43 protein-coding genes are annotated in these 57,516 nt (G+C 40.7%); 10 read left to right on the forward strand and 33 right to left on the reverse strand.

The genetic code is table 11. The annotated features are described in order from the left end of the window. Window positions 1-159: 159 nt before the first annotated feature. The 16 genes from BWD42_RS24190 to BWD42_RS24265 form a co-directional block, all read right to left on the reverse strand. Window positions 160-1,158 carry a mannose-1-phosphate guanylyltransferase gene (locus tag BWD42_RS24190; protein ID WP_077439046.1) on the reverse strand — a complete coding sequence of 333 codons (999 nt, stop codon included), beginning with the start codon at window positions 1,156-1,158 and terminating at the stop codon, window positions 160-162. Between the two features lie 6 nt (window positions 1,159-1,164). After that, window positions 1,165-1,587, reverse strand: coding sequence for an adenylyltransferase/cytidyltransferase family protein (locus BWD42_RS24195; protein WP_077439048.1), 423 nt, complete (start codon window positions 1,585-1,587; stop codon window positions 1,165-1,167). Window positions 1,588-1,640: 53 nt separating this feature from the next. Continuing rightward, complete coding sequence (locus tag BWD42_RS24200) at window positions 1,641-2,105, reverse strand: adenylyltransferase/cytidyltransferase family protein (protein WP_217700128.1); 465 nt, start codon at window positions 2,103-2,105, stop codon at window positions 1,641-1,643. A 114-nt stretch (window positions 2,106-2,219) separates the two neighbouring features. Further along, window positions 2,220-2,741 (reverse strand): 3'-5' exonuclease, encoded by a 522-nt coding sequence (locus BWD42_RS24205; RefSeq protein WP_077439050.1) that lies wholly within the window; start codon window positions 2,739-2,741, stop codon window positions 2,220-2,222. Between the two features lie 71 nt (window positions 2,742-2,812). Further along, complete coding sequence (locus BWD42_RS24210) at window positions 2,813-3,778, reverse strand: UDP-GlcNAc--UDP-phosphate GlcNAc-1-phosphate transferase (protein WP_254846314.1); 966 nt, start codon at window positions 3,776-3,778, stop codon at window positions 2,813-2,815. Between the two features lie 386 nt (window positions 3,779-4,164). Next, entirely contained in the window at window positions 4,165-5,352 is a 1,188-nt protein-coding gene (locus tag BWD42_RS24215) for a glycosyltransferase (protein WP_077439054.1), read from the reverse strand. 8 nt (window positions 5,353-5,360) lie between these two features. Next, entirely contained in the window at window positions 5,361-6,401 is a 1,041-nt protein-coding gene (locus BWD42_RS24220) for a glycosyltransferase (RefSeq protein ID WP_175992143.1), read from the reverse strand. Window positions 6,402-6,430: 29 nt separating this feature from the next. After that, the gene (locus tag BWD42_RS24225) at window positions 6,431-7,594 is read right to left on the reverse strand and encodes a right-handed parallel beta-helix repeat-containing protein (RefSeq protein ID WP_077439058.1); all 1,164 of its coding nucleotides are present in this window, start codon (window positions 7,592-7,594) and stop codon (window positions 6,431-6,433) included. After that, entirely contained in the window at window positions 7,549-8,622 is a 1,074-nt protein-coding gene (locus BWD42_RS24230) for a hypothetical protein (RefSeq protein ID WP_139351275.1), read from the reverse strand. Before BWD42_RS24230 ends, BWD42_RS24225 begins: the two co-directional genes overlap by 46 nt. Window positions 8,623-8,818: 196 nt before the next feature. After that, complete coding sequence (locus tag BWD42_RS24235) at window positions 8,819-9,829, reverse strand: glycosyltransferase (RefSeq protein WP_077439062.1); 1,011 nt, start codon at window positions 9,827-9,829, stop codon at window positions 8,819-8,821. Next, window positions 9,829-10,857, reverse strand: coding sequence for a hypothetical protein (locus BWD42_RS24240; protein WP_077439064.1), 1,029 nt, complete (start codon window positions 10,855-10,857; stop codon window positions 9,829-9,831). The genes BWD42_RS24235 and BWD42_RS24240 overlap by 1 nt, the downstream gene beginning before the upstream one ends. A 13-nt stretch (window positions 10,858-10,870) precedes the next feature. Beyond that, window positions 10,871-11,725: a glycosyltransferase family 2 protein gene (locus BWD42_RS24245; RefSeq protein WP_077439066.1), complete on the reverse strand. Its 855-nt coding sequence runs from the start codon at window positions 11,723-11,725 to the stop codon at window positions 10,871-10,873. A 4-nt stretch (window positions 11,726-11,729) separates the two neighbouring features. Continuing rightward, complete coding sequence (locus tag BWD42_RS24250; RefSeq protein ID WP_077439068.1) at window positions 11,730-12,815, reverse strand: glycosyltransferase; 1,086 nt, start codon at window positions 12,813-12,815, stop codon at window positions 11,730-11,732. After that, entirely contained in the window at window positions 12,812-14,275 is a 1,464-nt protein-coding gene (locus tag BWD42_RS24255; protein ID WP_262507856.1) for a lipid II flippase MurJ, read from the reverse strand. Before BWD42_RS24255 ends, BWD42_RS24250 begins: the two co-directional genes overlap by 4 nt. Before the next feature lie 101 nt (window positions 14,276-14,376). Next, on the reverse strand, window positions 14,377-15,450 hold the full coding sequence (locus tag BWD42_RS24260) for a hypothetical protein (protein WP_077439072.1): 1,074 nt from the start codon (window positions 15,448-15,450) through the stop codon (window positions 14,377-14,379). A 4-nt stretch (window positions 15,451-15,454) separates the two neighbouring features. Next, on the reverse strand, window positions 15,455-17,989 hold the full coding sequence (locus tag BWD42_RS24265) for an SLBB domain-containing protein (protein ID WP_139351276.1): 2,535 nt from the start codon (window positions 17,987-17,989) through the stop codon (window positions 15,455-15,457). Between the two features lie 299 nt (window positions 17,990-18,288). Here BWD42_RS24265 and BWD42_RS24270 point away from each other — a divergent pair, with 299 nt between their 5' ends. From BWD42_RS24270 to BWD42_RS24290, 5 genes are all read left to right on the forward strand, one after another. After that, entirely contained in the window at window positions 18,289-19,200 is a 912-nt protein-coding gene (locus BWD42_RS24270) for a DUF5106 domain-containing protein (protein ID WP_077439076.1), read from the forward strand. 6 nt (window positions 19,201-19,206) lie between these two features. Further along, complete coding sequence (locus BWD42_RS24275; RefSeq protein ID WP_077439078.1) at window positions 19,207-19,677, forward strand: S24/S26 family peptidase; 471 nt, start codon at window positions 19,207-19,209, stop codon at window positions 19,675-19,677. A gap of 259 nt (window positions 19,678-19,936) precedes the next feature. Next, window positions 19,937-20,206, forward strand: a complete 270-nt coding sequence (locus tag BWD42_RS24280) for a PqqD family protein (protein ID WP_077439124.1) — start codon at window positions 19,937-19,939, stop codon at window positions 20,204-20,206. A 20-nt stretch (window positions 20,207-20,226) separates the two neighbouring features. Then, on the forward strand, window positions 20,227-21,855 hold the full coding sequence (locus BWD42_RS24285; RefSeq protein ID WP_077439080.1) for an ABC transporter ATP-binding protein: 1,629 nt from the start codon (window positions 20,227-20,229) through the stop codon (window positions 21,853-21,855). A 124-nt stretch (window positions 21,856-21,979) separates the two neighbouring features. After that, a complete protein-coding gene (locus BWD42_RS24290) occupies window positions 21,980-22,897 on the forward strand; it encodes a hypothetical protein (RefSeq protein WP_077439082.1) in 918 nt (305 codons plus the stop codon). A 194-nt stretch (window positions 22,898-23,091) separates the two neighbouring features. Here BWD42_RS24290 and BWD42_RS24295 read toward each other — a convergent pair whose 3' ends face one another. The 15 genes from BWD42_RS24295 to BWD42_RS24365 form a co-directional block, all read right to left on the reverse strand. After that, window positions 23,092-24,669 carry a S41 family peptidase gene (locus BWD42_RS24295; protein WP_077439084.1) on the reverse strand — a complete coding sequence of 526 codons (1,578 nt, stop codon included), beginning with the start codon at window positions 24,667-24,669 and terminating at the stop codon, window positions 23,092-23,094. 125 nt (window positions 24,670-24,794) lie between these two features. Beyond that, on the reverse strand, window positions 24,795-26,075 hold the full coding sequence (locus BWD42_RS24300; protein ID WP_077439086.1) for a replication-associated recombination protein A: 1,281 nt from the start codon (window positions 26,073-26,075) through the stop codon (window positions 24,795-24,797). 67 nt (window positions 26,076-26,142) lie between these two features. Continuing rightward, the gene (locus BWD42_RS25310; protein ID WP_077439088.1) at window positions 26,143-26,355 is read right to left on the reverse strand and encodes a PLDc N-terminal domain-containing protein; all 213 of its coding nucleotides are present in this window, start codon (window positions 26,353-26,355) and stop codon (window positions 26,143-26,145) included. A gap of 98 nt (window positions 26,356-26,453) precedes the next feature. Beyond that, window positions 26,454-28,403, reverse strand: coding sequence for a hypothetical protein (locus BWD42_RS24310; protein ID WP_077439090.1), 1,950 nt, complete (start codon window positions 28,401-28,403; stop codon window positions 26,454-26,456). 14 nt (window positions 28,404-28,417) lie between these two features. After that, window positions 28,418-30,160 carry an alkaline phosphatase family protein gene (locus BWD42_RS24315; RefSeq protein WP_175992145.1) on the reverse strand — a complete coding sequence of 581 codons (1,743 nt, stop codon included), beginning with the start codon at window positions 30,158-30,160 and terminating at the stop codon, window positions 28,418-28,420. Between the two features lie 19 nt (window positions 30,161-30,179). After that, window positions 30,180-32,171: a M60 family metallopeptidase gene (locus tag BWD42_RS24320; protein ID WP_077439094.1), complete on the reverse strand. Its 1,992-nt coding sequence runs from the start codon at window positions 32,169-32,171 to the stop codon at window positions 30,180-30,182. Window positions 32,172-32,183: 12 nt separating this feature from the next. Then, window positions 32,184-33,944 carry a LamG-like jellyroll fold domain-containing protein gene (locus BWD42_RS24325; RefSeq protein ID WP_077439096.1) on the reverse strand — a complete coding sequence of 587 codons (1,761 nt, stop codon included), beginning with the start codon at window positions 33,942-33,944 and terminating at the stop codon, window positions 32,184-32,186. 27 nt (window positions 33,945-33,971) lie between these two features. After that, window positions 33,972-35,573: a DUF5008 domain-containing protein gene (locus tag BWD42_RS24330; protein WP_077439098.1), complete on the reverse strand. Its 1,602-nt coding sequence runs from the start codon at window positions 35,571-35,573 to the stop codon at window positions 33,972-33,974. Between the two features lie 12 nt (window positions 35,574-35,585). Further along, window positions 35,586-36,311, reverse strand: a complete 726-nt coding sequence (locus BWD42_RS24335; RefSeq protein ID WP_077439126.1) for a fasciclin domain-containing protein — start codon at window positions 36,309-36,311, stop codon at window positions 35,586-35,588. A gap of 32 nt (window positions 36,312-36,343) precedes the next feature. Then, window positions 36,344-37,936, reverse strand: a complete 1,593-nt coding sequence (locus BWD42_RS24340) for a RagB/SusD family nutrient uptake outer membrane protein (protein ID WP_077439128.1) — start codon at window positions 37,934-37,936, stop codon at window positions 36,344-36,346. Between the two features lie 11 nt (window positions 37,937-37,947). Then, window positions 37,948-41,115 (reverse strand): SusC/RagA family TonB-linked outer membrane protein, encoded by a 3,168-nt coding sequence (locus tag BWD42_RS24345; RefSeq protein WP_254846315.1) that lies wholly within the window; start codon window positions 41,113-41,115, stop codon window positions 37,948-37,950. A 14-nt stretch (window positions 41,116-41,129) separates the two neighbouring features. Beyond that, complete coding sequence (locus BWD42_RS24350; protein ID WP_077439102.1) at window positions 41,130-42,116, reverse strand: DUF5007 domain-containing protein; 987 nt, start codon at window positions 42,114-42,116, stop codon at window positions 41,130-41,132. Window positions 42,117-42,119: 3 nt separating this feature from the next. After that, a complete protein-coding gene (locus tag BWD42_RS24355; RefSeq protein WP_077439104.1) occupies window positions 42,120-42,779 on the reverse strand; it encodes a fasciclin domain-containing protein in 660 nt (219 codons plus the stop codon). Between the two features lie 138 nt (window positions 42,780-42,917). After that, window positions 42,918-44,465, reverse strand: a complete 1,548-nt coding sequence (locus BWD42_RS24360; protein ID WP_077439106.1) for a RagB/SusD family nutrient uptake outer membrane protein — start codon at window positions 44,463-44,465, stop codon at window positions 42,918-42,920. 49 nt (window positions 44,466-44,514) lie between these two features. After that, window positions 44,515-47,466 carry a SusC/RagA family TonB-linked outer membrane protein gene (locus BWD42_RS24365; protein ID WP_077439107.1) on the reverse strand — a complete coding sequence of 984 codons (2,952 nt, stop codon included), beginning with the start codon at window positions 47,464-47,466 and terminating at the stop codon, window positions 44,515-44,517. A 458-nt stretch (window positions 47,467-47,924) separates the two neighbouring features. Between BWD42_RS24365 and BWD42_RS24370 the strand changes: the two genes are divergently transcribed. The 3 genes from BWD42_RS24370 to BWD42_RS24380 all read left to right on the forward strand — a co-directional run bounded on the left by BWD42_RS24370 (window position 47,925) and on the right by BWD42_RS24380 (window position 52,522). After that, window positions 47,925-49,028 (forward strand): tetratricopeptide repeat protein, encoded by a 1,104-nt coding sequence (locus BWD42_RS24370; RefSeq protein WP_077439109.1) that lies wholly within the window; start codon window positions 47,925-47,927, stop codon window positions 49,026-49,028. A 305-nt stretch (window positions 49,029-49,333) separates the two neighbouring features. Continuing rightward, window positions 49,334-51,454 (forward strand): carboxy terminal-processing peptidase, encoded by a 2,121-nt coding sequence (locus tag BWD42_RS24375; protein WP_139351278.1) that lies wholly within the window; start codon window positions 49,334-49,336, stop codon window positions 51,452-51,454. A gap of 237 nt (window positions 51,455-51,691) precedes the next feature. Beyond that, window positions 51,692-52,522, forward strand: a complete 831-nt coding sequence (locus BWD42_RS24380; protein ID WP_077439113.1) for a universal stress protein — start codon at window positions 51,692-51,694, stop codon at window positions 52,520-52,522. Window positions 52,523-52,617: 95 nt separating this feature from the next. Here the strand turns inward: BWD42_RS24380 and BWD42_RS24385 are convergent, their stop codons facing one another. Beyond that, a complete protein-coding gene (locus tag BWD42_RS24385; RefSeq protein ID WP_077439115.1) occupies window positions 52,618-53,025 on the reverse strand; it encodes a DoxX family protein in 408 nt (135 codons plus the stop codon). Window positions 53,026-53,277: 252 nt separating this feature from the next. On the opposite strand from BWD42_RS24385, the gene BWD42_RS24390 reads away from it, so the two are divergent. Then, window positions 53,278-54,108, forward strand: a complete 831-nt coding sequence (locus BWD42_RS24390; RefSeq protein WP_077439117.1) for a universal stress protein — start codon at window positions 53,278-53,280, stop codon at window positions 54,106-54,108. Between the two features lie 62 nt (window positions 54,109-54,170). Here BWD42_RS24390 and BWD42_RS24395 read toward each other — a convergent pair whose 3' ends face one another. Then, window positions 54,171-55,073 carry an LD-carboxypeptidase gene (locus tag BWD42_RS24395; RefSeq protein WP_077439118.1) on the reverse strand — a complete coding sequence of 301 codons (903 nt, stop codon included), beginning with the start codon at window positions 55,071-55,073 and terminating at the stop codon, window positions 54,171-54,173. A 223-nt stretch (window positions 55,074-55,296) separates the two neighbouring features. Here BWD42_RS24395 and metG point away from each other — a divergent pair, with 223 nt between their 5' ends. After that, a complete protein-coding gene (metG, locus tag BWD42_RS24400; RefSeq protein ID WP_077439120.1) occupies window positions 55,297-57,366 on the forward strand; it encodes a methionine--tRNA ligase in 2,070 nt (689 codons plus the stop codon). Window positions 57,367-57,516: the final 150 nt, after the last annotated feature.

Raw genomic sequence — 57,516 nt, forward strand, 5'->3', positions numbered from 1 at the left:
TCGCGCGATATGCGTAATATCGGCTTCCCGTTTTTTACTTGAGAAACTATATCTAGTTTCTCCTCAAATGTGTGTTTTGCCATAAATAGTGAACCCCAAAAGTTTTGTCCAACTTTTGGGGTTCACTACATTAATCAGGCTCCATTATCTCTTTAGCAATTAGTCAATCAGTTTGGACTGATGACGTTCTAAGGTGTTGTATATTTTTTTGACGTCCTGTGATTTTTCCTTTTGCAAAACAAGAATGGCGTCTTTCGTATGGACGAGTATACTATCTTTTAAACCAACAAAAGCCGTATACACATCTGTACCGATGACCATATTTCCATTTTCATCGACAGGATGCCCGGTTTGTTTGAGATAGTCGTACATGGATTCAAAAGAGCCCAGATCGGACCATTGAAAACTCGTCGCAACGACGCGAATTTTCTTCGATCGTTCCATGACAGCATAATCAATGGAAATCGATGGAATCTCTTTGGAAAGCTGTAAATCAAGTTCTCCTTCGTGGCGATGCTGCCAGGCATTAAAAGCAGTCGCATAAACCTTAGGCTCAAAATTCTGCAGTTCGCTCAGGAACGTATCTGCCCGAAAACAGAACATGCCTGAATTCCATAGAAAATTGCCACGCTCAATAAAATCTTCGGCAGTATCCTGATTCGGCTTCTCGCGAAAAGACAATACCTTATCATCTTTGTATTCGATATATCCGTAACCGGTCTCGGGTCTCGTAGGCTGTATCCCAAACGTAACGATATAACCTTTATTTGCTTTTTCGATGCCGGATTTAATCGCCTTTGCATAGGCCTCGTCACCCACAATAACATGGTCCGATGGCGTGACGATAAGAATATCATCCGGTTGAGCCGCAAATGCTGCAAAGGCAATGGCCGCTGCAGTATTGCGTGGTGTGGCTTCCACGATATCGATATAATCTACTTTGTTGTTTTCCATTACTTCCCGGCTCAGCGCATGATTGTCGCAATTGCCAACGACAATAACCTGACCGCAGAGCGACTGGTTGCGCTTTATGGTCATCTCGAATAATGAACCGTCTTTAAACAAAGAAAGGTATTGTTTGGGATAGCTTTTACGTGATAAGGGCCAAAGGCGACTGCCAACTCCGCCTGTCAACACCACATGGATAATATTGCTCATTGTTAATTATTTGTTTTCTGATTCTTTATCTGCAACAACCTTACGCAAACCCGAACTTGAAAAGCGGTGCGTACGTTTGTTGTAATAAATCTCTATATTTTCTTCAACACAGTATAAACGACCAGAGAAATCGGTATCACGGTATTCCTCACCTATAATACGAATCTGAATCGGTAATGCTTTGATCATGTCAATCAGATCCTGCTCGGTCTCATAAGGGATTATCTCATCCACATAACGGCAGCCTTCCAATTGGATATAGCGTTCAACTATCGTCTGCGTGGGTTTGGCTTTCTCCGGAAAGACCTCCGAGGGGTCTGTATTAAGCCCAACAATCAGGTAATCACAATGTCTTTTGGCCTCTTCCAGCATCATAATATGACCAGCGTGTAAAAGATCGAACACACCGAAGGTAATTCCTATTTTCATCTAATTATTTTTTTAATGGTTGATGAGAGCTTGCAAGCTCGGTTTCATCTTACCTAAAAAGATTTTAAAACTGTTTCTTCACTTGAGTTGGCATCCGCGACAATCTTTCGTAAGCCAGAACTGGAAAAACGATGGTCTCTGCTATTGAAATACAATTCAATGCCTTTCTCCTCACAATAAGACCGCCCAGTAAAATTCTTCTCCCGATATTCGTCACCAACGATACGTACATCGACTTTGAAAGAGCGAAGAATATCTTCGAGATCCTGTTCGGTTGCGTAGGGCACAATCTGGTCTACATATTTACAGCCCTTGAGCTGGATATAACGCTCCACAACAGTCTGCGCAGGTTTGTTTTTCTCCGGCCGATCTAAAGTCGGATCCGTCTGCAAACCGCAGATCAGAAAATCACATTGGCGCTTGGCATCTTCAAGCATCTTGATATGTCCGGCGTGCAATAGATCAAATGCACTAAAGGTAATACCAATACGCATGTTCTTGGCAGGTATATTTATCATTTTGCAATATGTATAAACTAATATAAAGAAATCATTATTTCTTTTATCAAAAATAAAATTTATAATGATAACAACAGAAAACTACTTTTGGTTCTGGAATAATTTAGTGTATAATCACACGAAAGAAGGGACATCGGCATGTCTCAGGTACAGATTAGCGCAAGCCCGTGCATCAGAAAGCGCCTCATGGTGATTCAGTTCAATCCCTAAGACTTCACAACAAGCATTCAATCGGGCTGGCTTAAAACCTTTTTCCTGGTAAATTTTGAAGGTGCATTCCCATTTATCCATTAATCCCAAACTATCATAAGGCAGGTTATAATAATTCATGGTCTTACGCAAAACACCGCGGTCAAATAATTCATTATGGGCAACCATAATCCGGTTATTGATCAGTGGAAAAATACGGGGGAATAATTCTTTAAACGTGGGGGCCTCTGCTGTATCCCTTGGCTTAATACCATGAACACGTGTTGTCTGCCACATATATTGGTTTTGAGGAGGCTGGATCAGCGAATAAAATTCTTCGACGATAACACCCTGATCAACCACCACAAGGCCAATGGCACAGGCGGAATTTTGGTTAGCTGTGGCTGTCTCGAAATCTATTGCGGTAAAACTTAATCCTGATTGCATATTCACTCCTTCTGAAAATCCAGGTAAAATTACTAAATTTTTATTTTACCTAAAGCTGCAAGGAGACACTATCAAACTCCCGTGTGCAATAATTCTTCCCGTTTCTCTTTTCGGGGCATCTCAATAATTTTTACTTCCTCAACTAATCTTGCCTCTGGGGCTAATTGTACCCGTTTGTTTTTCCATGCTTTGACCATACGGATCCGTTGGCGGCGGATAGCGTGCTCTACCTCCCCTTTGATATGATAATTATGAAAGACATACTGTTTTAGAACAAGATAAAATGCACTTAACACAGACAATACGGCAACCGCAAATGACCATTGCACTGAGGCATCAAATTGAACGATATATATTACTGATACCCCAAGCAGCAATTGAACAAGGCCGTAAGCTGTGGATACTAACAAACTGCTATGGCCAACTTCATTGCTTAACATGTGCAGCAAGAATGTACGGTGTGGCTGAAAAATATGATACCCTTGATAAACACGACGCGCAACAGACCAGCCGATTTCAATCCCGTATACGCCTAAGAAAAGAATATAAGTGAAATCTCCAGTTTTTAGAATCAGCTTGCCCAACGCAAACAACAGCATGAAGGAGAGTACTGCAGGCCCTACATCCCCCGCAAAACAAGCCGCTTTTTTACGGAAATTGAAGAATCCAAAAACTACAACACCCAATAACGTATAAATTAGAAAATCTTGTTCGATATAATTTATTTTGGTGTTAACGTAAAGTAAAAGACCGCCCATCACCAATGTACAAAAAGCTGTCATTCCGTTGATACCGTCCATAAAATTATAGGCGTTGATGACACCAATGCTGAACACAAAAGCCAGAGCAAGGTAATACCAAGGATAATCGACTACCCCAAATTCATAAACCATCAATAAAACCGAGGCGAAATGGACAGTTAATCTTGCTGTAGGATGTACTCCCCGAATATCATCCAAGAATGAAATATAGGTCAAAAGCGTAAGACCAAGAAAAAACCAGGGGTATTCAAAATCGTTTTTTACAAAATATATCATCGCAGCGACATAAAAAATTATCCCTGCGCCACGAATCGTCACTTTAGTATGTGAAGAACGTTCATTGGGTTTATCAATTATATTAAATCGATCCGCAATGTTTAAATAAAGAAACGCTAATGCGAAAAGAAATATTAGGGTAAAAATATAGATCATAAAATGTATTTAGTCAGTCAAATAAAGCTGTGCAAATATAATAATATTAAGTTTTATTTAACAAACGTTATATCAAACATTTTCGCTACATTAAGAAAATATATTTTTTCTTTCAATTTTTACAGCTCCTACTCGTTTAAACACAGTCCTATATCAGTCAAATTTATTACATCTAAATTTCAATGCAGATTTAGCTGTTCAATTTCTTACGATTTCAAAGCATTTTATGTTTAAGCCAAATTTTCTAAGATATAATTCAATTGATTACTTACAAAATTTTCTCTTGCTAATACTAGTCTATTTTGCAAAATGTTAGTCTTGATGGCGTCATACAATGCCGAATCATTTATCAATTTTTGTATCGCTGCGGAAATATCTTCTGGAGTATTTTTTTCAAGAACGATTCCATTAACAAGATTTTCCACAAGATCATTACATCCTCTAGAATTGTTGGTTATGACTGGAACTCCCATTGCTAAAGCTTCAATAATACAGACAGGCATACCTTCTTTTTCACTAGGAAAAACAAATAGATCCGATATGCTTAAAAAATTCTCCACATCGCTTCTGAAGCCCAACGTCTTTATATTTTTACAAGCCTTCATCCTTGCGACCTCGTCAGGATGTAGACCCGTCCTATGGGCGCTATCCTCGTCTCCAATTAAAAGTAGCTTGATATTATCAATGTGATTTTTTTCAATCAATTGCAAAAACGCTCTAACGAGTTTACCAAAGCCCTTAAAAAAGACAAATCGCCCAGTAAATGCAATTACAATGTCTTTTTCATTAATATCTAGTTCAGACCGGAGCTGATTCTTAAATTCAGAAGAGAATTTGGATGGATCAAATCTGTTGAGATCACATCCCAGACCGGCAGTACGAAGTAAATTAATGTTCTTCTTTGGAAATTCAATATTGAGCAAGTCTTTATCCGACTTATTTAGCACCCAAACGTCATCTATACGCCTAATGCATCGCTTCTCAATGAATTTATACATCCATCGTTTAAACACTCCATCCACAGCAGAATAGCCTACTCCATGGAACATTCCGGCAGTCTTATATCTAAGTCTCCCAGTGAATGTCGTCGTAAACATACCTGTAGTGAAATGGATAAATACGAATGACGGCGATATGTTATGAAGAATCCGTTTTATTTGATTGGAGATGAAAATATGTTTGACGATATTAAAACCTCTCGGAAAATCTACATAAAAAAATTCTATTCCTTCCTTCTCATAATCATATTTATCTTCTATTTTAATTACCTTTTCGGGCGAGCAAATTATACTCACAGTAATTGATCTTCTGGCCATTTCAACAGCTAATTCGCCTAAAAAATTGTTAAAACTTCCATAATCCGTGATTATAAATACAATCCTCTCCCGATACTGTTCGGGACTAAATTTATTCTCCATTCACTTTTTTATCTATCCAATCTGTTATACATCAAGATTAACTCCTGTACAGTCCTTTTTAAATCATACTTGCCTGCTTTCTCAAGACATTTCTTTTTGATATCTTGATAATACCTCTTTTCTTCCAATGAGATTACTTTCGCTAAAAAATCGTTCATTTGCTCGGGTTTAAACAACAATCCTCCGCCCATTACAACTTCGGCGAGTCCTGGCACATCAGAGGCGACAACAGGTAGACCTGAGGCCATTGCTTCCACGGCTGCAAGCCCAAATCCCTCCCAATGAGAGCTCAAAATGCCAATATCGCAAGTTTTTAGTAAACGATTAACATCATCCCGAACACCAAGAAATTTAACCCTGTCGTTCAAATCAAGCTCATTTACTTCCGATTCGACCTCACCTTTTAGATAACCATCGCCGATAAGCAAGAGTTTATATTTTCGATCTAGTTCCTTCAGGCCCTTTATTACCAGGCTATGGTTTTTTTCCCTCCGAAAAGCAGCTACCATTACGAGTATAATGTCATGTTCGCTATATCCAAATTCGGACCTGTTATAAGGCACCGCCTCAAGAAACTTCTCTAACTGAATACCATTATAAATAACAGACAATTTCTTCTCGGAAACTCCCAGTTTAGACAATACATTTTTAACTTCGGGTGTTATACATACTATTTTCGAGTAATTTAAGTAAACCAACCGATCCGTTAACCTAAAAAACCAAGACTTTAGCCTTCTATTATTAGTACTATGTTCTGTAAAGACTAATTTAACAGTAGACCAACTTAACAATTTAGCAAAAGCAACATAGTACATAGCTGGAAATAGATGTACGTGGACAACTGAATAACTCTTTATTATCGGAATGATTTTAAAAATAATTGCCGGATTATATAAGTGGCTATTCGGCCAACTAATTATATTGATATTATATGCGTTAAGTTTATCTAGCAACGGGCTTTCTTTATCATCCAATAATAATAAATCAACTTCAATTTCCTCTCTCATTAAAGGTAACATAGAGACAAGCAAACTTTCTGCTCCTCCCATTGTTAAATTATTTATTATATGCAAAACTTTCATTGCGTACGAAATCTATTTTTTTGTATGCTTAAGAACTTCCCCGCATTTACAGCAGTCCTACCATTTTTTATTCTACTGTTTAATGAAAAATCATTATCAAATAGTTTATCTCTTTCTCGAAGTTCTTTTTGTCGTAATAGGGCTATATACATGAAATTATTCTCGCTAAACTGCAACTTCGAATTATTAAGAATAGTTTTTAGGCTAAACTCATTAGATAGTATCGATATTGGTCTTTCGTTATCGCCTCCCTGCGACCATAGATAAACTCCTATTCGATTATCTATAAATGAGTTATGATGTATTTCAATATTTCCTAAGGAATTTTCTATATGAATACCTCTATCATATCCAACAATAACATTTTCCTTAATAATCCCATTTCTGGTAAAATCTTCTATAACAATGCCCCCCCTACCTGGTGAACAATTATCTTCCAAGCAATTTTTAATGATATTTTTATAAATCTGGAATGTATTACAATCCGCTAAATAAATCCCATCGCCATAACTATCTGTTGGCGATTTACCCCATGTATCCAATACTTTGCAATTATTAATATTAACATTTTGAAACCTATACAAAGACGAATCTACTCGCGACAATTTGTTTGATACATCGATCCCATTACCGTAAAATCGAATTACATCTATACCGCTAATAGCTACATTTTTAATATTGCTAATTCCTATTCCATAAAGATGTCTCACGGTATTATAGAATCTATTATGTATCCCTTTTCCTAATTGCGGGCCTACAATTTTAAAATTTTCCAATCGAATTGAGCCAATGGTTCGATGATTCTTCACACCTGAAATGAGAAATCCCCTATCCAAATCCACATTATTGAATTCAATAACTGTTTCGGAATTCCCTTGAACAATTATATTATGGTCATTCTTAAAATTTATATCTACACGACCTTGACAAAGGTACTTTCCTTTACCAAACACAACTTTAGAATTTTTAACTCGCAAAGCAGCAACAATACATTTATTTATTGATTCGGTATTGTCAAACTTTCCATCAGCTATTGCACCATAATCATCCACTTTAAAGATGTCCTGAGCGCTACACCTTTTTAATGTAAATATCAAACCAACTAAAAAAAAAATCAATGCTGTCGATAGTACTGCTGTGCCTTTATTATATAAAACCATAAAATCAAAAATAAAAAGTAATTGATATCTCCTATCCCCTTGAAATTTATTATGAAAATAAATAGTGCCAAAAAAAGACAAAATTTATCAATTAACACATTATCAGCTAACTTTCTTATTACAGATAAGCTATAATATTGCTGAAAGAAAAAAAATACTGACCCCAAAATACCATAGTAAAACCACAGCCTCAGATATCCTACATCGGTTTCCATATAATACCCATTATCGTCTGTAAATTTTCCATCCCCTATTAGCCATGTCTTGACGTTATCTGGAAAAATATACATTGATTTCATATGTTCAGTTGAACTAGTACTTCCTCCATCACTTAGAAATATTTCAAAAGCATGAACGAATGCACTTGATTCCGTCAATTGTGCTATTCCAAAATAAAACACCGGAATCATTAAAACAATTACAAGTATGCATGCTAAAAAAATACGATTTTGTGCTCCTTTAAAATATCTTAATTTATCACTAGAGATGCTAACAAAGGGTGTGTACATATACAAAATGGCTAGCCCAAAACCAATTAGTGTCGTCCTTGCTATAAAAAGACCAGTTAAAGCAACAAAAGCAAAAAACGCCATTTGAACTAGAGCCTTTCTTTTAGATGACTCCTTGATAATGAGAACCGCAGAACACAATAAACCTAAAGAAGAAACGATACCCCCTGTAAAAAATGAACCTATTCCTAAGCCAATAAATCTTGACTGGAATTCCATAATACTATTAATGACTACTTGCGTATTTTCGTCTTGATTTTGAATAGAATTAATAATAGTTCCAAGGTTAGGAAATATGAAACCTAACGCCGTAATCAAATTATGCAGAGCTATAGCATAAACAATTATTTTTAAAACATCATCAATTGAAAGATTCCCCTCCGTGTAATTAAAAAGCAATTTAATAACACCATAAGACGACAGCAAAAAAATTAGTGTCAGAAATATATTCTGAACAAACCAAAAATCAAAATGCCTATTTATCAATGATGAGATAAGGATAGGAAAAATTGCTACCACAGTTAGGAATATCAACTTTAATATTTTATAGTTAAAGAAAAGTTCTCGTTTCCGGAAGATAAAATATACTCCGATTAAAGCAATTATCAACCGCGTTCTTAGGACATATGGAAAGGGTTTAAAGGAGATATGAAATAAGTATAAAAACATTAAAATTATACTACATATTTTAAACCAAACTTTTACTGACGCGCTATTATTCATATTTCAGTATTCTGGCTACCCGTTTGAAGGCCGCTAATAAAGTAAATTTATGAAAAAATAATTTCCTTAGCATTTTAAGGTGAGTTCTTCGCTTATGAAAAAAAATAATTTTCAAAAATTTCTCTCCAAGTGTGGCTTTAAGAGATACCGGATCCAGTTGATCATTCTGTTTTGCGGCATGAACTAAAAACCGGCTATATTCTAATAATTCATCGATCAAAATCTCACTTATTTGTAGCTTTTCAATTTCAGATGATAAAGACAAACTATAATGCAGCTTGAACCACCTTTCATTTAGTCCAATTTTATTATCGTTTAAAACGATACGATGGATATTTGAAATTTTGTTATATCTGTCGAGGGCATTATTTGATCCAATGCTTGTTTGACTTTGCGGAAGCACTCGATAATTCAACAAAAACCTCGGAATGTTTTTTATCTTTCCATATTTGGATAAGTCATGAAAAAACTTATAATCTTCGCAAAATTTATAATCGCTATCAAATCTGATATTATGCTCTTTTACGACATCGCCAGAAAACATTGCTAAAGGATGAACAATACTGCTATTGAATAATAATTCGCTTCGCATATCCGCATCAGTAATTGGGTAATATCTTTTTTTCTTATGCCCATCAGGAGAAAATGCTATTATTCCTCCGGAACACACAACGAGCTCTTTATCTTGCCTAAAAGCTCCTAATTGAATTTCAAATCGCCGTGGATGAGCGATGTCATCGGCATCCATTCGGGCGATATATTTACCTTTACTTAAGCTTAATCCTAGATTAAGTGTATCAATAAGCCCTTTGTTCGGCTGATCTATAAAAATGATACGTTCGTCCCTAAATTTCTTAATAATTTCTTTACTATTGTCAGTTGAACCATCGTTGATAATAATTAGCTCAAAATCAACAAACGATTGATCCAGAATACTCTTAATAGATTCAAAAACGAACTTATCTGCATTATAGACAGGCAAAATAACGGAAAGCAACCTCATCACTCAGTAATATAATATTTTAACTTTCCACAAATCAGTTCAACATATTTGAGATCATTATAATACAGTTGAAACACTTTTTTAAAGGCCTGAAATACAAGATTACTATTAATGGATTTTTCCTCAAATTCCAATAACCTTGTCAACATTGAATCAAGGCTAAAAGAATCAAATTTAAGTTCAAAATCGCCTAGATCAATATTTCGGTCAAAGTCCGCCACAGCGGTAGTAAAAATAGGAATTACTCCCGCGCTCAAATAAGAATTCATCTTTGTAGGAGTAGAGACTTTATTTACAATGTGCTCCCGTCTCAGAATAAACCCATATTTATATTTACTTAGTTCTTCTTGTAGCAGTTCGAGGGGCACAAATTTTACAAAGACATCGTTAGCACCGACCTCCTCAATAAGAGCATTAGCCTTTTCACTATCTTTTGTCAAAATGGTAAATGTTGCATTCACACAATATTTTTTGAAAGCATTGTAAAGCTCAAGAGATTCTTTTACACATTGCCAATTCAGGATACCGCCCGCATACACAAAACTTGGCGTATTATATTTGCCTTCGACCATAAATGATTGTATGTTTAATGGAATATTGTAACAAGGCATGATAATGCTTCGTTCATTTAAATTCTGTTTGTACTTGTTAGCATAATGCTCTTTCATTGCCTGACTAACAAAAAAGAACAAAAATGGCTTTCTAAGCAAAATAAATTCCATAATATAATATTTAATTGCCGCCATTCGACTAAATAAACTCCCTTTGCCCATCATTATTCGTTCTTCTGGGGCAATACCTTGAAACCAATGGATGACCTTTTTACACTTACGGGAAACAATAAATGGATCATTAATCCGAATTGTCACCACTATATCTTGACTATCAATCTCGTCAATTGATTCAATATATAGCACCTCGCTGACCCCTTCAATCTTTTTGACTGCATTTTTTATTAAATCGCAATAGTAAGCGGTAGCCTCAAAAAGAGCACCTTTTGGCAAATAAAATACAATCCTTCTTTTCATTTTCTACAAGTAATCAATGTTTAAAACCCTTATAAGATTTAAACTTTTGAATTAAGCTATCTCTGAAACAAACAAGTTTGTTTAAAATATTTGATATCTTGAAACCAGACGTATTTGTCTTTTTAAAATATAATAGTTTGCTTTCTCTCATCCAAGCCTTTTTTCTGTCACTTAAATCACCCTGCGACCCCCCTTCCAAATGGATGATTTTGCTTTGAGGTATTACATGTACTTCCTTTTTCGCTTCAAAAACTCTGTAAGTAAGTTCAGTTTCTTCATAATACATAAAAAAATCCTCATCAAATCTCCCCACTTTTATAAATAGCTCTCTGGGAATACATAGATCTGCTCCTGAAACGTATCCTTTTAGTCGAAGAGGCTGATCATCAAAATTAAATACTAAGTTTTTACCAAATTGAAGTTTGGCGAGAAACATAAATATCAAACTATCAAAATCTCGCAAAATACCAGGTAGACGCCTTTCAAATGAAACGCCTGGTTTTAAATCTATTTGATATAAATTGCCTCCGCAGATTCCAACACTTGGATTCCTTTCCATATATTCATAAAATTCTTTGATTGCATTATTTAAAAGTAACGTGTCAGAATTTAAAAACAACAAATATTTACCTTTGGCAATTGTACTTCCTAAATTATTCCCTGAACCGAAACCCTTATTATGTGGACTTAAAACTAGTTTCACTTCAGGGAAAATATCGTTAAGTTGTTCGATATCTCTATTAGGAGAGCTATTATCGACAACTATAATTTCAAATTCAGGTCCAATGGTCTGTTTATAGATGGATTCGATACAATTTACAGTTAAAGTGTAAGTATTATAGTTTACAATTATAATTGAAATATCCATACCGTTATTTTAAACTCAAATAAATATCATTAACAATCCGATTCCAATTGTATTTCTCATGTGCATATTTCGATATTTCCTGCGGGGAAGGAATGCTAAAATCACACGTATCAAATTTTAAAATAAGTTTAGCTAAAGCCTCATAGTCCTGTACGTTAAAAAGATAACCATAACGCTCATTTTCCGTAACATCTTTAGCAGCAGGAAAGCCAGTAGAAAGGATAAAACAACCGTTAGCAATTGCCTCAAGCAGAGCTAAAGGAAACCCCTCATGTCTAGAAGTCATTACAAAGAATTTACTTCTCCTATAATGGTTCATTAATTCTTCCCGATCGTTTATTATTCCTTTAAATTCGACTTTGCCCTTCATGTGCGGTTTAACCTTAAAATAATCCTGTACATATATTTGAAAACCGCTATCCAAAGGACCTATAAGAACAAGTTTGAGGTTTTTGGGATTTGCCAATTCAAAAGCTTTCAGCAAAGTTTCTGTGTCTTTTTGGTAACTACCCAGACGTCCTACAGTTAATAGAATATTTTCTTTAGAAAATTCGTGAGTTAATGGTGGTATTAAACCATTTGGGATATGTTTTACGCTAAACTTACCCAGTCGTTCAAATTGCTTGAAATCTTCATGTGCTTCAACGCTCAACAGATCCATCTTTCGCATCAAAAAGTTGAAAACCGACCTCTTCAATGATCTCTTCTTCAATCCAGCAAAATCAAACGTACTATCGAGATCCATTTTGAAATAAAATTTAACTCTATTAAATGATAGATTCTTAATAATATAAGCTACAGATAGTGAAAAGTAATTCGGGTGAAACATCATAACGACATCATAACGACGAATTTGCAAAATTAAAAACAACAACACATTCAAATAATCACTTGACAATGTCTTTTTTATTTTTTTATAATTTAATCCCTTGACTGCTGTATCAAGATATGGAAGTTCATTTCGATTGGAATAAAAGGCGAGAGTAGACTCAAAATACCCTTCCTTGAACAAATAATAAGGTATAAGTCCTACATCTTTGGTAAGGTGTACATTCTCCCCCTTAGGAAAAACGCAGATAAATTTTCTCATTTAAAACTGAATCTTTTTAGTAAAAGGTTAATTCCAGACACTATTTCATTTATATTGAAAACGAATCCCAAAATTATAAATAATGTCACCTCCAACACAGCAGTAACTACAACACGTCCAAAATATGCTTCTATGGATAATATTTGCATAATGTAAGGAAAAATTAAGGATAAAGCGATTAGTACAGAGGCAAGAAAGATAACTATTCGAATGAAAAAGCTTAAAATAAGTCGCTTATCATAGGGATAATAGCTAAACATAAAAACTGCGGCGAGGAAATGCGCTATTAAAATACTGACAGGAAATATGTCCATACCAAATGTATTGACTAGCCCAACATTGATACAAATAACTGCTATTTGCGTACTAGCTCCTGCTAGGGCATTCATTTTATTTCGCCCGATAGCGAGTAAACATGTTCCAAATATTACATAAAGAAAGATTGCGAAAGCCGTCAAAGAGTAAAATTTATTGAGCTTAGTAATTCTTAATAAGGATTCTGGAGCTATCGTTGATTTGCTATAAAAAAACATTATGACATCATAAGACGCAACCAACATAAACACTGTAAAGAAACCTATAATGAGAAGTCCTAATCCAAAAGAGTCTAAAAAGCTTTTATCAAACTGTTTGTTTTCCTTGTTTACAAATGACTTTGTTATTGCTGGTGTTAAAACAGTTAAAATAACACTGGAAATAATAACGTTGACCATGTCAGGAAATTTCCTAGAGAAATCGATTATAGAAACGGCTCCATGGCCAGATGACGAAATTAATCTCTTTTCTATTAATCCATTAAATTGACCAAGGAAATAAGTCAAGAATAAAGGTAAGGCAAATAAGAAAAAAGATTTAAAATATTGAAAATCTAAGCTAACGGATCCAAATAAATTGATCCGGATATTCTTAATTTTATATATAATAAGAGAAATTAGAAATAATAAGCCTGCTAAAGTCCCAAGCCACAAAACATATATACCTAATTGATCGACAAAAAAAACCAGAATGAGGATATTGAAAATTTGAGAGAAAAAACCTGCTACTTCAGGTATTATAAAGGAACCATATGCGTTCAATATTGATACTCCTATTAAAGATGCTTGATTAAAAAGTAAAATAGGAGCCACTAAACGTATCATTTCAACTAATCGTTTTCGTTGCTCAAAATCATATCCTGAAGAAATCAGTGACGCAAAAAAATCAGTAAATACTATCAAAAGAAGTACAAGTATACTTGAAAACACAAACATGTAGAAAAGAAGTGATGTAGTCGCCAGCATTGCTTTTTTTTCACCATCAAGTTCTTTTATTGTAACAAACTTCGTTCGAAAAATATCATTAATAGGCCCCCAAACGGCGGTGTCTAAGGTGAGAATAAGGGAAATAGCCAATAACCATATGTCCTTCTCCATGGAAATACCAAAATATCGCGCTATCAAAGTATAAGAATATAATGACACCGGTATTTTTAAAAGTTTTAACAAAAACAGAAGGCCAGAAATACGTCTCAATTTATAATGTTAAGTAAGAAATTTCAAGAAGTAATATTTGAAAAATATTATTATGATAATTTCGGCAACCACCATAGGACCGAAAAAACAAATATTATTATTAAGCTAGTCACAATTCCGCCAATAATTGAATACGCTATCGTAGAAAAAGTCTTTTTATCAATTGGATAGCGAGGTTCATCAAGAACTTCAATCAGTGGTGTTTCTTTCATAAGACTAATTTTAGCTAATTCCAAATTCTGTACTAACTGACCCAAAATTAGTTTATTTGTCTCGGCAGAAAATTGTGAGCGTTGTGTTGGAATAACCCTTTGCGCTTGACGCACGGGATTTAAATTCGGCGTCGCATCTATTATTGCAGCCATAGTTCCAATATCACCATTCATTACCGCTCTGACCGAATCGGTTTTACGTTGTAAAATGGCAATATTATCTAAAGACTTTTTTGTTTTTGTCCTAACATAAAATTCATTCACTTGCTGAACCAACAGCTCATTAAATTCTTTAGAAAAGATCTCACTAGGAGATTGTATTTCAATTTTGAAAATTGACGATTTTTTATCCAGCTTACCAACCTTAAGATTATACTTATTAAGATTAGCAACTACTTTCTGCAATACACTGTCCCGTAACCTTTTGGAAGAAGATGAATTCTCTAACTTAAAATTCACTCCCATAAGTTTATCCACAGCTTTTTTTTCATTAACCGCGGAATTATGGAGGTACCTATCGATCAATAATAATGAACTATCACTCGGTGAAGGTAGTAATAATGTTGCCTCGAGCATTTTTCTGGACTTATATAATTCAAGCAAATTGTCGCCTTGAAATATACCTTCGCCACCGCCGCCTAAATCTACACCCATCATTGAGGCGATGCCTGCATATTGTCCGAGACCATTTCCTTTATCAGCTCCCTCCAAAACGAATGTTGTTGTTGCGGTATAAATAGGCTTTTGTCTATTAGCATAGAAAAAACCGGCAACTGCTCCTAATATGCCTGCAATAAATATAATATACCATTTAAACAGTAGGTATTTTAGCCAAGACTGAAATTTACCGAAAAGTTCTTCTATAGAAATTTCATCGGCTCGCCTTTCATGAATATTTTGTGAATTTTCCATTATTCTAACGCAACAATGATACAATAATAGCTGCCAAAGAGGCAATACCTGTTCCCAATCCAACCCAACCTTGCGCACTCATACGTTCTCTTGGCGCACGCTTGGGAACAACAATCTCCGCCCCTGGTTTCACATCAGGATATCCTCCGGACTTACCTTTTACAGCTCCGTTGGCATATTGAACAAAAACACGTTTTTTCAATGCATTATCCGTAAAACCACCGGCTTGGTTGATATAATATTTCAGGTTTTTACCCTTTACATAAACAACATTATTCGGATTCAAAACCTCACCTACCACCTTCACCGTTTCCAGTTCTTTTGGTACGGTGATCATATCACCATCCAAAACCAATAAGTCGCCTTTTTCGTAAGGTTTCGCTAAAATCTTATTCAATTCAATACCGACCAAGTCGCTGGGTTCAACCTCCTCAGCTGACATGCCTTGCTGCGACACCTTAGCCAAAGCGGTATTTTTAGCTTTGGAGTTGTCAGCGCTTTCCTCATCGGGCTCCTTGTCTGTATTTTTCTTTCTATTATTACCTTCTTCGTCCAAGCTATCTTGTTCCATTTCTTTTTTTAGACGCTCTTTCTCCTTTTTCTCCGCCGCTTTCAATTTAGATATCCCCGTACGCCTTAAAGAGGCACCTTCGGTATAAGCATAACTGGTCAATCCGCCTGCGCGCTTGACGATATCTGAAATACGTTCGTCCTCGCGCGAAATCGTGTAAACACCCGGATATAAAACTTCCCCTTCGATGGTCACCTGGCGTTGTGTACGGAAACCGGCATCGCCTAATACAGAAATCACATCATAGGGCTGTAAAGCGATGCTTGGATCAGTCAGGATACCATCTTTGATATCCACTAAAATGGTCTGCGAAGAACTGTGATCACCCGCATTGCGCTGTTTAAGTCTTCGGGCAATCTCCACACGTGCATTTTTTGCTGCTTCGGTCAGCCCGCCAGCTTTTTGAATTACATCCCCCAGCGTGGCATTGCTGGCGAAAGGCAGATCCCCCGGAAAACGGACCTCACCCTGAACAGTAAATTTATATTCATCGCGCAGATCAAAAATAGAGGCGATTTCAATTTTATCTTCGCGCTTTAACGGAATATCAGCAGCTGTTCCTGCCAATACCTCGCGTACATTAAAATTAATCAGCTCGGCAGTATTATCGCTCTGCAGGCGGTTGATAATACCGCGTTCTAAAAAGGCATCTTCACGTACACCATCGGCCATTTCAAGAACTTGTTTCAATGTCAATCCGGGTTCAAGCCCAAAAATACCCGGGCGGAATACTGCCCCCAGTACAGTAACCCGATTGGCATAACGCTCTAATATCGGTTCGACAATATATTGATCACCGCCCTTTGGCGTATAATTTGCGAATTGATCAGAATATACATCCTGCACACTGCGCTCACGTCCTGTTGTTTGCAATACTTTAATCTTCGACGTGTAGGCATTCTCCGTGAAGTCGCCTGCATACCGCAAGATATCGGCTAATGACTCGCCAGCGACGGTCTCAAAAATAGCAGGTCGTTTTACTTCACCTTCAAACTGTACCCGCGCTCCATAGACAGGAATATGGATAATATCTTGATCCTGTAAACGGATATTGCCCTGTTGTATCCCATTCGCCAAAAAATCATAGACGTCAATCGTACTAACGACGCGGTTGGCACGAATCACCTGGATCTGACGGTAAGTACCATTTTTATTGGGACCGCCGGAAGCGTAAAGTGCATTAAATACCGTGGCTAAAGACGGTAGGCTATAGGTTCCTGGTTTTGTCACAGCACCGGTCAAAGTAACCCGGATGGTCCGGATGTTACCGATGGTAACACTGACATTGGTTCTTCCCGAACGGATTGCCGGGTAAGTGCCGCTCAAGCGTTGTTCGATCTTGCTTTTTGCGGCAGCAATGGATAAGCCCGCCACATTAATCTGACCCACATATTCCACCTTGATCATTCCATCTGGGCTGACAGGCAGTTGATAAGACGCTTCATTGTCACCGGTGATATCCAACAAGATCTCATCATCCGGGCCAATGATATAGGAGCTTGGCGTTGCCATCCGAAGGTTGGGTTCAAACGTGATGCTATTATTTTTAAAGAGGTCCGAACCAAATATTTTCAACTTCCCGTCATCTTGCTGAAGAGAATCGGGATTAGCGTTCCGTTTATTACTTAAGGAATCTGTATTGTTTGCCCCACCTACCTGACGGCCCGATGTCCGACGGCCGTTGCTCGTGGTATTCGGATTGCCCTGCGACTGATCGGGTTGTTGCTTTTTACGTTTAATTCTCGCCAAACGCTCTTTTAGTTTTTGGACTTCAACAGCAGATACTCCCTGAGCACGGGCAAAGCCATCCAATTGGCTTTCGTCATAACCCATTAGGGCAGCCTGTTTTACATATTGCTCGATTTGAGCATCTGTCAGATTATCTACCTTGATATTGGCTGGATTGGTCTGTGCGCATACGGTGCCCACAAATCCGATCATACAAAACCATAAAACTATTTTTTTCATTCGATATATTGGCATTTGCCGCAAAATTAGTAAAACTATTTAATTAAACCGTTTAAAAAATTTACGCAGAAAGCTACATGACGACAGAAAGTCCATTTTTATTCTCGCTTAATGCTGCGCTGTTCAGCTTTCTAACGTAAATAGGATCCCATCTGCTACGACCTGTTCCCCAGGAAATCAGTCACATCAATTCAAAGGGCTGATAAGTTAAGTAAACCAGCTTGGCACAATAATGCCGGGATTGTATCAAGGGAATCCTGAAAGTTTTATTAACTTAGCGACATTAAGCATAAATTAGAATGAAAAGTTCAACTCTTGGTTTTTGGTTGTCGATAGGCATAATCGTAGGTCTACTGTGGGCCTGCGATGGAAATAATAAATCAAAAAAAGAAAGTAACGAAACAATCCCGCAAAAGGCGAGCTCGATAAGTGCTGCAGATAGCAGTTTGTTACATTTCTGGGATAAATTCGATATGAACGACAGCACTCAGGTGAAGAATCCCGACAAAGGTGAGCAGCAACTCGCTGACTTTCTCGGGCTATTATCAAAAACTCCGGATTCTGCCACAAGGGACAAGGCTGTAGACCTGATGTTGGATAAAGCCAAATCCAATAGGACCAGTTTCGACCACTTTGTTAAATTATACGAACGTTATCTTTATGATGGCAATTCGCCGATGCGAAATGATATCCTCTACGAGTCTGTGCTTCGCTATATGATCAAAACGGATCTACTATCGGATCTGGAGAAAGAGGCTTATCGGCCGGTCTACAAATTGGTCTTGCGCAATAAAGTAGGTCAACCCGCGGAGGATTTTAGCTATGAACTTGCCAATGGAAGCAAACAAAAGCTATCAGAGGTCAAAGCCAAGTTTACCTTATTGATTTTTTACGATCCTGACTGCTCGCATTGTAAAGAGACCATCCATCAGCTCCGTGATACCCCCCAATTGGTACAGGCATTTTCGGAATTACAACTGCAGATCGTAGCCATCGATCCCTGGGGAGACCGCAGCAAATGGAAAAATTATATGTCCGAGATGTCCGAAAAATGGATCAATGGCTTTGATAGCGACAGCAAGATCCTATCTTTCAACTTGTATGACCTCAAGGCATCACCAACGATATACCTCTTGGATGAAAACAAAAAGGTGCTATTGAAAGATGCGTATTTACAACAAGTGATTCAATATTTCGTGCAACCCAATTAATACACTATGGCCGAACATTCGGAAGACAATAAATCACGCATTATCTCCAATGATCTTTATTTTGCCGAAGTACAACGTATGCTGGACGAGGGTAAAGAAGTTCGTATCCGTATCAAAGGTGGAAGCATGCGCCCATTTATTGAAGACGGTGACAGCGTTTTATTACAGGCTTATCGCGGTGAACCGTTGCCATTGGGCAGTAATATATTAGCCCGGCATGAAGGAAAATATGTTTTTCATCGTTATGTGGGGAGAAAGAATGCACAGATCGTGCTGGCCGGAGATGGCAATCTTGTTCTACGGGAGTGTATCAATAACAGCGACATTATTGCGGTTGCTTCGGTCCATTTTCCCAAAAACTCAGCGCTGGAAATTAATTTAAATCACAGCTGGGCAAGATTACGCGGCTTGGGATGGTACCACATCCGTCTTTTACGCCGGATTATGGCTAAACTAAAACGCCTAATAACGGCTTAGAGCAGATCAAATAGCGAAAATTGCGTGTCGCAACAGGAAATAGAAAGCATGAGAAAATATTTATTAATTTTGATTTTATTTATTCTATTTAGTTCTATTCAATAAAGTACCCAAATGCATAGCGATCATTTGGCTATTCAATTAGGACTATTAAAAACAGCTAATCAACATATGAAATATCCATGTGGGGAAAACACCAAACTGGTATGAAAACAGGAGGATATCGCATATGGCCATTAAAAAAACAAATAATTCACATATGAAATTAAGATCGGATTTAGTATTGAGAACAATTGGTTCAGATCATTTAATTGTTGACCCTAGTCAGGATATGGTTGATTTATCAACTGTATACACATTAAATAGCTCAGCAGCATGGTTATGGGAACAATTGAAAGGCAAGGAGTTTGACATGACAACAATCGTTGGGCTACTCTGTGACAACTATGAGGTGGACGAGCAACAGGCGCAATCCGATGCGAAAGTTTTACTTGCGGATTTTGAGAAACAAGGACTATTGGAAAAATAACGCTTCCACTGATCATCTGAATGAACAACAACAGCCTGAAACAACATGCGCGCTGGGCCTGGTCCATCAGCGATGGCTACCGCGGCAGATTACTTCTCTACTTTGTATTGGAACTGATCTGTATCGGTCTTTCGCTGATTTTTGTATACCTATCCAAAAAAGCAGTTGATGTAGCGACTTCCCCAGGAGAGCTGCCACTCAAATGGCTGTTGATCGGCATTATTGGAAGTATCAGCTTAAATGTGGCGATCAAAGGCTACTCAGGCCGTTTACTGGAGCGCATCAAATTGATGCTTACGCTCCAGTTGCAACGGAGCATGCTGGATGCACAGATGCTGTCGGTATGGAAGCTGATCAAAAACTGGCATACCGGTGATATACAAATACGGATCCAGACGGACTGCGAGGAGGTGGCCAACACCATTGCCAGCACCGTGATTTCCTTTGTATTGACGATTATCCAGTTACTGGCCTCCGTTGGGTTTCTATGGTATATGGATCCAATGCTCGCCCTGATGATCCTCGCCATCTCCCCTTTGTTTGTCTTTTCAAAGTTATACTTCCGCCGGATGCGCAAACTCAGCAAAGAGGTCAAAGAAGAGGAGAGCAATTTTTCAAAAGTGCTCCAGGAAAATCTGCGTTTCCGCCTGCTTATCCGGGCAATGGGCATTTTCCCAAAAAGACGGGCCAAATTAACCGAAAGCCAACAACAGCTTTTCTTGCTGAAAATGCGTCAGATCAATTTTTCAACCTATACACAGGGTGCCATGAAAGTGGCCATGAATGCCGGTTATCTGGTTGCGTTCATTTGGGGGGTCTATCGCCTACAATCGGGACAGATTACTTTTGGAACGATGACGGCCTTTTTGCAATTGGTCGCCCGGATCCAGACGCCCATTCTTGCGCTGATTGCCTATATCCCGGGTTTCGTCCGCTTTCGGGTATCTGCAGACCGACTACTGGAACTGCAGGAAGGTGAAATTGAGCCTCAGGTAAAGCAGGAACGCCTGAACAGTACAAAAGAACTGCGGATCACTGACCTCTCCTTTCGCTATGAAGATAAATGGGTGCTGCAACAGTTAAATCTTTCGCTGAAAGCAGGTGAACCAACCGCAATTATCGGCCCCAGCGGTAAAGGAAAGACCACCTTGATCCGGCTGTTATTATCGCTGCTTAAAGCTGAAAAAGGTACGATCACATTGGTAGATTCGACCGGCGAAAGATTTTTGGAGGCAAAACACCGCATCAATTTTGCCTATATCCCGCAGGGCAATTCGTTGTTTAGCGGCACCATCCGGGAGAATCTTATGCTCCATGTCAAAGAAGATGGCCCGCTCGATATCCATAAAGCGCTTTGGCTGGCCTGTGCAGAATTTGTATTTGACTTTCCCGATGGCGTGGATACTTTAGTGGGAGAATCCGGCATGGGGCTATCGGAGGGGCAGGCCCAACGTATCGCTATTGCCCGTGCACTGATGCACGATGGCGATATCTGGCTCTTTGATGAGGTGACCTCGGCCCTGGACCGAACCACTTCGGATACACTGACACAACGCTTGCTCGACTATGGAAAACATAAAATATGCCTGTTTGTAACGCACGACTTACATTTGGCAGATAAATGCCAGCATCGCATTTATCTGGATTAAAGGAATACCAATAATCATTAAACGCAAATGGCTATGAAAACAAGCTGGATAGGCATTATAACATATTAAAAGAAGAAACGAGCCGCTGTGCTCTTGAAGGAATTATTCACATAGGACCCGAATTATGAATATAACGAATTTATCAGAGTCTCAAACCCGTTACCGCATCGCAGACTTAATTTTGGAGTTTAATCACCCAACAGCTATTGCATTGAATCACATCCTCAGCTCGTTTCGGGATTTTCAGATCGATCTTGTGGATGAAAAAGCGGATATTACGATCAATATTAGTCTCGAAAAGGCCCCCGTAACAGCGGATTTGGGACTGCTACGGACAGATGAGTCTATCGCTTGGGGCGATCGCTTCCGTTTTTATGAGAAGGAGGATACGTTTATTACCACCATCGTAAATGAGCGCGGAAATGGGACATGGTACCAATATAGTAACCGTAACTTTGAACTTTCTACGATTTATGTCCCGGAAAGCTCTGCCGATGAACAGAGCGCAGTCATAACCTGGATGTCGATGATGATATTTGGCCAGGCCAGTCTCTTGCATGATACCATCATGATCCACGCTTCCGTGGTCAATCACCAGGGTAACGGGATTGCCTTCTTAGGGAAAAGCGGAACCGGAAAAAGTACCCATAGTAGGCTGTGGCTCGCAAATATTCCTAACACGGTATTGCTCAATGATGATAATCCTGCCGTCCGGATAACTGCTGAGGGCATTTTTATCTATGGCACACCTTGGAGCGGCAAGACAGCTTGCTATAAAAATGAACGATTGCCGCTAAAAGCCTTCGTACGCTTACAACAGGCTCCAGCCAATACCTTTACCTGGCAGCCAGGACTCAAGGGCTTTATTGCTGTACTACCCAGCTGCACAGCAATCCGATGGAATAAAGATCTATTTACGGAAATGAATACAATCCTGGAAAAAATAATTGGCGAAGTCGCTGTGGGTTATTTACAGTGTTTACCTGATGCGGCGGCGGCGCAGCTTTGTTATGATTTTATATTTGATAATACGGAAAGCTAGCATACTAAGCTGTATGAGGCTGCTGATGGGGATAAACTTCATAAAGAAAGCGAGCCTTGAACTGAATAGTTGAAATCAGGTTATAGGGAACTGAGCAGAACTAAATAAAAACGGGAATATCCAAAAAAAGACTGGACATTCCCGTTTTCACTTCTCTCCGTGCAAGTGCTACAATCAGATAGCGAGCCCTTAGATTATCTGTTTATTCTTTTAATCATGCCACGTTCTGTCCGTGTATGGATTTTACCCTGTTCGACGGTGCGGATACTTCGTGTAGAAAGGCTGCGCAATGTCGCCCGTGCTTTACTAGTCGGTGCCGCATCAGCTAAAGCCGTCGCCAACATTTTCTCCTGGGGATTACCCACATCGAACGATACATCATCACCTATATTGACCTCGTCAGGAACCAAACCATCCCAGTAATCACGTAAATTGGCCTCGGTTCTATTGTTATATTTCTCACCTAAATTTCCGCGTGAATTTTTTAAGATAAATGAAGCTGGCCAATAGGAGGCTTTATTCTGTATTTTTTGTTCAAAGAAGCCTACAGGTTTACCATAGGTTTTTGTCCCGGTCGCAATAATTTCTACGCTTAGATGCGGTGTAAGCACGTTGATCAGCATCTCTGCCGCAGAAGCCGTCTCTTCACTCACCAGGAAATAGACTTTATTGAGATTGAGTGTGCTCAGTCCCTCGAAATAGGTATCGTTCATATTTAACTGCTCCCGTAATCCTTTTGCGGCATCCGACTGCATATATTTATTCATCTCATAGGTCAGCATCAGTTTACCTTTGGTCTTTGCCCCCCCGATCTTATCGGCAATATATACCGCGGCATCCACATAGCCACCACCATTATAACGCAAGTCAACAACCAGGCTTTTGATTTGCATATTCTGAAATTTGTTAAATGCGGCGTCAGTAGTTGTTTTATTGGTCTTCCCCCCACTTGAGACATTATCAATTTCTTCAAAGGAGGAAAGTGCTAGGTAGCCTACATTATTACTACTGTAGGTATAGACAGTATCCTTATAAATTGGATTGATCGGATAAGATGTATAGGCCAAGTTTTCTTTTTTGAAAACCTGGTTATTGGCACGTTGTACCTGGAGTGTCAGGTTCGCGGCATCTAAAGCTGTATTGATATTGTTTCTTAGGCGACTATAGGCAGCTGCATCCTTCACCTCGCAGGTGCTAGTGGGACAGTTGACTTCGACAGAATAATTCTCCTTATCATTATTGACCGAAGTAATAATGTCGGCCCGTTTAAATCCGGCTATTTGAGCCGGCGAGCCGCCTTCAACAAAGGAAATATAAGGTTTGGCAACCTTACCGTCGATCGAAAACCATTGGACAGAAATCCCATAACCGTCGCTATTATCCATCTTGGTGCTTGCCTGTCCCGAAACATCATAGCCATTAATGCCATCCACATAAGAAAAGCGATCCAATACCCCGCCCCATTTCGCATATGCTGCATGTGCCGGACTCATTTTTTTTAATGCCTCGAGTACAGCTGTGGCAGAGTTATATTGATCTGTAAATTGCGCCGGATTATTCAGATAATCGGGAACTGAACCGTCTGCCCACAAGGAATACAATTTATAGTATTTATAAATATCGTCTTTGATAAGCTGACCTTCGGTTCGGTCAGTTGGTTTTGGCTCCGGTGGTTCGGGCTTGGGATGATCCTTTTTACAGGAAAGAACCGTAAGTCCGATTAGCGCTATCGCTGCCCAACGCCCTACTTGCTTTAGAGGCACTATATTCATATGTTGAAGCAATTTGTAAAACAAACATAGATAAATTGCTTTTTATATGCAATATAATTACGCTTGATATCAAAGAATTGTAGTTTTTCGGCGGCTACTACAATCTAACTACTAATGTCTAAATACTAATATCTGTATTTCTCTTTCCACTTGTCCCGCAGGCTCTGTCGGATCTTTTCCTCCTGTGGATTTTGTCCCGGCTCGTATAGTTTTACGCCACTAACCTCTTTGGGCAGAAATTCCTGCAACACAAAATTGCCGGGATAGGCATGTGCATATTTATATTCAGCCCCATAATTGAGCTCTTTCATCAGTTTGGTGGGGGCATTACGGATGTGTAGTGGAACGGATAGATCGCCTGTCTGTTTCACCAGCGCCTGAGCCTTATTGATGGCTTCATAGGATGCATTGCTCTTGACCGAAGTTGCCAGATAAATGACGGTCTGTGAAAGAATAATACGCGATTCGGGCCAACCGATGACATTCACGGCCTGGAAACAGTTATTGGCCAGCAGGAGTGCATTGGGGTTAGCATTACCGATATCCTCTGAAGCTAAAATCAATAATCTACGGGCGATAAATGAGGGATCTTCTCCCCCTTCAATCATCCGCGCAAGCCAGTATACCGCTGCATTTGGATCCGATCCCCGGATCGATTTAATAAAGGCCGAAATAATATCATAATGCTGTTCTCCAGCTTTGTCATAGATCGCCATATTCTGTTGTACCTGGCGCAGGACAAAGGCATTGGTAATCGGCTCCTTGTGAAGAAGTGCCGCGTTGACAACAAGTTCAAGTACATTCAATAGTTTACGTGCATCACCGCCAGACAGGCGCAACAGGGCCTCATATTCTTCAACGACAATGTCATGCTTTTGGAGGTATTCATCCTCATGCAGCGCCTTTTGAACCAGTCCGATCAGGTCCGCTTCGGACAGATGCTCCAGCACATAGACCTGACAGCGGGATAGCAAAGCCGATATTACCTCAAAAGAGGGGTTTTCAGTTGTCGCACCGATCAGGGTAACCAAACCGCGCTCGACCGCTCCCAGCAGCGAATCCTGTTGGGACTTGGAAAAACGATGGATCTCATCAATAAACAGAATGGGCTGATCCTGATTGAAATTCATCAAGCGTTCAGCTTTATCAATGACTTCACGGATATCTTTTACCCCGGCCTGAATGGCACTCAGGGAAAAGAAAGGCCTATCGAGCTCTTTCGCAATCAACAGCGCCAGACTTGTTTTCCCAACCCCCGGAGGCCCCCATAGGATCATGGAGGGAATATTCTTTTGCTGGATCGCATGATAAAGGACTGCATCGGGACCGACAATATGCTGCTGCCCCACATAATCACTCAATTGATGTGGACGTAGTCGTTCTGCAAGTGGAATACGTGTTGCCATACACAAAATTAGTATTTAGATTTGAGTATTGAGATATGAGTGGGACTTTAACATTTTTTCATTTGATCTATTCTTCTCCTGATCTTTTATTACCAACCGCAAAATATATAAGACATCCAATAAAATTGAAGAGCAGGACCAATACAATCCAGATCCCTTTATTTTGGGGTAGAATATTTGAGTTTGAAAAAATATGGTAAATGGTAAAAACAGTAATCAGAATGGAAATAATCAAGAACAGTATCTCAGTCATTCCAAAATTTAAAAATAAGACACTCATAACTAATCGATCATAATAATGAGACCCCAAAATTTTTGACTCGGGGTCCCATCCTCAACATTAAATTATGTATTCCCTAGTGTAATATAGCCTACGATCTAAATATCATCAGACCGTATGATTCGGACCGACCCGAAACCATTTTCTGTATTTTTATTTGTATTATTGGCTACATACCAGTTGCCTGTCCAGACATCGTAATAGATCCCGAAAGGCTGGAAGAACCTTGCCGCTTCATCCTTGATTGGTACGTTTTCGATGACTTTGCCAGTTTCATCACCTGAGGAAACTCTGGTCGATAACTCCGTCATCGTGTTGGTCTTCAAGTCATAGTAGAAGATCAAGTTGTTGTTGCCAGATGTGGCCAACAGCTTATCGCCTGCTGTCGCAAACAATCCTCTATTATTGACACCTGAATTCTGATAGGGTACTATCGTGCCTGAGGTAAAATTGTATTTGAAAATATTGTTGTTGTTATTGCTTGACACATACATATCCTCAGCGTCCGGCGTCAAGGTCATCGTAAATAGGTTGCTCGCGCCAGCTGGTACTGCCAGCGTAGACACCGTATTTGCCGTCGTTGAAAGATCAATCTTACGGACACGACCGGCTCCCCATTCCGATACATACAGGCATTTTCGGGCCTTGTCAAAAATAATACCTGAAGGTCTCGTAAAGGTGGCCGCCGAACCCGCACCATCAGCCGCGCCAGCTGTCCCCGTACCTGCAATTGTGCTCACCGTATAATCACCGTTCGGCGCTTTTACAATCTTACGAATTCGATGCGCCCCAGCTACATTGGCAGCGTCCGTTGTATAAATGACTCCGGAGGAATCTACCGCTACTCCCCACATCCCGTTAAAGGCTGCGGCAGTACCAGCTCCGTCAACCGAACCCGCGGTACCGTTACCGGCAATAACGCTAGCATTCGCTTGGGCGTCCACCATAAACAACTGATTCTTATAACCATCCGCAATATAAAGGTTGTGACTATTATCCATTGTTATGGCAAAAGGTCCCTTCACTTTGAGTCCATTGTTCAAGACCAGGGTAGAAACTTTTAGATTTGTCAACACTGGCTCTTTGTAGCGAGGTTCCAAGTCTTTGATGAGCACTGGAAAAGGAGTCGTTGTATTGAGTTCTGACAGGGTCATCGTGCTATTCTGTACCTCAAATCGCACCTTTGAATTGGCACTGTATTTAATCTCAACCTCACCGGGATAGACTTTGTTGACAAGTGTCAACTGTCCGTCGGCGCCAAATTCACCTTCCTCCCAGGCAGAGAATTTACTGTCCAAAACCGATTTATAACGATACTGAAGCTTCTCATTTTTTATAACCCGGTTACTGAATATCTGTTTACTCATCAATTTGAGATTACCCTTTCCAAATAAAGATCTTGTTGTAAGGCTCAGTTCAATCGCTGTCTTGGTCAGTAAAGCTCCTTCAACAGAATCAGGACTGTAGGCAATATCCGGTTCGGTAATCTTTACTTTATAGCGTACAGGAAATGCCCTTCCCGTGAAAGATACCTTGCCCTGCGCGTCAGAAACCAAGGTGTCTACTGCCGAATATGATTCGGTACTGGTTTCACGCTCGTAAAGTCCTATCCTTATGCCTTCATAAGGCTGTTTATCTTCGCTAAGTACTTGAACATTAATCTGGGAAACTCCAAAGCGCGGAAAGCTTTTCAACGCTATCGGATAATCTTTCTGTTCGCTGAGTTCAACAAAGGTTTCATTCAATTGATATCGTCCGGTATCCCGTATAGACACTTTCACTTTATTGGGATAAGGAACGGCATACTTAAATTGTCCTTTATCATCTGTGGGCACCGTATCTACAAATGTCTGTTCGCCATTCGCTTTTGTCTGCCGCTCAAAAAGGATCTTAACACCCTTTAATGCTGTATTATCATCCGTATTGGTCAAAGTTCCACTGATGCTTCCGCGTGGTACAACTGTCGTCTGGTTCCAATAGTCATCCCGCTTACATGCGGCAACGGCCAGGAAAGCAAGACCTAATGTATACACTAATTTTCTCTTCATAATGGTTAGTTATGTTATTTTCCAATAAATTCAGTCTCGTAATCGCTTAGGAACACTTTCCCTTCCAAGCCCCAGGAATCCGCAGGTTTGACATGTAACCAGTAAAAGATCTGCGAAGCGATGTCTTGCTGATAAAGGATTTTCTTCTTTGCTTCTTCTTTCAATTCATCATCGTTAAAACAGTTCCATTTCGATTGGACACTCCAATCCAAAGCCCCATCCGCCAGGAAACTCGTATTCGTACTTGTCTGAATTGTATTTTTCAATTCTTTACCGGCACCTTCGTCTATCTTCCAAAATCCTTTCAGATTTACATAATTTGCCTCGGTAGAAGAAATATCGTCCTTACATGTAAATGCATTGATTTCCGTATCCGATAGTCCGGTATCATAAAAAGCAAGGTTGCTGATAATTGCCGTGGCAACGCCGTAAGATTTTCCAGCAGGCCCAGCTCCTATAAAGAATGGGTTAGCGCTACCAGCAGTCAGATCTTTTCCGGTGATATCTACGGGAGCACCCGGCACGCCATCCATATAGCACACCGCCATTCGCTTGTCACCCTCGTTATAGATCTTTAAAGCGACGTTATGCCATTGGTCTATGGTCAAAGGGCCAGGAGCGTAGATATAAATCAGTGTGCCATTTCCCATAATATAACGAAATCGCTTTCCGCTCCCCTCGACCATCAAATGCCAACCTTTTGTACCACTGTACGCATGGGATGTTTTTCCATAAAGTACGGAGTTGGTTGTCGGAAATGCCGAGACTTTAACTTTTGAAATAATTGTAAATTCACCGCTTTTACCAACTTCGTAAGCGTTAGGATCCGCTTTCATAATCGGAATATCATTGCCTGCCTTTTTGACTGTCAATGTATTTACAATTTGCGGCAGCTGGATTTGAGCCTTTATAAAGTTTTTGTTATAGAAAATCAACGGGACCTTACGCTCTTCGAGTGTAGCCCCACCGTAGCTATTATCCACACCACCATGATTAGCGGTAATCACAATTAACCAATCTTCGCCCGCATAATTTTTCCGCCCTTCAACTGCTTTTACAATCTGGCCTACATAGCCATCGATACGATCCAATGTTGTTTTGTAATCAGGGTTGTCCATCGAGAAACCTCCAGTCAGCCCTGCGTTATTTAGATCGCGAAAATTAACCACGGCAAAGGCCAGCTCCTTTTCACCATCTTTGATCCGATCGATCGCCTTAGTTTTTGCGGCTTCGTCGGAAGCGACGACTCCATTCTCATCAGAAAGGTTAAATAAATTATGATCCAAAGGTTCCCAAGGGGTGACTGAAAGCGTTTTGAAATTCCGGCCTGATTCCAATAAACGTTGATATAAGCTAATGAATCCGGTTGACACGCCACTGCCTTCATGATCATGGATATCGTCATCGTCTTCATCGTTCGCATCAAAATCATTGCTATATACGCCATGTTTGTTGCTGTTTTTCCCGCTTAATATGGTGGTCCAGGTAGCAGCATCCTTCGTATTGGCATCGGCTATACTCTCAAAAGTATATTTGGAATGTTCCAATAGCTTAGCAATGTTGGCAGGCACATAACTGTTCAGCTCCAGCCCCGCCAATCCATCAATGGAAATCAACAGGACCTTTCTGTCCTTGGTCATCATCTGCGGTTCTTCTTTTTCAAAAACCAAGGGGGGATCAAAATATTTCTTGCATGAAAGGAAACAACAAGCAGTCAAGACCAACAAGGTTCCCAGTATATATTTATTCTTCTTCATCTCAATTGTATATTTTAATTTAATTGACAAATATGCAAGCGCCAAGCTCGGCCAGGGCGACATCCTGATTGGTTGCGTCTTTGATATTCAGTCGGAACTCTTTGAATTTCCTTCTGACATTATCGGCAAACTTCACGTATACTTTGTTCGCTTCATCTTTCATTATAGCCAACGAATTACCTCCTTCCATGGGTACCGTTTGCCATGTCGCCGAAGCATTTGCCCGAACTTCGATGCTATAGTCTTTTAGGTAACGTCCTAAATATCCCGCACGCCCCTGAAAATAAAAACCATCCGCAGCGATCTCATTTGGACTTGTTACTGTAATACTGTATGGAAATACTTTTACACCACCAATATGCCAAAAGGTATTATCCTTGCCATCAAAAAGATTTGAAAGTGGGTAACTTGCGTGCGAAGAATAACCTGAAGAGAGTGTCGCCACCCAATCCTTGGTGCTGACATCGGACACAATTGGCCCATCCCCCCCTGTTTTGGTAACCGGATTAAATTCCCATACTGCTCTATTTAACAGCGGAAATCCTTTTTCTTCGGACACATAGCGTTTAGACACGGCACTAACATATATGCCCCATTTATTTAGATAAGGTTCCATATCTGTCTTTGTAAATTCTGATAAGGCCTCATAAAAGAAATCGATTTTAGACTGATTATTTGCTGAAGTAAAACGCGCTTCACGCCCACGTACATAGATATAGGTCATAAAGTCATATCCATATTTTTCGAAAATCTGCGCATACATCATCAAGCGAATATCATGGGCCCGGCTTTTGTACGCATTCCCATCTATATCCATACTCGCCCAGTTTACGCTATCTTTTGATACGGCAACTGCCTTTTTCGCCGCGATATAAGGCACCGCACTATTCCAAACCTCAGCAATCTTATAACTTTGATGTCCGAAAATCTTGGAGACCTTAAAATGAAATAGGTTATTGGTCACCTCACCATTTCCATCAAAATTCCAGGTCGATCCCATCTGCATATTATGTCCGAGTTCGTGAAACGTCCCCCAATTCGAATTTTTAACACCATCTATGCTCACAGCTTGCTTGAAATAGTTTTCGGTTGCTCCTGCGCGGACCGGATAGCCTGATACTTGGGCGACGCCAGGTTTAAACAGTACGTCGTGTACAATCCGCCATTTGTTAAAGGGTGCACGATGGCGTATATCAGGATTTCCCTCTGTCATGCCCGTCCAATCCCAGTATCCTTCACGAATAGCTTTGTCCCATGTTTTCATCAGTTCGGCAGGATCTTCGATCCCGTATTTTTTTAGTTTCTCGGTTTGCATGGTAAAAACGATACGGTCGCCCTCCAACTCAAACCAAGGCACCGTGGATTTCGCCACGAGAGCTTTCCACTCTTCGTTTGTTGTCGCTCCCGGGCCGCTCAATTTGAAACTAGGCGCCTTTGCAACGCCCGAAAAACGTAAATCCACAATACGCCCCATGGGACGTGAAGGAATGATATATACCAAACCACCATAAAGGTTGCGCATATAGTTCTTTCCGGGGAAAAGATTGGTTGACGTAGAAATAACCGCATCCCGGGCAGGAAAATCAATCCCATCCAAGCTGGTGGACACATGTGGACCGATCAACGCACTAAGTCCATATATTCCCTCCGGGACGTCGATCACAATCAGTTCGCCGGCAGGGGCATATACCCCTGTGCTCTGCCAGGCTCCGGGGGCCACTGATATACGAAGATCCATCGACCGGATTTCCTCATATTTTAAATCAACCTGCACCAGATAATTTTCTAAACGAGGTTCTTTTTGGTCCATGAGTCCTGGAAACAAGCGGGCCTGTGTATATTTGGAATAGTCAATTTTAAAACGGTTCGTATCAATATTGACATTGACGGTATCCTGGTATTCACCGGATGAATAACCATTGTCTGCCGGGCTAAGGCGATCTTTCCGGCAGGAATACAGCACAGTTAACAGCCCTACCAATACCAAAATATAGTTATAATTTCTTTTCATCTGTATTACCGGTTAATTATTGGAAAATGCTGGACTCCAACTTTGGGCATCCAATTCAAACTGTCCTACTTCAATAATATTCATCCAATTATAGATCATCAGCGGAGCATCTACCGTACGTACCACATAACGTTCAAGGTTATCGGGTAGCGTTGGACATAAATTGCCCGCCCGCTCAGAAAAAGAGGTATAGGCAAATGCACCTATCAGGTTAAAATTGCGTTTATTGCCAGTTTTGTCGCGGATGATATTATCCCGATCATTTGCAGGCCAATAACCTATCAAATTATTGTAATAGGCATCCGATCCTGCTGTCGACATGGTTGTACAATAGTTGCTCTTTATATAATCCACTGGCAGGGCTGCGTTATAAAAACGAACATCGGCCATGAGCTGTTTTTGTGTTTTTTCGATGTAGCCATTACCATATCCCAGCTGAAAACGTCCTGCTCCGATACCGTTCGAATTCGTAATTTCTTTGGTCTCACCCGCTACACCGTCGACATAAATAGTCGCATATTGTTTGTCTCCCTCTTTATAAATACGTGCGAAAACAGCGTACCAGGTATTAGTCGCTAATTTTTTGCTAAAGTAAATAGAGGTATTGGCCACTTTAAAACGGAAACTTCCTTTTGAAAGGTTGTTTTCGCTAGCGTCGGTCCCTGTCAAAAACGCCCAACCAGCCTCCCCTCCGGAGGTACTGGTACGGTTACCCAATAAAGTCGTATTTAGATTTCCAAATTCCGTGATTTTGATTTTAAATCCAATGGTGTATTCTTTTGTCTTATCGATATCAAAGGCTTTACCGTCAGCTACACTCATCTGTCCATAAATCTGATTGGAGGCTGTGCTATTACTGACAAAGGTCACAGCCGAACTTGTCCATGCCGGGTCTACTGTTTCCATACGTTCGACCAGCTTATAGCTAAATTCGGGATTATTCATCAAGACAAAATTATTCCGCTCAGGGATCGCAAATACACTTCCATCTTGTAAGGCGGGATTAAGTTCGTATTTTCCGCCATTCGTCGATGCCACTACAATAAGCCAACGCTCATTTTTATAATTCTTACGTGCGATAATTGTTTTCCTTATTTCGCCGAGCTGCCTGTCAAACTGGGCCAATGCCTGAATATACTTGTCATTGTCGGGGCCATAACCACTTTGATCGCCCGTAATACGTACATTGGAGAAGGTTGCCATCATAAAGCCTACATCCTCTTTCCCTAGCTCTTCTTTTGCCGCTTTTAATACTTCGGAATCATTGGAAAAAACCGAATTCAGGTCCAAACTACCGCTTTCGATTATAGTAGAAACTAGCGGATTAGATGTTAACAAGGCTGTGCGGCTCGGTTTATATTGCTTGATACGTTTAAATATTGTCGGATACGCAGCAAGATTATTTCCGTTCAATTGATCGTCCTTCACCCGATGTTTGCTGACCTCCGTGCCTGTCAAAAGATCAGCGTAATTCGTCGCCAATGTCCCGTTTTCACTACTGACCGAATTCCAGCTAAATACACCGTTCAAGCTCAATGCAGCCATATTGGGCATGCTTCCATAATCGGTTGCTTCATTGCCAACAACTGTCCCGACAGCCCCTTCAACAACGATATACGCTATTTTGTATTGATTGGCGGTCAGTCCTAGATCCTTAGGTTCGGATCCAAACTCCAGTTTGCCTTCCATGTTTTTGTTACACGAAGATGATAATATCATCAACAGGCAACTCCAGGCTGCAAACCGGATCTTCTTTCCTATATCTCTTCTCATTTCTTTAGATTTTATAGTTGAATAAGATTAATCCAATAAGGTTAACCGTATGATATTTCCCAGGTTACTTTTACCGCTGAAGGACTGTATATCCCCAACCAAGGTAACTGTTCGTTGCCCCAAGCTATTGGTTCCCTCCAAAGCATCAAATATTGTCCCGACAAGTCTTCCTGTATTGTTATAATCTTTGACAAGTTTGCCTTTGCTGTCAATAACCATAAATCCTTCCCGGATAATGTCATTGTATCTCGTAAAAGAACCGGTTACGATAATCATACCATTGGATAACTGCACCGTGTTATTTGGCACTCCTGATGCGAAGCCCAAACTCTGGAAATTGGGGTCAAGACTACCATCTTCGTTGAGCATGGCCATTCCCTTAGCTGCTTTGCCATTGAATGTGGTGAAACTTCCGATAACGATATATTTTTTGTTCTGTTTGGAATAGCTAATATCATAGATAAATCCATTAGCTCCGCTGCCCATCTGAAAGTCGGTATCAAAGGTTCCATCATCCTTGAGCCGTACAATATTGTTGGCGGTCTGCGTATTGTTAAAACGGGTGAAGGCTCCTACCAAAATCAATTTGCCGTCATCTTGCAAAAATGCGTCATTGACGATGCCATTCACACCATCAAATCCTTTGTTGGGGAGTGTATTTTTATTGACAAAATAGCTGTCATCCAATGCGCCATCGGCGTGCATACGAGCCACTCCACCCATTGGAAAAATATCCATTAGGATATTATCGTAAGTAGATCTCGTGTAGTAGTTGTTGACATAATAAGCAAATTGACCAACAACTGTTACCTTATTATTCTGATAGAAGGACCTCACAATCGGAGAGGCAGTACCGCCATTGAAGACAGGGGCGATCAGGTTACTTTTTGTAGGGTCGGAGGTTAAATTAAGAATAGGTGTGGATTTGACCTGAAGCGCCCCAGTCGTACTAACGGTGGTAATATTGCGGACCAATTTGATCGTGTCATATTGCGTAAAATTTCCTGAAATCAAAATATCCTTATCAACAGTCTCACTCATGGAGGTAATCGCCCCTGTGATCCCCAATCCAAATTGCATACCCCGCACAAATTCTCCATTGTTGCTGATACGCGCTATACCAGAGATCTTAGATGAGGCCGCATTACCGTTGTAATCTGTAAAAGCCCCACCGATGAATAGCTGATTGGCCGACGTTCTCAAAATGGAATAAATAGGGCCATTTGCCCCAACACCGGATTGGAAAGTTGGATCGACAGCAAGTTTGCCAATAATAGGCAACATCGGCCCTGCAAATATCTGCCCATCCACCACCACCTTAACACCACCGGTACTACAATCTTCAGGAACGATACCAGTCAGGGTAGAATCACTAATATCGGTCACCTGCGCAGGTATATTGTTGATATAAAATTTCAGTTGATCTTTGTATTTTAACAAACCACGCACGTTAAAAACGACTTCGCCTCCGGGTTTAGCTTGCGAAGGTGAAGGTGTTCCCTCGCCAAAAACGATATTAAGAGGCTCCTTCGCGCCTGCATAAGGATCTGGTCCATATTCGAGTTTATTACTACAGGAATAGAGACCGAGCATCAAAACTCCTGAGCAGATATAGTTAATTACGTTCATTATTTTGTGCTATTATTTGGTATGATAATCTATTCCAAGTTCCATTGCCAGCGCTGTAAATCGTGCACCCATATAGCCAAAGGTATGTCTCCTGTAGTTGAGCACATGTACCCGGCCATTATCGGGCTGTATATTGGACGATGCGACGAATGTGCTGATCCAGTTCTGTGTGGGATTCGTAAAATCGGGCACATAGGAAACCATAAGTTGTCTCGGTCCACCATATTTGATCGTGGCATCGCCATTTTTAAGATCGTGAAATACCACTCCCACATTGATGGCCTGCTCCTCATTATAGGTCTGAAAAATCTGTCCTCCAAAAGCGTATTTTGCAGCCGTATCTACTTGTTTAAAATCGATCAGTCCAAAATCTCCTTCAACAATATATTCGCTCAATAGGCGCCGGTAGACTTCAGGTTTTACATCTTTGTAAGATTGTATGGTATCCTTACCCAAGGTATATAAATTGAGATTCAGGTTAACCAGGGCTTTTTCAAAGGTCGGATCTGGCGGAGCGAAAAACGTAATTTTTTCATTCTTGAATAGCTCTTCCATACCCGCATATCGGATAATCTGCACCAAGGTGTCAAATGGATCCTCCGGATGCTGGGCCTTGGAATCCAAGTATGCCATCATATTGCCCTTAAAACGGGGATCATGTTTTCCGCTGTCTTCAAAGTAATCTTTATTGCTACATGACGACAAAATGGTCAGCAATAAGACTACTGATGCTATCATACTATTTAATTTCATTGTGCGCGTTCTCCTTTCTATTTCCAATAGTTATTTAAAGTCATATATGGATTGTTGTTCATGGCTTTTGGATCGATCGGCCAGGTCCATGCCTCCTGCAAAAAGTCATTATAGGTTATAGGATTCATACTATATGCTCCTTTATAGAGTTTTCCGGTCCGGACCAGATCATAATAATAATGGCCTTCGCCCATCAATTCCTTGCAACGCTCCCAATAGATAGCGTCTTTGAGGTTATTATCGTAATTATTGCTCGCGGGATATAGACCAGCTTCGGCACGCGAACGGATCATATTAAGCAACTGTGTCGCTTTGGCGTCGTTGCCCAGATCCGCATTGGCTTCGGCCTGCAGTAATATAGCATCCGCCAAACGCATCATAATTTGATAGTTACCCAATGACTGCGCCGTATTACCCTCCCCAAGGGCCAGATTAAAAAATTTGAAGAACGTAAAGTCTCCGGTTCCAGAGTACATATAGTTGTTACCTTTTGGATCGGTAAACCAATTCTTGATACGACCATCCTGCTCTCCGTCAGGATAAAGCATTTTCATATAATAGGGCTGATAAGTTAACTCACTTAAATTCGTGGTCGTTTGGTTCAAAATGAAATAAGGCGCATGTAGCACATGTGCAAAATATGTTTTTCGGGTATTCGAATAAGATTCACCATAGTTCACATTGTTTGGAATCTCAAATAATCCTTCTTTGGATCGTCCGTTGAATACCTCAGCGACACGATTGATCGGGAGCAGTTCGTACGCTTTGCTTTCTAGCACCCCGCCGTTGTAAAGTTCGTCACCCAAGCGGTCAACGGCCTCATAATGCTGCTTTGCATTAGCTTCGTCAAATCCTGCTATCCACATATTGAGGTGCATCATAAGTGCCAAAGCTGATCCACGCATGGCGCGGACGCCACGGTTGGCCGGATCGGCATAAGTCCAAGGAAGATTATCTTTTACCTTTTCCAAATCTTCGAGACAGGACTTGGCCACCTGAACATGTTTGGTACGAGGGAGCGGATCCTGATTGTAAGCATCGGTATAATAGGGTACATCACCAAAGAGACGAAGCAGCACAAAATAAGACATACAACGCATGAAAACTGCCTCAGCCTGATAAGCTTTCACCTCATCCTGAGAAAATGAGGGATCATTTTCTGCGACCTTGGGTACCAGGGAATACAGAATATTCGCAGATTGAATAACCTTATAAATTGGGGTCCAATCACTAATTTTATCCCATTCGACATTGTATGTCCAGAACCGGTCGGCATCGGTACCCGGTTCGGGACGAGCTGTATTGACCAAGGTGCGGATATCCCCTCTTGAGATATAAGTAATATCGTGTCGGTTTGGAAATGTAGCGGTACGCAACACTGGTGCATTGCGAAAATCTCCTACTAAAAGAATAGGTCGATCAATCCCCACACCGACACGGAATAAGCGGTATACCTCACGCGTAAATGTTTCGGCATCATCTTTATTGCGCCAAAAATTATTGCCCGAAAGGCTATCTGTGGGCTCTACATTCAAAAATTTCTTACATGAAACCAGGCCTATAAGGATGAATGCTCCTAGTATAATATGCAGGATGTTATTTTTTTTCATTTTCTGATTCATTAGAATTGAACATTAAGACCAACTGTATACGTTTTTGGCGTAGGGTAACCGTCCGAACGGTCATAGCCCATTGCCGTCACACCTTCTGGATTTGGCCCCGTATATTTGGTAAATGTATATACGTTGTTTGCGGTACCATATATACGTAATGAGGTAATCTTATATTTGGATGTCCATTCGCGCGGGAAATTATAGGCAAGGGTAAGGCTATTAATTTTCCAATAGGAGCCGTCCTCCAAAAATAGTGTCTGATTGGGCCGGAAAGGTCTTACCCCACCACTTCTTGAATAATCAAAAGGATTGGGCAAAAATGAATTATCACCATAATTGGTCCAAAAATCATATCCATCCATCGGTAGGAGTGCTGAATTTTTTTGTCCACGCGTATCACCAAACAAGGGGTTCGCGTAGGAATTCATCTGGCTAGCCATCGCTGCATTGATCACGTCCCTTTTTAACGTAAAGGATGTATTGACATTTAAGCTAAGGTTTTTGTACTGAATGAATGTGGACAAACCGCCTGTCACTTTAGGCTGGGCATTTCCGACAATGACACGGTCACGGTCATCTAAGATATAGTCACCATTTAGATCAGTCCAATAAGGATCTCCTGCCTGAAAATAATAGGTTTTACCATCACGAATAGTTTTATAACTCTCACCTGTCTCGGGATTGACGGGCACGGCCTCATCTGTTGAAAATACACCCCGATAGTCATATAATAGGAAGGACATGCTATTGCGTCCTAAACGATAATAGGTATCGAAACCATTCGCCTCCTTGTCTCTAAGAACATATTGCCGCGCATTGTCCGGAAGACGCGTTAAGATATCTTTATTCACTGCACCATTTAGAGAGATATTCCAATTGACCTGACTGCTTGATGGAAGAGGCCTAAACATAAAAGTGAATTCGTAGCCATAATTGACCATACTTACGTCATTGCCTTTTAGCATTTTGAAACCATTGTGATCGGCCAGCTGACGATCCCACAAGGTATTGTCAACCTGTTTGTAATAAAGCTCTTGGATAGTCGTAATACGATTTCCCAATATGCCCGCTTCCACCGCCAAACTGCTTGAAGTTGTTGTCGAAGGAATTAGTTTACTATTCGGCATCTGTCCCCAGTCAAATCCAATCGTGGGATTGTTGTTAAACTCGCCTGTAAAAATGTACTTTCCATTGGCATCAAATACAGTACCTGTTGGTACAATATTTTTACCCCAACCGGCACGCAGTGAAAGATAATCCAGCCAGTTTTCGGCGGCATCCTGAAGAAAACTCTCTTTTTGCATGTTCCATCTTGCCGAAATAGAAGGATTCTTTTGCCATGGTACATCAGGACCTGTACTCGAGGATTTATCAAAACGATAGGTAAAATCCACGACATACTTGGACATGTAGTTATAACTGATTGCTCCCGCAAAACCTGCAGAACGCACATCTGCGGCGTTGTCAAGCACCCCTCCCCTAGCAGAACCATGCCCTATCGGGCCCTCTAGCTGATCATTGCTGAAACCTTCTGGCTGTTGGGCCTTGGCCTTAAAATTCAATAAGTTCAATTCATTGAACACATAGGTCGTCAGAATATGTTTATCTTCGGGTCCCCAGGATTTAATATAGGTCAATTGGGCCATGTTATAAATCGTATTACGCTGCGAATCGTAATTATAGAGTTTCGAGACATTATTATTGGACACAGATGGCGCAAATTTATCTGTGCGGTCACTGATATAATTGTAACTGAAATTATTTTTTGCACGCAAACCGGGAATAATTTCATACTCCAGTTCCACATTGGATTTAACATCCGTAGTCCGGTTATCATTGCGTCCCAATATACTCTCGGCCACTGTTGGGTCGACAAATGGGGAGCTCGGTGAGGGGAGCAAGGAGGATGCTGATGCGGAATTGGCCACGCCGCCCTGGCTTACAGCGGTACCAGTTCCGGTTTGCTGGCGTCCGATATTACCGGCCATGTTGACAAACATGCGAAAACGATCAGTCGGTCGGTACTCCGAATTCATGGTCAATGTATAACGGTCAAAACCAGTATTCTGAACAATTCCTTTTTGTGTGTAGTACTGCCCGTTGATCTTATAATTAAATGTGGCATCACCACCCGATGCATTCACGTTGTGGGATTGGCTATAGGTAGGCCTATAGAAAACATCCTGCCAATTGGTCGAATTGTTAAAATAAGGATTTAAACTATCCGATAGGATTTGATTATCAAAGATCAGATCTCGGCCATTATAATAGCCACCGGAATTATTCAATACCTGATTAATGCGGGTAAGACGTTCGTTTTTACCCCCCAGAACATCCCTCAGCTGCGGTGGCAGATTAAAAAATTGGTTGGTTGAGTACTGAATGATCGGTACCTTTGAAAGTCCTCTTTTTGTCGTGATGCGAATTACACCATATGCCCCTCTTGAACCATATAAGGCTGTAGCAGCGGCATCTTTTAAAACATCTATGGACTGAATATCCTCAGGCGGGATCAAGGAGATAGGACTGATACCTGTACCAGCACTGTTAAATCCATATTGAAAGTCCGTATTGTCGTCCACAGGCACCCCATCCACAATATAAAGCGGTGAGGTGGGCGTTAAAAATGCATCCTGACCGGATCCACTCACCGAAATATTAGATAAGCCACGGACCAATACCGAGGCTCTCACTCCCGGCTGGCCGCTATTGACCTGCACGTTCATCCCCGCCACTTTACCTTGTAGCAACTCCGTGACATTCGATACCGGATTGTCCTGTAGCTGTTTACCATCGATGGTCATAGACGAACCGGTCAATGTCTCCCGTTTCCTTGTGGCGAATCCCTGCACGACGACTTCTTTCAGCGTATTCTCTTCCCGGGTCATATAAATCGTAAACGTAAACGCCTTTTTGCCCTCCAATGATTCGGTCGTCCGTTTATAACCGGTACTGGTAAAGATCAGTACGTCATTTTTAGGGGCACTTATCTTAAATAAACCTCTCTTATCTGTCGAGCCCAGCGGTTTATTGAGCTGGGTAGACCGTATCGTCACATCAGAAACGCCGCTCCGTGTGCCCTGATCCTGAACGAAACCTGTAACATTGACCATTTCCTGTGCCACGGCGAGCCCCACGATCAACATCAAGCAACTGATTAATATGTATCTTCTCATTTGGTTTTTCATGGTTAATCATTATCGAACAAAGGTTTCTCATCGGGGAAGAAAAATATAATCTCCCAATCGCCTTTTTCATAAATACTAAAGTTGAACAGTATAGCCCCGATATCACGGAGCCCCCCAGCGGCAATCCGTGTGTAAGTAAAAGCTGTAGATGCCCTACCCGCACTGGTCCACTTTGTCTTCAATGTTGGGACCAACGGGATAGGATAAGCTACATCATAGCGGACAGCAGTGGAGTCGGCCGCAAATGTCTTATTAAAACCATGTATCAGATTATCCCAGTCGGTATTATTAAATTTGGATAATTTAATGGGCTGCAAGTCCGGTCCAAGGAATTTGAAACTCAATGAACTCCCTTCTCCTTTCTTATAAAACCATATCCTAGGGACGACAAGTGTCCTCGTGGAATCCCCCACAACATTGATTACTGTATTTGGGTACAAATAGCCACTTTCCACGTAGGGTTCATAGGCTTGTTCTTTCAATGGCGTGAGGTGCATGTCCTTAAAGAATCGGCGTCCACCATTGCTGCTTACTTCAACATCGAAATAATAACCGGAATCAGGGTAAGATTTTAATACGATGGAACTGGCAGCCGCATGCATCGTCAGATTGCCCGAATGCTGGCCAATTTCCCATAAGGGGCGCATGACGGTATCCCGCTTGGCCTGAATCTCAGCCAGTGTTTTTTCGCCCCCCGTATAAGGTTGCTTCCAAATAGAAACGGGAAACAATTTGAGCAGTTCGGGCGCTTCTTTTCCGTCGAAGGTACGAACGGCAGAAATCCGAAAACTCAGGGGCAGTGTCGATTCGCCCGCATTAAAAATGTCCTGATATTGGGTGGTCTTTCCCAAAACGGGTTTAAACTCTGTCTGCGTAAAGTTCATGTCCAAGCTGAACGCGTCCAAATCGGATGGAAAATTTTTCTTACAGCTGGAAAACAGTATTCCGATCGCCGCAAAAAGCATCAATTGAATATATTTTTTATTCATAATTTACAGATTAACGCGGGTTAAGAATTCGCCAAAACCAAATTCATGGCCACTGGCCAAAATATGAACCACACCGTTTTTGGTTTTTATATTTACGGCTTGTGTTGCGGAGCGTGTCCAATACTGCGTAAAATTAGATCCCTTGGTATCACTATAATATACGGTCACTAACCCGCCGTCAACCAATCCGGATGCTTCCTGTTTAATCCGTTGCGCGTGCATCGGTTGCTCGTAGTTCAGGGAATTAACAAACAAACCATCCACATAAAGCATTGATTCTGTTGTCACAATCCCTTTGACAATATATTTACTTACTAAAGTATCCAGCTGATCTCTGTTTAAATCCTTTAAGTACAAAGGTGACTTCTGCTGGTTCTTTCGCACCAAATTTAAATTGCTGATCGCTGATTGAAAAGATGCGTTTGTAGGCGCAAATACCGTAAGACTGTCAGTAGCAAGCTGGTCCTTTAATTCTGGGAAAAATGATAATACCTGCAACAAAGAATCATAAGCCGCTGGTTTTGATTCAAAATAAGCAATCGTATTTCCCTCGAATAGGTTTTCTTGATTCTCGAAATCATAATAACCATCGGTTTTACTACAGCTCATGATAATAAAGCTAAACAGCAGCATGAGCATTCTAACTGTACAATATTTTTTCATCTGTATAAATTATTTGTTCATCAATTATTTTTAGAATAAGGTATTCACGCTGCCTTCGGCGGTTTTAGTGGTAATGAATCTATGCGATTCATTCTCCAGTATAATTGGATAAATCATAGTGGTTTCCTATCTCTTATATTATTTCCAAAATGAATTTTGACTTAACTGGGTATTATTGTTGAGCACATCTTGCGCGATCGGCCAGAAGATTCCTTTACCATCAATCAATTTATTGAACTCCGTATCATTCCGTTTAAGCTTTTTATACCGTACCAGATCATACCAGCGCCAGCCTTCGCCGAGCAGCTCTCTTCTTCTTTCGGCAAAGATGGCATCCAGTAAATCGGTCTCATTCGGCGAATCTTGCAAGCCCCTGCTCTTACGCACCTGGTCCAGCAGGCCTTTGGCAAGCTCCTTTTGTCCCAATACAACCAGAGCCTCTGCCCGAAGTAATGCTACCTCTTCCATGCGGGAGAACACAATTGCAGAACTGAACAATGGCAATGAACCGTCTGCACCTGAAACGCCCTCACGTATTACCTTGATCTTACTAAAAATAGGATACTGGCCACCGATATTGGAAAAATAGGTGGATAGGGTGCTTCCATCTTTGGTAATATTAAAGCGGACATCATTATCCTCTGTAAAAATTTGAACAATACGATCTCTGGGGATATAGATATCTGGTATTGCTTTTGAGACCAATGGGCTCGCTAAAGTCAGTTGTTCTAAATGTCCTTCATAGGAAGCCTCACTTTCGCTCCATTTGAAGGGGAAAGCGACCAATTGCGAATTGGAAGAATTATAAAAGAATCCATTTGCACTGGTGATATTGCTTGACAGATTGAACGATGCTCCAGATTTACCGGCATTGGTCAGTACATAATCGGCGTATACGGAGGCCTCCAGATAGTTGCCGGCCCAAGCCGCAATATGTGCCAAAATCGTATTCGCCGATAAACGGTTGAAAAGTACACCGTTCCACTTATCACGATTGGAGCCATGATAATTTAAGGTTGGATATACGGGATCTGTGTCACTACCATAGATAAAAGGCAAATCATCTTTGACTGATTTAATCTGATTTTCGGCATATACCAAAACTTCTTTTTCTGCGGATGCCTTTATATTGGGGAAGTTACCTTCATACGATTTATCCCAGATCGGCACATCGCCCCAGGTACGCGCCAACAGGTAATAGCAAAATCCTTTGATCACGCGCATTTGAGCAATGTCAATTTTATTATTCAAGGCGGTATACTGAGCGTCTTTTGCAACTATTTTTGGCGAGTTCTCAATAAAGAGATTCGCAGCGTTGATCACGGCATAAAATTTACGCCAGTTGCTCAACTTTTGCACCAAAGGATAGGACGAATTCAGTTCACCACTGATAATCACATCCAAATCCCGCTTATTGACTGACGAAAAATCTCCAGAACGTAATTCGCCGTAAAGCCAATAGCCATTATCTTGGGCCATCGCGCTGCGTAACAACCCATACACTCCCATTAGGGAGCCCCTGGCATCATTAATGTCTTTCCATTTATTTTCCTCGTTGACAATATGTCTTGAGTCAACCTCCAACATTTTACTACACCCTGACAGAAGTGTTCCGGTTGTCGCAAAAGTGATCAGCAACATGCTTAATTTGCTATATTTTCTCAGGTTTTGTTGTATTGTTTTCATCCTAATATTTTTTTCAATGGTTAATGAGAGTTTGAGTAGGTGACTCTCCTTAAAAATCCAGCTTAATTCCTAATACAAGTGTTTTGGGAAGTCGTAAGCCCTCTCCTGTGTCATATCCAAAGAAATTGATCAGTTCAGGATCCCGGCCGGAATACTTAGTCAACGTCAGCAGATTACTACCGCTGAGGTAGACATACATTTTCGAAAAACGAGCTCCGGATTTTTTGACCATTGATGTAAAATCATAACCAAGCGTAAGGTTGCGTAATTTGACGAAGGACGCATCTTCTAAAAACATATCCTGCTCCACCTGGTAGGGTGAAACCGGCGACCAAGGATTATAGCGGGGATATGCCGATTCATCAAAATTTTTCTCCCAATAGGTGATATCACGAACTGAACTAAGGGTATGTCCTTCATCCTGATTTGCGAAATCAAAATAGCGTGCAGCCTGTGCATTTAGCGCATCTTTTTTAAGGTTGAAATATAAAAGGAAACTCAGGTCAAAATTTTTCCATCCGAAACGATTGTAGAATCCACCGGTAAACTTGGGCATATAATTTCCCATCAAAACCCGGTCTTTATTATTGATATCAAAATCGCCATTGGTATCTTGCCAACGCGGATCACCACCTTTCATCTCTGTACCATTATATGTCAAGATCTTATGATCTGTATTTACGGGTACATCAATATCATTCGCATAGATCCCTTGATTCTTAAGAACCCAAAATTGATCTATACGACTACCCACTGCCAGTTTTCTATTAGCGATTTCAATTTCATTCAACCCACGGGGCAGCGCTTTCAATTGGTTGCTGTTGTAAGCAATATTAAACGAGCTATTCCAGGATACAGCATCCGTGGGTGCTGGGAAATTGAAGTTCAATGTAAAATCTACGCCCTTATTGTTAATCGCCATACCACTTAGGTGCTCGTATTGATAACCCGATTCGGCGACCGTGGGAACCGTAAAAGTCACATCCTTATTATCCTTATTGTAGAACTCAATCCGGGATGTGACTTTATCCCCTTTCCATGCGAGATCAATTCCAGCATTGAACATATCGGTATAAGACCAAGGTAATTCGTATCCGATCCATCCCGAACGATAAGGTCTGGTAATGGTTCCGATTCCGTTGAATGAAGGAACCGTCTTATTGGTATCCCATCCAACTTCGGAGACATACTGCGGCCCTGCCGCCTCAATATCTGTGGTCGGAAGATTTCCTAGCCTTCCCCATGAAGCGAGCAGTTTTAATCCACCGAAACGATCATTTTTCAATAGCGAATTAAAGTCATATTCTCCATTAAAAGCAAAGGAGGTAAACCATCGATGGTCGGCCTGTACGGCAGAAGACCCATCCCGTCTGACCAAAGCGCCCAATTTAAGTGTTTTATCCAGCGTATAGGTACCACGGAAATAGGCAGAAGCCAATTTAAAATCCATGCGGTCCCGATAGTAGTATGGAATAAAACCAACAGCCTTCAGATAATTCTCCTTTTGGCTATCTCCTTCCACCACATTGACCTTGATAAAATCGTTTGGCCCTTTATATCCCTGAATAAAATTGTATTTCTGTTTGTCAGACTGGTAGTTAAATCCAGCTTCAACAAATACATTACTTTTATTATTAATGGTGTATCTATAGTTCAATGTATTATCGAATACCATTCGTTCATTGTAACCATAATAATTCGACACGTAATTATTTCCAGACATTAAGGTAGACGGCCAAAAAACATTGCGCACGTTTTCGTTATAGTCGAGATACAACTTGGGCGCAAAATTCAAGTTTTTAAGAATTGCAAAATTGAGCGAGAAGGAACCTAATAAACTGGTGACATTATTTTCATCGATCGATTTCTGATACTCATTGAGATAGACTCCATAGAGATCTTTATTTGGTGCCAATGGCGTTGACAAATCAGGAATATAAGCTGTCTCGCCCAAACGTTCGATAATGGATCTATTGCGGTCTCTGTTGAGCCGTGTGCCTTGAATCATACTTGATATGGTCAACCATTTTATGGGCAGCATATTGAGATAGAAGGCTGCTTGATAACGATTTATGCTCGTTTCGTCTGCTGCTCCGGCATCCCCGGCATAATTTCCGAAGAAGCGAAAGTTGGCTCGTTCAGATCCCCCTTCTAAGCTTCCGTTGATATCATATATTGGCTTTGCTTTATAATAAAGATCGGTCCAGTTGGAAGGTCCGTAAAAATTGACGTTGGATGAATCGCTCAGGTAAGCTGGGTAAGCTGCTAATTGCTTTTCACTTGCATACTTCGTATAGAATGGCTGCCTAAATTTCTTTTCAAAATCCGCATTGATTGTCGTCACGTTTGATGGCGTTGCATAACCATAGTGGCTGTTCACGCTTATTTTCCGCTGTCCCGCCTTTGCATTTTTGGTGGTTATATAAATCACCCCGTTGGCAGCTCTAGGTCCGAATATCGCCGCAGTGCTATAATCTTTTAGTATATGGATCGATTCAATATTATCCGCGTTAAAAATACTGTTGATATTTGTTGCCGCACCGATCGGCTGCAGGCTATAATTCTGGATCGCATAGCTCAATGTACTTTCATCAATCAACGGAATTCCATTCAAAACAATCAAAGGCTTGCTTTTGTTAACATCTTCGATGCTGATAATCGGTCGCGCCAAACCACGGATTAATACATGCTGTTTGATTGTTCCGGGTTCGCCTGAAGGTTCCTGTACATATACTCCGGCATTACCGCCTTTCAGCATCTGCTGTAAAGTGAGATCTGGTCTTTTTTTCACTGCAGCAATATTTACCGTATCTACACCGAGATAGGGTTTGGTCGGATCCAATGAATAATATATAATAGAATCCTTTGAAAGCGTGTCTACCTGCTGTCCAAAGTATCCATTAATGCGCTTTGGTGCCAAATCGGGTGCGGCTCTTAAATCAGTTAAATAGCCGGAACTCAATAGAAAAAATAACGTACAATAGGTTACAGTTTTTTTCATAAATGATTCAAATGGTTAGGGAGATGGCGCAAGCCATCATACCTTGGTTAGGTGCTGGGAAATTCCAACACAAATGGTTTCATAATCAATTTTAAACGCTGTTCTTTTTAGGTACTGTGCTTATAATTAATGTAATATTATGGGAATAAAATTTAATCTACGATATGTCAATCAAACGCAATCGATTGTCCTAATCTCGAAAACGTTATAGTGTATTTACCACACATAATGCCCTTAAAAAGGCATTTTTAGCGTTAAAAACACATCAAGGGCAAGCTTTAACAGTAAATTAACAGCGCGATCGATAACGCGGATCTTTTAACATTTTTTCACATAAATTTTCTTCATATTTGTTCTGATATGTTAAAATGCTTTTGACAGAGCAGCTATCGACAAATTGCTTTTGGCAGGCAATTTAGCTAAGTTTGTATGAGACGTTAATTGACACGTAATCATTTATGAGGATAACGAGATACCGGGCCTTACTTCTGTCTACCCTAATCTTAACCGTTGGAATAAGCGGGAAGGTAGCAGCACAGCAAAGTCCAAAGGATTATACTGGGGCGATAAAAAAATACGATACCACATTTAAAGGTATAGGACCGGAGGTGTATTTCCTACCTCCTCCAAAGACTGAAAACGAAATTATCGAAGATAATTATACCGATAAAAAAGGATTTAGTAAGGAAATAGCGAGACAGCTGCTATTCCAACGCTTACTGCTACAATTGAAAAGTACCAATAACATGGGCCATTTTCAATATCTGATGAGTCCTGTTCCCGCCAATACCAGTGCATGGAATACGGTGATTGACAATCAGAGAAAAGCCGAGAACTGGATTGCAGGCTATGCCCTGGCCAACGAAGCGGGGCTATTTTCAATCAAGAATAACGATAGTAGCAGCGCTTCCAAATTTTTATATGAGGCCCTGTCATTGGCGAATCGGACCGACAATAAAGATGATATTGCAACGATCAACCTGAACCTAAGCAACTTTCAGCTGTATCATGGGGATTTTGACAAGGCCGAAGAAAATGCCCAAAAGTACCATACCTATGCCACGGTAAGCAAAAGCTATGTGGAGCAGGCCAATGCCTGGTTGTTGCTTGCAATGGCGCGCGCGGGACAGGGAAACTTTAAGGCGGCTGAAAACAACATCATCCGAAGCGCCATCCCCCTATTTAATAAGGCAAAGGCCTATGAGGGCAAAATATTCGCCTGGGAGATGCTCGCAGAGATTTATTTTAAGCAAAACAAATACACCGAAGCACAATGGTTTCTGCTCCAGGCCCGGGATCTGGCAAATGCCAAAAATCTGAGTGGAGAACTGGCAGAAATCGAATATTTACTTGCCGCTTCCAAGCAGAAGGATGGCAATTACAAAGTGGCGGTCAAGGAATTTATTCAGGCGGCCGAACTGGCCTCCAATGAGAATAATAAACAGTTGTCACTGGCTATATTGGACAAATTGGGGGAAGTATACCTTACCCTAAAGGATTATCCTTCGGCTGACCAGACCTACAAGGCTTATACGCAACTGAAAAATGAATTATACAATTAATCGACTTTCATCAGATCATATCAACTGAAAAATCGAAAGTAAAAAATAAATCGTACTTTAAGCTTTTTGTAAATATTAGAGGATAAATCAAATAAATTTTTAGAATCTATGTTAATGTGCTATGAATTTCACTAAATTTAGCACGCTTATCAATAAGAGCTGAATATTTTTATTTCCTTTAATAAAAGTTTATTGGTAGCAAAAAAGAGAACGATAAATCTGTTCTATATTCAGCTTAATTTAAAATTGTATATAGTAGAGAATTTATCTTAGTTTATAAAATGATTATTAAAACTGTCGAAAATATGTTTAGGAAACTCATATTTGCACTTTTTGTGGTATCTATTGTGTCCTGTGGCTCAAAACCGCGGGTAGCACTTCCAGATGATGGCGGGCTCAAACCGAGCACCCAGCATCAGATCATCGCGAAAGAAGTGATCGGATTATTGGAAAATGCCAGCTACAAAAAGGTCAAAATGAATGATTCAATATCTGGAATTATCTATGATAATCTAATCAAAGGATTGGACCAGAGCAAGAATTATCTATTGCAATCGGATATTGATGCATTTCAGGCTTACAAGAATAACCTCGCCCAGGATATCAAAGGAGGAGATCTTTCATCCGCCTTCCAGATCTTTAATATCTATAAAAAGAGGTATTTGGAAAGAATGCAATATGCCCTTTCCGAAATCGACAAAAAGCACGATTTTACCAAAGACGAGGTTTATCAGCCTAACCGTGAAAAATTAGGATGGTTCAAAACAGACGCCGAGGCAAACGATCAATGGCGTAAACGGGTGAAATATGATCTTTTGAACCTGGAAACTGCCAGTGGAAAATCAACGGACAGTGCCAAAACCAAACAGGTGGAGACACTGAAGAAACGTTATGTGAATCTAATTTCACAGACCAAAAAATACAACGCAAATGATGCCTTTCAGATTATAATGCAGGCGCTAACAGATGCTGTAGATCCACATACATCTTATTTTAACCCATCTTATGCGCAGGCTTTCAATGAGGGTATGGCCAATACTTTTGAAGGTATCGGTGCCAGACTGACCATTGACAACGAGGCTGTAAGTATCAATGAGATTATTCCGGGAGGACCTATCTTTAAAGATAAGACCATTCAGGTGAACGACAAGATCATCGCTGTGGCACAAGGTAAAGATGGTGAATTTGAAGATATCATCGGCTGGAGATTAGACGCTGCGGTGGCCAAAATAAAAGGCCCTAAGGGAACAATCGTCCGACTTAAAATTATTCCGGCCGGACAACCGATGAACTCACATCCACGGATTGTTTCCTTGGTGCGTGAAAAAATCGTTGTCGAGGAAGAATCTGCAAAGAAAGAGATCCTGAATATCAAAGGAGCTGACGGAAAAATGTATAAAGTCGGGGTAATCAATATTCCTAAATTTTACATGGACTTTGAGGCTTACAGAAGACGTGATCCGAACTATAAAAGTACAACACGGGATGTAAGATTGATCTTAGACACCCTTAAACAAGCGAAAGTGGATGCGGTACTGATCGACCTACGTTTCAACGGCGGTGGTTCACTTCCCGAAGCGATTGATCTTACCGGGCTATTTATTGACAAGGGGCCTGTTGTACAAGTAAGGGATACCAAAAACAATATTGATGTCGAAGAAGACAAAACTGCTGGTGTAGCATGGGACGGACCTTTAGGCGTCATGATCAACCGTTTCTCGGCTTCAGCTTCCGAAATTTTTGCCGGAGCAATTCAGGATTATGGCAGGGGCGTGATCCTGGGCTCACAGAGCTATGGTAAAGGAACTGTTCAATCGGCCATCGACATGTCTCGCGTGATTAGCCCAACAAGCCGTCTGTTGATGAAAGCTTCGGGTGAGAAGGATCCTGACACCCCAGAAGGTGCACCGCAATATGGACAGATCAACATCACACTGGGTAAATTTTACCGGGTCAATGGCAGCAGTACACAGCACAAAGGGGTGACTCCTGACATTACATTCCCTTCCCAATTCTCTGCAGAGAAATTTGGTGAAAGCTCAGAAAAATCTGCCCTTCCATGGGATCAGATCCAATCCAGTAACTTCAAAAAGGTAGCGGATATGAGTGGCGTGGATAAAAAGCTGGAGACACTACATGAGAGCCGCATTAAAAACTCCCTGGAGTATAAATATCTAAAAGAAGATATTGAAGAAGCTCAAAAAGATGAGGATGTCAAAATTTCACTGGAATTAAACAAATTCAAAAAAGAAAAAGACGATAACCTCAAGAAAAATAAAGAGCGCATCAATGCTTTATTGAAATTACAAGGTAAACCTGCCTGGGAGGACGGAAAACCGCAGCCAAAAATGGACCTTGACTTTGTAAAAGATGAAAGTGCAAAAGTAATGACCGATTACATTATCAATTTTGCAAACAAAAAATAATAAGGGCTAACAGCCCGTTAAGAAAGGCAATCGTAACAACGGTTGCCTTTTTTTATGATACTCATCACAATAGCAAAGCTTTATGATCAATTTCGCCTTTTCTTCGTAACTTATCGTCATATTAATTGTTCTATATATAAAGGCATTAAAATTAGGAAGCGCATTGCATTGTGCTGTCAAAAAAAATAAATTGAATGCCCGGATAATGATGGATTGTACCTTTAAAACAATAGCAAAATGAAACGTATCCTGCTCCTAACCGACTTTTCAGAAAATGCACTTTTAGCAGCTAAGCAAGTTGCGCTATGTGCAGAGGCCTGGAAAACTGAACAAGTTATTGTTTACCATACGTATAACAGTGTAACAATTGTAAACAATGAGCCCATCGTGGTGGTTAATGATGAAGTAAAAGAGGCCAAAGAGAAAGAATTCAATGCCTGGCTGGAACAGATTGCTCCGCTCTTTCCGCCACAGGTAACACTATCGCACAAAATGGAGGATGTGGATCTTCCGATAGGTGTAAATGAGCTGTGTGAATCCGAGGCTATCGATCTTGTGGCACTAGGTATCACGGGGCAGACTGGTTTTGCCAAGATTCTGGTGGGCAGCAATGCCATCACCTTAATGGATATCTGCAATAAACCGATGCTGATTGTCTCCCATAAGGTGAATCCAGCGGTCCCCAAGCATGTGCTGGCCACTACTGACCTTAAAGAGGTAGACAGAAAATTGGCCTTGTTTAATCTAGATCAGGTGCTGGACACATTTTCAGCGCAGTTATATGTTCTGAATGTTGCCAAGAAGGAAGGCTCTGCAGCAGATCTGGCACAAGAATTAAAACATTTACATGAACGGCTGGACAAGTACAAGCCCATCTATGACTACATCAGTCACGACGATATTACAACAGGAATAGCGGCCTATGCCAAGGAGAAACAGATCGACCTAATCCTGTCCTTTCACAAGAAACAAGGGTTATTGGCGAGTTTGTTCAAAACAAGTATATCCAAAAAAATCGCCTGGAACGGTGCTGCAAACCTATTGGTAATTCCAATGGATAAATCATAAACAGCACAGAGCGACCTCCGATATAAAATTTCATATCTCGGAGGCCGCTCTGTCCTATAAGTTTCTCTATTTTATAAATTTCGATGTGCCGGCATCTACTTCTTGTCTACAGAATGTTTGCCCGGGCCAATAAAGACGAGCCCCAAAAAAACGAAGAACAATTCAATGGCGTGCGACGCACCGTTGACGCCATCACCCTTGGACAGGTGCATCAAACCGGCAACGACCATCGTAAAAGCGAGCAATAAAGCCGAAGGCCTAAAGAAAAGGCCCAATAGGAGGAAAAGACCGCCTATCGTCTCCGTTGCCGCAGCCATAAAGCCCCAAAATGTCGGAATAAAGTGAATGCCTATATTCCCCATGGCCTTTCCGACCCCAGCCCATAGCTCAGGACCGCCCTGTAACTTGGGCAAACCATGCATAATCATCATGACACCCAAGCCGATACGAAGGATCAATAAACCCGTATCTCTATATTTTCCCAATGAATTCCAAATTGCCATAAATAGAAAATTATAATGTATTAAAATATTACTTGCTGATAGCTGTTTCTAAAATACTGAAAATAGCACAAAATGCCTGACCTTTCCTTGATATAGATTAAGAAATTTCAACGCAGAACTTAATCTGGGCATAGGAAAGAAAGAAGAATTAAGAAAAGAATTCTCAGGAAAATCGGGGCACGCGATAAAAATATTGCATTTATGCTACTAAATACGTAATTTAAATCTCATAGACCCGATTATAAAAATATTATGAAGAATCTTCTCTTGTTAACAGATTTCTCCGACAATGCATATGCTGCCGCGCAATATGCTGCCAAATTAGCGCCGCTTTGGGGCATAGAAAGGGTTGTATTGTACCATACTTATGAGGTCATACCCACTGTCGGGACAGAGCCGGTTGTTATCAGTAATTCGGATATATTAGAAGACAAACAAAAAGACCTCAACGTATGGCAGGAAGACCTCATGCAGCTCTTTCCCCAGGGAATAGCATGGAAAGTGGTGCTGGAGGAATATGAACTGAGCTATGGCGTCAACCGTACCTGTGCGGAAGAAGATATTGATATTGTTGTGGTGGGAACCGCAGGAAAAAGCGGATTTAAGAAGCTTCTCCTGGGGAGCAACACGCTAAAATTAATTGAGAATTGTCATACGCCTTTGTTGGTGGTTCCAGCCAAGGCCGAATTCAGGATCCCCAGGAAGATGCTGATTGCAACCAACCTCAAAGAAGTCAAACTCAAGTTGGACCGCCTTCTGATCAATGCCGCGGAAGTACTCCGCAAAAGTGAGGTCTATGTAGTTCACGTTACCAAGGAAGATCCCGCAAGCAAAGCCGTCCGCACGGAGATTAACCTGATGAATGAACTGTTGGCCTCCTATCATCCGATATATAGCTATATCCTACATTCGGATATTGCCATCGGCATTAATCAATATATCAATGAAAACCACATTGATATGATGGTAACATTTCACCGTGACAAAGGATTACTCAGCCGGATTTTCAATACCAGTATCGCACAAAAAATGGCCTGGAAAAGCCAGGCTGCCATGATGGTTATTCCTGTACATTCGGGATAAGCTAAAAATATCGACAATCAAATAGTTTTGTCTGGGATGAGACGATTTGATTGTCGATATCGCTATAGGTAAGTAAGTTCCGTTTTATTGGCGCTCGTCACCAATTTCACTTTTCGGCCCAATACCAACGCATGGTTATCATCGATGTGTCCCGCCGGATAACCAAAAGCCACAGGAAAGTCATATTCTTTGACTTTATCCCAGATGATCTCCTCTACGGTCTGTCCAAAGGCCGGATCGTTGTCTTTCATGGATGAAAACCCGCCTACAATAAGGCCTTTCAGTTTTTTAAATTTACCAGCACGTTTTAATGCCCAAAGCATGCGGTCTACCGAGTAATAGGCTTCACCCACATCTTCGATAAAAAGGATTTTATTTGCATACTTGACATCTGAATCCGAAGCCAAGACGGATAATAAAATCGCTAGATTTCCGCCGATCAGTTTGCCCTCAGCCTCACCGGGACGATTGGGGAATACAGATTGTTCATAGGTAAAGTCCGTAGATTCACCAAACAGTGCATTTCTTAAGGTCTCCAAGGAAGCTTTCGTTCCCGATTCAAAAGATTTGGGCATCTGCCCGTGTATTGTTGCGATCTTATAGTTACGTTGGATATGGCTATGCAATACCGTAATATCGCTAAAGCCGACCAACCACTTCGGATGCTGCTCGAATCCGGAAAAATCGATTTCATCAACAATCCGAACGCAGCCATAGCCGCCCCGGGCTGCAAATACAGCTTTAATGGATGGATCATCCAAGGCCCATTGGAGATCCGCCGCACGCAATTGGTCATCTCCGGCAAATTGATGATAAGATGTGCCTACTGTCTGCCCCACCACAACTTCAAGGCCCCAATTCTTCAATGTTTCGATCCCCATATCAATATTCCCCCGGATAAAACTGGCCGGACAAACGATAGCGACTTTGTCGCCTTCTTTAAGAAAATCAGGTATTTTAGACATATTGTTTTGTTTCTATAAATAATTTGATGCTATATGGCTATGCCGCTAGCACCAGCCAATCTACTTTATTTTTACCAAAAGGATTTTGTCTCGGCTCCTCATGGCTTCCGTCCATAAAAATTTTCAATGGATGCGGCGAGAACAAATTTATCTTAGTATTATACCGCAAATTGAATTATCTTTGTGAAAGAAACAAGTAAAAACTTTAATATACTTTCAAGCATTGAGTATTCTAGATAAAAAACGTTATACAATCACTTCGGCATTACCCTATGCCAATGGTCCTTTACATATTGGACACCTTGCCGGAGCTTATATTCCCGGTGATATTTTTGTTCGCTATTTGCGTTTGAACCAAAAAGATGTGGTCTATGTCTGTGGTTCGGATGAACATGGTGCAGCCATTACTATCCGTGCCAAAAAAGAGGGGATTACACCACAACAGATCATTGATAAGTACAACAAACAAATCAAGGAGAGCTTTGAGGAGTTTGGTATTTCTTTCGATATCTACCACCGTACCTCCGAACCAATCCACCATCAACTTTCGCAGGATTTTTTCCTGAACCTCTACAATAAAGGTGAATTTGTTGAGAAATTTTCGGAACAGTATTATGATGAAGAATACCATCAGTTTTTAGCAGACCGCTATATTACGGGTACCTGTCCAAACTGTAAATCCGAAGGTGCCTATGGCGATCAATGTGAAAAATGTGGTACTTCGCTCAGTCCAACAGATCTGATCAATCCCATTTCCACATTAAGCGGAAAGACTCCGGTATTAAAAGAAACAAAACATTGGTACCTGCCTTTGGATAAATACCAACCCTGGTTGGAAAAATGGTTGATCGAGGGCAAGAAAAATATTCTTAAATCCAACGTTTTTGGCCAATGTCAATCCTGGCTCAAATCAGGCCTGCAGCCGCGTTCTATGACGCGGGATCTGGATTGGGGAGTGGACGTACCTTTGGAAGAAGCACAAGGGAAGAAACTGTATGTATGGCTGGATGCACCGATAGGTTATATCTCCGCCACAAAACAGTGGGCAATCGATCAGGGAAAAAATTGGGAAGATTATTGGAAAACCCATGAGAACCCAGCCGATGATGCCACATTGATCCATTTTATCGGAAAAGACAATATTGTATTTCACTGCATAATATTCCCAGCGATTCTACATGCGCATGGAGACTATATCCTGCCTGAAAACATCCCTGCAAATGAATTCCTTAATCTGGAAGGCGATAAGCTTTCAACATCCAGAAATCATGCAGTTTGGTTGCATGAATATTTACAGGAATTTCCAAATAAACAGGATGAACTACGCTATGTGCTGACTTCGATTTTACCGGAGACCTCAGACGCTGAATTTACCTGGAAGGATTTCCAGGCAAGGATCAACAACGAGCTGGTAGCCATCTTTGGCAACTTTGTCAATCGCGTGATGGTACTATCCCATAAATATTTTGGTGGCAAAGTATTGAGCGGATCTCCATTGACAGCAGTGGATCAATCGGTATTGGATGAGTTAAAATCCTATCCGGCATCTATCAAATCATCGCTGGAACAATTCCGTTTCCGTGAAGCGCTGTCCGAGTTTATGAATGTGGCCCGTCTTGGAAACAAGTACCTGGCAGATGAGGAGCCTTGGAAAGTAATCAAAACAGACGAGGAACGCGTCAAAACGATCCTAAATGTAGCAGCTCAGATTGTTGCCAACCTTGCTGTATTGGCGCAACCATTTTTACCAAAAACAGCGATCAAATTATTTGAAATGCTCAACTTCCCACAAGGGAACTGGAATGATGCAGGTAACGAAAGCTTAATTGAAGATGGTCATCAACTGGGTGAAGTCCAATTGTTATTTGACAAGATAACCGACGAGCAAGTGGAATTCCAATTGAACAAACTTGCCGAAGCGAAACTAAAAAACCGCGCCGAGAATGCACAAGTTGCTCCCGCAAAAGAAAACATCAGTTTTGACGATTTTGTCAAAATGGATATCCGCGTAGGAACAATTCTAGAAGCTGAGAAAGTGGCGAAAACAAAGAAATTGCTGAAATTAACCATAGATACCGGTATCGACAAACGTACCGTCGTATCTGGTATTGCCGAATTTTTTAGTCCGGAAGAAATCGTTGGACGCCAGGTTTCCATTTTAGTCAATCTGGAGCCTCGCGAAATCAAAGGCATTACTTCACAGGGTATGATCTTGATGGCTGAAGATGCAGATGGCCGACTGGATTTTGTCAAACCCGATACTGCGATCAAAGTGGGCAGTACAGTACGCTAATGACGCAAAAACGATCATAAAAAAATGCCTGTCTTTTTGATGTGACCCCAAAAAGTTGGACGGATTAACAAAATTAAGTTTTTTGTACGAGAGCTCGGTATTCCACCGGGCTCTTTCCATTTAATCTATTTTTTATTCTTTTATTGTTGT

Source organism: Sphingobacterium sp. CZ-UAM (assembly GCF_002000245.1).
In the GTDB taxonomy this organism is placed as follows: Bacteria; Bacteroidota; Bacteroidia; order Sphingobacteriales; family Sphingobacteriaceae; genus Sphingobacterium.

Bases quoted from the DNA above. Each gene is read 5' to 3' on its own strand.
- BWD42_RS24190 (WP_077439046.1), bottom strand. From the start codon at position 1,158: ATGAGCAATATTATCCATGTGGTGTTGACAGGCGGAGTTGGCAGTCGC.
- BWD42_RS24195 (WP_077439048.1), bottom strand. From the start codon at position 1,587: ATGAAAATAGGAATTACCTTCGGTGTGTTCGATCTTTTACACGCTGGT.
- BWD42_RS24200 (WP_217700128.1), bottom strand. From the start codon at position 2,105: ATGATAAATATACCTGCCAAGAACATGCGTATTGGTATTACCTTTAGT.
- BWD42_RS24205 (WP_077439050.1), bottom strand. From the start codon at position 2,741: ATGCAATCAGGATTAAGTTTTACCGCAATAGATTTCGAGACAGCCACA.
- BWD42_RS24210 (WP_254846314.1), bottom strand. From the start codon at position 3,778: ATGATATATTTTGTAAAAAACGATTTTGAATACCCCTGGTTTTTTCTT.
- BWD42_RS24215 (WP_077439054.1), bottom strand. From the start codon at position 5,352: ATGGAGAATAAATTTAGTCCCGAACAGTATCGGGAGAGGATTGTATTT.
- BWD42_RS24220 (WP_175992143.1), bottom strand. From the start codon at position 6,401: ATGGGAGGAGCAGAAAGTTTGCTTGTCTCTATGTTACCTTTAATGAGA.
- BWD42_RS24225 (WP_077439058.1), bottom strand. From the start codon at position 7,594: ATGGTTTTATATAATAAAGGCACAGCAGTACTATCGACAGCATTGATT.
- BWD42_RS24235 (WP_077439062.1), bottom strand. From the start codon at position 9,829: ATGAGGTTGCTTTCCGTTATTTTGCCTGTCTATAATGCAGATAAGTTC.
- BWD42_RS24240 (WP_077439064.1), bottom strand. From the start codon at position 10,857: ATGAAAAGAAGGATTGTATTTTATTTGCCAAAAGGTGCTCTTTTTGAG.
- BWD42_RS24245 (WP_077439066.1), bottom strand. From the start codon at position 11,725: ATGGATATTTCAATTATAATTGTAAACTATAATACTTACACTTTAACT.
- BWD42_RS24250 (WP_077439068.1), bottom strand. From the start codon at position 12,815: ATGAGAAAATTTATCTGCGTTTTTCCTAAGGGGGAGAATGTACACCTT.
- BWD42_RS24260 (WP_077439072.1), bottom strand. From the start codon at position 15,450: ATGGAAAATTCACAAAATATTCATGAAAGGCGAGCCGATGAAATTTCT.
- BWD42_RS24265 (WP_139351276.1), bottom strand. From the start codon at position 17,989: ATGAAAAAAATAGTTTTATGGTTTTGTATGATCGGATTTGTGGGCACC.
- BWD42_RS24270 (WP_077439076.1), top strand. From the start codon at position 18,289: ATGAAAAGTTCAACTCTTGGTTTTTGGTTGTCGATAGGCATAATCGTA.
- BWD42_RS24275 (WP_077439078.1), top strand. From the start codon at position 19,207: ATGGCCGAACATTCGGAAGACAATAAATCACGCATTATCTCCAATGAT.
- BWD42_RS24280 (WP_077439124.1), top strand. From the start codon at position 19,937: ATGAAATTAAGATCGGATTTAGTATTGAGAACAATTGGTTCAGATCAT.
- BWD42_RS24285 (WP_077439080.1), top strand. From the start codon at position 20,227: ATGAACAACAACAGCCTGAAACAACATGCGCGCTGGGCCTGGTCCATC.
- BWD42_RS24290 (WP_077439082.1), top strand. From the start codon at position 21,980: ATGAATATAACGAATTTATCAGAGTCTCAAACCCGTTACCGCATCGCA.
- BWD42_RS24295 (WP_077439084.1), bottom strand. From the start codon at position 24,669: ATGAATATAGTGCCTCTAAAGCAAGTAGGGCGTTGGGCAGCGATAGCG.
- BWD42_RS24300 (WP_077439086.1), bottom strand. From the start codon at position 26,075: ATGGCAACACGTATTCCACTTGCAGAACGACTACGTCCACATCAATTG.
- BWD42_RS25310 (WP_077439088.1), bottom strand. From the start codon at position 26,355: ATGAGTGTCTTATTTTTAAATTTTGGAATGACTGAGATACTGTTCTTG.
- BWD42_RS24310 (WP_077439090.1), bottom strand. From the start codon at position 28,403: ATGAAGAGAAAATTAGTGTATACATTAGGTCTTGCTTTCCTGGCCGTT.
- BWD42_RS24315 (WP_175992145.1), bottom strand. From the start codon at position 30,160: ATGAAGAAGAATAAATATATACTGGGAACCTTGTTGGTCTTGACTGCT.
- BWD42_RS24320 (WP_077439094.1), bottom strand. From the start codon at position 32,171: ATGAAAAGAAATTATAACTATATTTTGGTATTGGTAGGGCTGTTAACT.
- BWD42_RS24325 (WP_077439096.1), bottom strand. From the start codon at position 33,944: ATGAGAAGAGATATAGGAAAGAAGATCCGGTTTGCAGCCTGGAGTTGC.
- BWD42_RS24330 (WP_077439098.1), bottom strand. From the start codon at position 35,573: ATGAACGTAATTAACTATATCTGCTCAGGAGTTTTGATGCTCGGTCTC.
- BWD42_RS24335 (WP_077439126.1), bottom strand. From the start codon at position 36,311: ATGATAGCATCAGTAGTCTTATTGCTGACCATTTTGTCGTCATGTAGC.
- BWD42_RS24340 (WP_077439128.1), bottom strand. From the start codon at position 37,936: ATGAAAAAAAATAACATCCTGCATATTATACTAGGAGCATTCATCCTT.
- BWD42_RS24345 (WP_254846315.1), bottom strand. From the start codon at position 41,115: ATGAGAAGATACATATTAATCAGTTGCTTGATGTTGATCGTGGGGCTC.
- BWD42_RS24350 (WP_077439102.1), bottom strand. From the start codon at position 42,116: ATGAATAAAAAATATATTCAATTGATGCTTTTTGCGGCGATCGGAATA.
- BWD42_RS24355 (WP_077439104.1), bottom strand. From the start codon at position 42,779: ATGAAAAAATATTGTACAGTTAGAATGCTCATGCTGCTGTTTAGCTTT.
- BWD42_RS24360 (WP_077439106.1), bottom strand. From the start codon at position 44,465: ATGAAAACAATACAACAAAACCTGAGAAAATATAGCAAATTAAGCATG.
- BWD42_RS24365 (WP_077439107.1), bottom strand. From the start codon at position 47,466: ATGAAAAAAACTGTAACCTATTGTACGTTATTTTTTCTATTGAGTTCC.
- BWD42_RS24370 (WP_077439109.1), top strand. From the start codon at position 47,925: ATGAGGATAACGAGATACCGGGCCTTACTTCTGTCTACCCTAATCTTA.
- BWD42_RS24375 (WP_139351278.1), top strand. From the start codon at position 49,334: ATGTTTAGGAAACTCATATTTGCACTTTTTGTGGTATCTATTGTGTCC.
- BWD42_RS24380 (WP_077439113.1), top strand. From the start codon at position 51,692: ATGAAACGTATCCTGCTCCTAACCGACTTTTCAGAAAATGCACTTTTA.
- BWD42_RS24385 (WP_077439115.1), bottom strand. From the start codon at position 53,025: ATGGCAATTTGGAATTCATTGGGAAAATATAGAGATACGGGTTTATTG.
- BWD42_RS24390 (WP_077439117.1), top strand. From the start codon at position 53,278: ATGAAGAATCTTCTCTTGTTAACAGATTTCTCCGACAATGCATATGCT.
- BWD42_RS24395 (WP_077439118.1), bottom strand. From the start codon at position 55,073: ATGTCTAAAATACCTGATTTTCTTAAAGAAGGCGACAAAGTCGCTATC.